44 protein-coding genes (2 of these 44 only partly in view) are annotated in these 57,671 nt (G+C 68.9%); 19 read left to right on the top strand and 25 right to left on the bottom strand.

The window, feature by feature from the left end; all coding sequences use genetic code 11:
- From DAT35_RS47340 to DAT35_RS47330, 3 genes are all read right to left on the bottom strand, one after another.
- Window positions 1–259: the start of a hypothetical protein gene (locus DAT35_RS47340; RefSeq protein ID WP_146210169.1), read on the bottom strand. Its footprint begins 317 nt before the window's first position; the window shows 259 of its 576 coding nt (coding positions 1–259); the start codon lies at window positions 257–259; its stop codon lies beyond the left edge, outside the window.
- Between the two features lie 111 nt (window positions 260–370).
- Window positions 371–1,168: an AAC(3)-IV family aminoglycoside N-acetyltransferase gene (gene aac(3)-IV / locus DAT35_RS47335; RefSeq protein ID WP_108075950.1), complete on the bottom strand. Its 798-nt coding sequence runs from the start codon at window positions 1,166–1,168 to the stop codon at window positions 371–373.
- 17 nt (window positions 1,169–1,185) lie between these two features.
- Entirely contained in the window at window positions 1,186–2,049 is an 864-nt protein-coding gene (locus tag DAT35_RS47330; protein WP_158502169.1) for an AcvB/VirJ family lysyl-phosphatidylglycerol hydrolase, read from the bottom strand.
- Window positions 2,050–2,173: 124 nt separating this feature from the next.
- Here DAT35_RS47330 and DAT35_RS47325 point away from each other — a divergent pair, with 124 nt between their 5' ends.
- Window positions 2,174–3,421 (top strand): MFS transporter, encoded by a 1,248-nt coding sequence (locus tag DAT35_RS47325; RefSeq protein ID WP_233262126.1) that lies wholly within the window; start codon window positions 2,174–2,176, stop codon window positions 3,419–3,421.
- Between the two features lie 4 nt (window positions 3,422–3,425).
- Here DAT35_RS47325 and DAT35_RS47320 read toward each other — a convergent pair whose 3' ends face one another.
- A complete protein-coding gene (locus tag DAT35_RS47320; RefSeq protein ID WP_108075949.1) occupies window positions 3,426–4,421 on the bottom strand; it encodes a 2-dehydropantoate 2-reductase in 996 nt (331 codons plus the stop codon).
- A 175-nt stretch (window positions 4,422–4,596) separates the two neighbouring features.
- On the opposite strand from DAT35_RS47320, the gene DAT35_RS47315 reads away from it, so the two are divergent.
- Entirely contained in the window at window positions 4,597–6,279 is a 1,683-nt protein-coding gene (locus DAT35_RS47315) for an isovaleryl-CoA dehydrogenase (protein WP_108075948.1), read from the top strand.
- 19 nt (window positions 6,280–6,298) lie between these two features.
- Complete coding sequence (locus DAT35_RS47310) at window positions 6,299–6,826, top strand: alpha/beta hydrolase (protein WP_108075947.1); 528 nt, start codon at window positions 6,299–6,301, stop codon at window positions 6,824–6,826.
- A 9-nt stretch (window positions 6,827–6,835) separates the two neighbouring features.
- On the opposite strand, the gene DAT35_RS47305 is transcribed toward DAT35_RS47310, so the two are convergent.
- The gene (locus tag DAT35_RS47305; RefSeq protein WP_233262125.1) at window positions 6,836–7,456 is read right to left on the bottom strand and encodes an O-methyltransferase; all 621 of its coding nucleotides are present in this window, start codon (window positions 7,454–7,456) and stop codon (window positions 6,836–6,838) included.
- Window positions 7,457–7,513: 57 nt separating this feature from the next.
- On the opposite strand from DAT35_RS47305, the gene DAT35_RS47300 reads away from it, so the two are divergent.
- Both DAT35_RS47300 and DAT35_RS47295 read left to right on the top strand, forming a co-directional pair.
- The gene (locus DAT35_RS47300; RefSeq protein ID WP_108075945.1) at window positions 7,514–8,233 is read left to right on the top strand and encodes a helix-turn-helix transcriptional regulator; all 720 of its coding nucleotides are present in this window, start codon (window positions 7,514–7,516) and stop codon (window positions 8,231–8,233) included.
- Window positions 8,234–8,378: 145 nt separating this feature from the next.
- Window positions 8,379–9,509 carry a hypothetical protein gene (locus tag DAT35_RS47295; protein WP_146210168.1) on the top strand — a complete coding sequence of 377 codons (1,131 nt, stop codon included), beginning with the start codon at window positions 8,379–8,381 and terminating at the stop codon, window positions 9,507–9,509.
- A gap of 102 nt (window positions 9,510–9,611) precedes the next feature.
- On the opposite strand, the gene DAT35_RS47290 is transcribed toward DAT35_RS47295, so the two are convergent.
- Together DAT35_RS47290 and DAT35_RS47285 are read right to left on the bottom strand one after the other, a co-directional pair.
- Window positions 9,612–10,952 (bottom strand): hypothetical protein, encoded by a 1,341-nt coding sequence (locus DAT35_RS47290; RefSeq protein WP_108075943.1) that lies wholly within the window; start codon window positions 10,950–10,952, stop codon window positions 9,612–9,614.
- Window positions 10,949–13,183 carry a hypothetical protein gene (locus DAT35_RS47285; RefSeq protein ID WP_108075942.1) on the bottom strand — a complete coding sequence of 745 codons (2,235 nt, stop codon included), beginning with the start codon at window positions 13,181–13,183 and terminating at the stop codon, window positions 10,949–10,951. Before DAT35_RS47285 ends, DAT35_RS47290 begins: the two co-directional genes overlap by 4 nt.
- Before the next feature lie 289 nt (window positions 13,184–13,472).
- Here DAT35_RS47285 and DAT35_RS47280 point away from each other — a divergent pair, with 289 nt between their 5' ends.
- Window positions 13,473–18,542: a tetratricopeptide repeat protein gene (locus DAT35_RS47280; RefSeq protein ID WP_108075941.1), complete on the top strand. Its 5,070-nt coding sequence runs from the start codon at window positions 13,473–13,475 to the stop codon at window positions 18,540–18,542.
- Window positions 18,543–18,567: 25 nt separating this feature from the next.
- Here the strand turns inward: DAT35_RS47280 and DAT35_RS47275 are convergent, their stop codons facing one another.
- The gene (locus DAT35_RS47275; protein ID WP_108075940.1) at window positions 18,568–19,488 is read right to left on the bottom strand and encodes a hypothetical protein; all 921 of its coding nucleotides are present in this window, start codon (window positions 19,486–19,488) and stop codon (window positions 18,568–18,570) included.
- A 271-nt stretch (window positions 19,489–19,759) separates the two neighbouring features.
- On the opposite strand from DAT35_RS47275, the gene DAT35_RS47270 reads away from it, so the two are divergent.
- From DAT35_RS47270 to DAT35_RS47255, 4 genes are all read left to right on the top strand, one after another.
- Window positions 19,760–21,550 carry a BTAD domain-containing putative transcriptional regulator gene (locus DAT35_RS47270; RefSeq protein ID WP_158502168.1) on the top strand — a complete coding sequence of 597 codons (1,791 nt, stop codon included), beginning with the start codon at window positions 19,760–19,762 and terminating at the stop codon, window positions 21,548–21,550.
- Between the two features lie 87 nt (window positions 21,551–21,637).
- Window positions 21,638–23,323 (top strand): polysaccharide deacetylase family protein, encoded by a 1,686-nt coding sequence (locus DAT35_RS47265; protein ID WP_233262124.1) that lies wholly within the window; start codon window positions 21,638–21,640, stop codon window positions 23,321–23,323.
- A gap of 131 nt (window positions 23,324–23,454) precedes the next feature.
- On the top strand, window positions 23,455–24,174 hold the full coding sequence (locus DAT35_RS47260; RefSeq protein WP_158502167.1) for an isoprenylcysteine carboxylmethyltransferase family protein: 720 nt from the start codon (window positions 23,455–23,457) through the stop codon (window positions 24,172–24,174).
- Window positions 24,175–24,250: 76 nt separating this feature from the next.
- A complete protein-coding gene (locus tag DAT35_RS47255; protein WP_108075937.1) occupies window positions 24,251–25,150 on the top strand; it encodes a 1,4-dihydroxy-2-naphthoyl-CoA synthase in 900 nt (299 codons plus the stop codon).
- Window positions 25,151–25,185: 35 nt separating this feature from the next.
- Here the strand turns inward: DAT35_RS47255 and asnS are convergent, their stop codons facing one another.
- Window positions 25,186–26,586, bottom strand: a complete 1,401-nt coding sequence (asnS, locus tag DAT35_RS47250) for an asparagine--tRNA ligase (RefSeq protein ID WP_108075936.1) — start codon at window positions 26,584–26,586, stop codon at window positions 25,186–25,188.
- A 241-nt stretch (window positions 26,587–26,827) separates the two neighbouring features.
- Here asnS and DAT35_RS47245 point away from each other — a divergent pair, with 241 nt between their 5' ends.
- Window positions 26,828–28,375: an amino acid permease gene (locus tag DAT35_RS47245; protein WP_108075935.1), complete on the top strand. Its 1,548-nt coding sequence runs from the start codon at window positions 26,828–26,830 to the stop codon at window positions 28,373–28,375.
- A gap of 45 nt (window positions 28,376–28,420) precedes the next feature.
- Here DAT35_RS47245 and DAT35_RS47240 read toward each other — a convergent pair whose 3' ends face one another.
- The 4 genes from DAT35_RS47240 to DAT35_RS47225 all read right to left on the bottom strand — a co-directional run bounded on the left by DAT35_RS47240 (window position 28,421) and on the right by DAT35_RS47225 (window position 31,534).
- Window positions 28,421–29,581, bottom strand: a complete 1,161-nt coding sequence (locus DAT35_RS47240; protein WP_108075934.1) for a cyclic nucleotide-binding domain-containing protein — start codon at window positions 29,579–29,581, stop codon at window positions 28,421–28,423.
- Window positions 29,582–29,770: 189 nt separating this feature from the next.
- Window positions 29,771–30,505, bottom strand: a complete 735-nt coding sequence (locus DAT35_RS47235; protein ID WP_108075933.1) for a molybdopterin-binding protein — start codon at window positions 30,503–30,505, stop codon at window positions 29,771–29,773.
- Between the two features lie 13 nt (window positions 30,506–30,518).
- Window positions 30,519–31,199, bottom strand: a complete 681-nt coding sequence (gene tmk / locus DAT35_RS47230) for a dTMP kinase (protein WP_108075932.1) — start codon at window positions 31,197–31,199, stop codon at window positions 30,519–30,521.
- Window positions 31,196–31,534 carry a hypothetical protein gene (locus tag DAT35_RS47225; RefSeq protein ID WP_108075931.1) on the bottom strand — a complete coding sequence of 113 codons (339 nt, stop codon included), beginning with the start codon at window positions 31,532–31,534 and terminating at the stop codon, window positions 31,196–31,198. The genes tmk and DAT35_RS47225 overlap by 4 nt, the downstream gene beginning before the upstream one ends.
- Window positions 31,535–31,601: 67 nt before the next feature.
- Here DAT35_RS47225 and DAT35_RS47220 point away from each other — a divergent pair, with 67 nt between their 5' ends.
- Window positions 31,602–32,102 carry an ureidoglycolate lyase gene (locus DAT35_RS47220; RefSeq protein ID WP_108075930.1) on the top strand — a complete coding sequence of 167 codons (501 nt, stop codon included), beginning with the start codon at window positions 31,602–31,604 and terminating at the stop codon, window positions 32,100–32,102.
- Between the two features lie 22 nt (window positions 32,103–32,124).
- On the opposite strand, the gene thrC is transcribed toward DAT35_RS47220, so the two are convergent.
- From thrC to DAT35_RS47195, 5 genes are all read right to left on the bottom strand, one after another.
- Entirely contained in the window at window positions 32,125–33,453 is a 1,329-nt protein-coding gene (gene thrC, locus DAT35_RS47215) for a threonine synthase (RefSeq protein WP_108075929.1), read from the bottom strand.
- A 10-nt stretch (window positions 33,454–33,463) separates the two neighbouring features.
- On the bottom strand, window positions 33,464–34,027 hold the full coding sequence (locus DAT35_RS47210; RefSeq protein WP_108075928.1) for a hypothetical protein: 564 nt from the start codon (window positions 34,025–34,027) through the stop codon (window positions 33,464–33,466).
- Between the two features lie 274 nt (window positions 34,028–34,301).
- Window positions 34,302–35,603 carry a hypothetical protein gene (locus tag DAT35_RS47205; protein ID WP_199243219.1) on the bottom strand — a complete coding sequence of 434 codons (1,302 nt, stop codon included), beginning with the start codon at window positions 35,601–35,603 and terminating at the stop codon, window positions 34,302–34,304.
- A 406-nt stretch (window positions 35,604–36,009) separates the two neighbouring features.
- The gene (locus DAT35_RS47200; protein ID WP_108075927.1) at window positions 36,010–36,651 is read right to left on the bottom strand and encodes a protein-L-isoaspartate(D-aspartate) O-methyltransferase; all 642 of its coding nucleotides are present in this window, start codon (window positions 36,649–36,651) and stop codon (window positions 36,010–36,012) included.
- Window positions 36,652–36,819: 168 nt separating this feature from the next.
- Window positions 36,820–38,133: a peptidoglycan-binding protein gene (locus DAT35_RS47195; RefSeq protein ID WP_108075926.1), complete on the bottom strand. Its 1,314-nt coding sequence runs from the start codon at window positions 38,131–38,133 to the stop codon at window positions 36,820–36,822.
- 180 nt (window positions 38,134–38,313) lie between these two features.
- Here DAT35_RS47195 and DAT35_RS47190 point away from each other — a divergent pair, with 180 nt between their 5' ends.
- The 6 genes from DAT35_RS47190 to DAT35_RS47165 all read left to right on the top strand — a co-directional run bounded on the left by DAT35_RS47190 (window position 38,314) and on the right by DAT35_RS47165 (window position 50,353).
- Entirely contained in the window at window positions 38,314–38,676 is a 363-nt protein-coding gene (locus tag DAT35_RS47190; RefSeq protein WP_108075925.1) for an STAUR_1299 family protein, read from the top strand.
- Between the two features lie 99 nt (window positions 38,677–38,775).
- Complete coding sequence (locus DAT35_RS47185; RefSeq protein WP_108075924.1) at window positions 38,776–39,978, top strand: alanyl-tRNA editing protein; 1,203 nt, start codon at window positions 38,776–38,778, stop codon at window positions 39,976–39,978.
- A gap of 90 nt (window positions 39,979–40,068) precedes the next feature.
- On the top strand, window positions 40,069–41,547 hold the full coding sequence (locus DAT35_RS47180) for a hypothetical protein (protein WP_108075923.1): 1,479 nt from the start codon (window positions 40,069–40,071) through the stop codon (window positions 41,545–41,547).
- Between the two features lie 131 nt (window positions 41,548–41,678).
- Window positions 41,679–44,525, top strand: a complete 2,847-nt coding sequence (locus DAT35_RS61465; protein WP_108075922.1) for an ATP-binding protein — start codon at window positions 41,679–41,681, stop codon at window positions 44,523–44,525.
- Window positions 44,526–44,821: 296 nt separating this feature from the next.
- Window positions 44,822–49,066: a M4 family metallopeptidase gene (locus tag DAT35_RS47170; protein ID WP_158502166.1), complete on the top strand. Its 4,245-nt coding sequence runs from the start codon at window positions 44,822–44,824 to the stop codon at window positions 49,064–49,066.
- A 3-nt stretch (window positions 49,067–49,069) separates the two neighbouring features.
- Window positions 49,070–50,353: a hypothetical protein gene (locus tag DAT35_RS47165; RefSeq protein ID WP_146210167.1), complete on the top strand. Its 1,284-nt coding sequence runs from the start codon at window positions 49,070–49,072 to the stop codon at window positions 50,351–50,353.
- A gap of 83 nt (window positions 50,354–50,436) precedes the next feature.
- Here the strand turns inward: DAT35_RS47165 and recG are convergent, their stop codons facing one another.
- The gene (recG, locus tag DAT35_RS47160; RefSeq protein WP_108075919.1) at window positions 50,437–53,205 is read right to left on the bottom strand and encodes an ATP-dependent DNA helicase RecG; all 2,769 of its coding nucleotides are present in this window, start codon (window positions 53,203–53,205) and stop codon (window positions 50,437–50,439) included.
- 92 nt (window positions 53,206–53,297) lie between these two features.
- A complete protein-coding gene (gene greA / locus DAT35_RS47155) occupies window positions 53,298–53,810 on the bottom strand; it encodes a transcription elongation factor GreA (protein WP_108075918.1) in 513 nt (170 codons plus the stop codon).
- 195 nt (window positions 53,811–54,005) lie between these two features.
- Here greA and DAT35_RS47150 point away from each other — a divergent pair, with 195 nt between their 5' ends.
- Window positions 54,006–54,536 carry an FHA domain-containing protein gene (locus tag DAT35_RS47150; RefSeq protein WP_108075917.1) on the top strand — a complete coding sequence of 177 codons (531 nt, stop codon included), beginning with the start codon at window positions 54,006–54,008 and terminating at the stop codon, window positions 54,534–54,536.
- Window positions 54,537–54,572: 36 nt separating this feature from the next.
- On the opposite strand, the gene DAT35_RS47145 is transcribed toward DAT35_RS47150, so the two are convergent.
- From DAT35_RS47145 to mutL, 5 genes are all read right to left on the bottom strand, one after another.
- Window positions 54,573–55,085, bottom strand: coding sequence for a hypothetical protein (locus DAT35_RS47145; protein WP_108075916.1), 513 nt, complete (start codon window positions 55,083–55,085; stop codon window positions 54,573–54,575).
- A gap of 121 nt (window positions 55,086–55,206) precedes the next feature.
- Window positions 55,207–56,250 (bottom strand): tol-pal system YbgF family protein, encoded by a 1,044-nt coding sequence (locus DAT35_RS47140; protein ID WP_108075915.1) that lies wholly within the window; start codon window positions 56,248–56,250, stop codon window positions 55,207–55,209.
- 132 nt (window positions 56,251–56,382) lie between these two features.
- Window positions 56,383–57,084 carry a hypothetical protein gene (locus DAT35_RS47135; RefSeq protein ID WP_199243222.1) on the bottom strand — a complete coding sequence of 234 codons (702 nt, stop codon included), beginning with the start codon at window positions 57,082–57,084 and terminating at the stop codon, window positions 56,383–56,385.
- A gap of 3 nt (window positions 57,085–57,087) precedes the next feature.
- Window positions 57,088–57,243 (bottom strand): hypothetical protein, encoded by a 156-nt coding sequence (locus DAT35_RS60245; protein WP_199243218.1) that lies wholly within the window; start codon window positions 57,241–57,243, stop codon window positions 57,088–57,090.
- A 72-nt stretch (window positions 57,244–57,315) separates the two neighbouring features.
- Window positions 57,316–57,671 carry the end of a DNA mismatch repair endonuclease MutL gene (gene mutL, locus DAT35_RS47130; protein WP_108075914.1) on the bottom strand. 1,528 nt of this gene lie beyond the right edge of the window, so the window shows 356 of its 1,884 coding nt (coding positions 1,529–1,884); its start codon lies beyond the right edge, outside the window; its stop codon occupies window positions 57,316–57,318.

The following is a 57,671-nucleotide window of genomic DNA, read 5'->3' as shown; positions in this document are numbered from 1 at the left end:
TCTGGGCCCTCAGGGACTCGAGCTCGTAGTGGAGCGGGACGTTCCGCTCGTGAAGGGTGAAGTCCAGCTTCTCGAAGCGGTCCACCTGTTCGGGGGTCAGGGCCAGCTCGACGCGGTGCTCGAGCAGCACCGCCAGGGAGGACTTGAAGTCGAGGCCCGAGGCCTCCTCCCCACGCTGGGCCGGTGAGGACCGGGCACAGGCGGCGAGCAACAGGGACACGCACAGCGGCAACAGCTTCCGAGTCAGGTATCGGCTCATCAGCCCCCATGGTGCCACCATCCCGCGCACGGCTCACGTCCGCCCGCTCCGTTGCTCCACCTCCGAGCCGCCAACCGGCCATGGCATGCAGGGGTGTGTGGCGCTCGAGCGTCAACGAACCGTGCTTCTGCGCGCCTCGTCACACTCGGCACACCCCGCGCTCGGAGGATGGAGGAACACGAGGGGCTCCTGGGCCAGGTGCTCGCGTGCCACTGTGACGATGTCCCGCGCGCGAGCGAGCCGTGCATGGGCGTGTCCTACGCGCCCTTCGGACTGGAGGCCCCGTTCCCGTAGCCACCCGTCCGCGAAGGCGAAGCGCTCGCAACAGTGGTCGTTCTCTTCATAGTGGACCCGGACCGGGCGCCCATCCTGGAGGACGGTGATGTACTTCGGCGTGCGGTACGGAACGCCCGCGAGGAGCTCCGCCAGGTGGATCGCGGTGTCGGAGTCGTGACCGACCCCGAGGAGGAGCACCTGCCCGTCCAGATCGTACACACGGCCGACAGGGCTCTCGTGGATGTGGGGCGGGAGGGGAAGTGGATCCGAGGTGATCCGCGCCGCTTGCGGGCCGGCCGCCGCGAACGCAAACGCGTGGTTGCTTCGCACGACCCCGGGCAGCCGCCAGAAGGTGGCTGGCACGACACCGAGGTCCTCAGACACAGGTGTGGTCGCCGGATCGAACGGCTCTTCATCGTCTCCCGTCCACGCGGGCGTGACCAACGTGCCCTCGGGACCGAGGACGGCTCGGAGCGCGTCGATCAGGCCAGCCGGTCCTCCCTCGATCGGCCGCACGGCCCGGAAGGACGTGTGTACGAGCAGGACTCCACCCTTCTTGACCCCGAGCGCGCGGAGCTGGTCCGCGACCTCGTCCCTGCTGAGCTCCCTCCGGCCGACCTGACTCTCACTCATACGCGTCCCATTTCTCCCTAACGAAGAGGACTTCCACCGTCCGGCGCCGGAACCGGTGCAGCGGGCTGCGCGGAGGGAGTGGGCTCTGGCTCCACGGGGATGGCACGGTAGCTCTCGAGAAACTCCTTCAGCCAGTGCCTGGGCTTGGAGAAGCCGTGCCCCACCTTGTCGAGAGGCACCACGTGGGCGTTGCCCATGTCCTTCGAGAAGGTCTCCACGTTGGCCAGCGGGCACGTCTCGTCGATGTTGCCCCCCAGCACGAACCAGGGCGAAGGCAACTGCTTCACCGGCGCGAGCAGCTCGCTCTTGCCATCCGGCGTGCGCGAGCGTGTCAGGCCATGGGACTCGCAGAAGGGCGTGGCCATCTCCTGGTCCGGGCAGAAGCCGAGGCTCATTCCACCCTGGAACGTCCCCTCGGAGGACTGCGCCAGCGCGGCGTACGCGAGCGTCGCCCCGGACGAGTACCCCACCACCACCGGATGGAGATACCTCGGCAGCCCGAGCTGCTTCTGGGCGAACTGGCTCAACGCGTCCAGGTCTCCCGCGACATCGGCGCACGCCACGCCCGTCCGCAGCGCCTGGAGATAGCGCGGGGTGTTCAGGCCCAGCACCAGCGCGCCCTCGCCCGCCAACGAGCGCCCCATGTCCACCACCCCCGCCGTCCACCCTCCATCGCCGGACAGGAAGAGCACCACACTCCTCGGCTCACCCTTGGGGTGCACGAGCGCCACCTTGCCGAAGCGCCCGAAGGTCAGCTCCTTCGCCTTCGACTTCGCGGGAGCAGCCTCCTTCCTGGCCGCGAGCGCGGGCACGGCAACGGTGGCCAACAGCCCCATCCCGAGCAGTGCGGCCCGAAGGCTCCTGGCACTCCTCCCCTTCATGGATCTCCGTCCTTTCCATCTGGATGCCGGGCGCGCCCGTAACTTCGAGAACGGAACGGCCTTGGCCCGCCAACAGTAACCACGCTTCCCGTGCTTTGGTGGAATCTTCCCGGTGGGGCCTGTCATGAACCGAATGAAGCAGGAGATGCAACCCGAAGCATCATCACCCCTCCTCCGCCGGGTCGAGGCGCTCGTCTTCGTCACCGTGTTCCTCGACCTGGTGGGCTTCGGCATCGTCATCCCCCTCCTGCCCTTCTACGTCCAGTCGATGGGAGGCTCGGCGCGCACGGTGGGGGTGCTGCTCGGCTGCTTCTCCTTCACCCAGCTCCTCGCCACCCCCATCCTCGGGAGGTATTCGGACCGGTACGGCCGCCGGCCCATCATCCTGTTCAGCCTCGCGGCCAACGCGGTGGCCATGGGCCTCTTCGCCCTGGCCAGCTACCTGCACCTGCTGCCGCTCCTCTTCGTCTCACGCATCCTCGCTGGCGCCACCTCGGGCAACCTCTCGGCGTGCCAGGCGTCGATCGCCGACATCACCACGAAGGACACCCGTGCGCAGGCGATGGGCCGGATCGGAGCCGGCATCGGGCTGGGACTCATCCTGGGGCCCATGATCGGAGGGGTGTTCTCGCAGTGGGGTGCATGGCTCCCTCCACTGGCGGCCGGAGCCCTCGCGCTCCTCGGGGCACTCGGGGTGTTCGTGGCCATGCCCGAGACACATCCGGCCTCGGCCCGCTCCACCTCGAAGCCCCGGTCACGGCTGAGCGCGCTCCAGGAATCGCCGAAGCCCCGCGCCCTGAAGCTCGTGCTGCTGCTCTACTTCCTCGTCTTCCTCTCGATGACGACGCTCCAGGTGGCCTTCGCCCTGCTCGCGCAGGCTCGCCTCGGCTGGAACGCCAGGGAGGTGGGCTACGTCTTCGCCCTGCTGGGCGGACTGGGGCTCCTCATCCAAGGCGTGCTCATCGGTCCGCTGTCGAGCCTCGTGGGCGAGGTGCGCCTGCTCGTCCTCGGCGCGCTGCTGCTCGCCGCCGGCCTGCTGGGCGTGAGCCTCGCGGAGCACGCTCTTCCCCTCGTCGGAGCCGCGGCCCTGCTCGGCACGGGGCTCGGCTTCATCCAGCCCCTCCTCTCGAGCCTCGCCTCCCAGGCCGCGAGCCCCTCCCTGCAGGGCCTGACCCTCGGCCTGGCCCAGTCGTCCGGAGGACTCGCCCGCACCGTGGGGCCGGTCGCCAGCGGCGCGCTCTATTCAGCCCTCGGATCCAGCGCCCCCTTCACCGCTGGAGCGCTCGCCTCGCTCACGGCCGCGGCACTCGGTGCCCTGCTCACGCGAGAGGGCATCGGAAAGCAGCGCCGCTCCGGCAAGCCAGCCTCCTGACGAATCAGGCGCTGAGCACCTCGGCCGTGACGCGCGGCGAGCCTGTTCCGGCGGCTTCCGCGCGCTTCACCGCCTCCAGCACCTTGCGGTTGACCGGCGCGTCGCGGCCCAGCGAGCGCGCGAGCTCCACCACGGCGCCCTGAAGATGATCGACCTCGGTGGGCCGCCGTTTCTCGAGATCCTCCCACATGGAGGAGCGGGCCTCCGGATCGATCTTCACCACCGCCCCCGCCAGTAGCCGGAACACGGGGTCCGGCAGTGACAGGAGTCCCGGCAACAACCGCGGCAGCAACTTCCCCACCCGTGCGGGGACGATCCCAGCGGTGGCCAGCAGGGCCAGGGCCTCGCGCTGACTGGCGGCCAGCACGAGGCGCCAGCGCCTATCTCCGAGCTGCTGGCGGAGCGGAAGGCCCGACAGGGCATTCAGCGCGTTGTTGAGGTTCATCAGCAGCTTGCCCCAGGCGAGTCCGGCCATGTCGGGATGCTCGATCACCGCCAGGCCGGGCACCGAAAGCGCGGCCACCAGACCCGGCACACCCGCCTGGACCGTGAGACTCCCATCGGTCCCCCGGTGGAAACGCCCCTCTCCGCCATGCACCACGTTGAAGGGAACCATGCCCGCGACCACCCGCTGCTCCCGGGCGACGGCACGCAAACGGTCGGCGTTGCCAATCCCGTTCTGAAGGCTGACGACCACGGTCCCCGCCTTCGCATGACGGGCGATGGTCTCCCCCATCTCGGCCGTGGCACCGCTCTTGACGGTGACGAGAATCAATCCGGCCTCCGCCAGCACGGAAGGATCGTCCGTCACGGAGAGGCTCGCCGCGGACACGCGGCGGTCACCGCCATCGCGATCGGTCAGGGTCAGGCCGTGGGCCCGCAGCTCCGCCACCATTCGAGGCCGGGCGAGGAAGCGGACATCGCGGCCAGCCGCCGCCAGCAACCCACCCACGAAACAACCGATGCTCCCCGCGCCTGCCACGACAACAGGACCATCCATCCCGTTCCTCCTCGTGCCGTCCAATCCGTTCCGCCAGAGCGGCATCATATTTGATGATCTCGGGGTGGAGCGTGCGACACTGAGTGGACAACGAGCAGCTCCAGGAGTCACTCGCGGCATGGCCAGGAACGCGGGCGGGGTTAGCTCCCCAGGTCAACCTGATAGGAACACCTCCATGACTGAACACCACTCCGTCGCTGAAGGCTTCATCACCCACCAGGTCACGAACCAGGCCCCGCCACTCATCTATGACGCCTGGATGACCGACACGGTGTTGCGTGAAGCCGTGACGCGGGAAGGTGGCGCCTGGGCGGAAGCCGAGCTCGCGAAGTACGGCCCCCTCGTGGGCGGCGAGCTGATGCAGCTCGGGTTCGTGGCCAACGAGAACAAGCCGAAGCTCAGGCCCTTCGACCGGTACGGCAACCGCCTGGACGAGGTGGAGTTCCATCCCGCCTACCACCGCCTCATGGAGCTGGCCATCGCCCATGGGGTGCCGAACTTCGCCTGGCGCCACGAGGACAAACCCGGTGCACACGTGGCCCGCATGGCGCTGTTCTACCTGCACAACCAGGCCGATCAGGGCACGAGCTGCCCCCTGACCATGACGTACGCCAGCGTGCCCGCGCTGCGCCGCCAGCCGGAGATCGCCCGGGAGTGGATGCCACGCCTGAGCTCGGACACCTATGACCCGCGGTTCATCCCCGCGGCGCAGAAGCGGGGCGCCACCCTCGGCATGGGCATGACCGAGAAGCAAGGCGGCTCGGACGTGCGGACGAACACCACGCGTGCGCATCAGCTCGGGAGCCGGGGGCCCGGACAGCCCTATGCGCTCGTCGGCCACAAGTGGTTCTTCTCGGCACCGATGAGCGATGCGTTCCTGGTGCTCGCACAGGCCGAGGGCGGACTGTCGTGCTTCCTGTTGCCGCGCTTCACGCCGGACGGAGAGCGTAATGCCATCCGCGTCCAGCGCCTCAAGGACAAGCTCGGTGACTGGAGCAACGCCAGCTCCGAGGTCGAGTTCCAGGGCGCCACCGCCTGGATGGTGGGCGAGGAAGGCCGCGGCGTCGCCACCATTCTCGAGATGGTCGCCCTGACGCGTCAGGACTGCATGATCGGTTCGAGCGGACAGATGCGCCAGGCGCTCGTGCAGGCGATCCACCATACACGGCACCGCAAGGCGTTCAGCAAGCGGCTGATCGAGCACCCACTGATGCTCAATGTCCTCGCGGACCTGGCGCTCGAATCGGAGGCGCACCTCGCGCTCACGGCGCGCGTGGCCCGGGCCGTGGATGCGAGCCACCGGGATGCCCGGGAAGCAGCCTTTGGTCGTATCGCGACGGCCGTGGGCAAGTACTGGGTGTGCAAGCGCGCTCCCGCCTTCATCAACGAGGCGCAGGAGTGCCTCGGCGGTGTCGGCTACGTCGAGGAGTCGAACCTCGCGCGGCTGTACCGGCAGGCCCCGCTGAACTCCATCTGGGAAGGCAGCGGCAACATCCAGTGCCTCGACATGCTGCGCGCGGCCACTCGCGAGCCGGCCAGCCGCGACGCCCTGTTCGATGAGATCCTCGCCGCCCGGGGTGGGCATCCGGCGCTCGATGCCGAAGCCGCACGCCTGGCGAAGGAGTTCGACGACCTGAGCACGCTCGAGTCGCGCGCGCGGTTCATCGTCGAGCGCCTCGCGTTGGCACTGCAGGCCTCCATCCTGCTCCGCGCCGGCAACTCCCAGGTCGCGGACATCTTCTGCGAGTCGCGTCTGGCCGGGGCACATGGACAGACGTACGGCACGCTCCCGGCCCACGCGCCGATGCATGCGCTCATCCAGCGCGCCTTCGCGGATGGAGTCGAGACAGCACGGTAAGTGGTGGCATCATCGGGGCATGTCCGCCCCCCTGCTCATCGTTCCTGGCTACAACAACTCGGGTCCTCAACACTGGCAGAGCCACTGGGAGCGGCTCCTGCCAGGAGCGCTCCGGGTCCAGCAGCGCGACTGGGACCACCCGACGGTCGAGGAGTGGGTGGCCGCGCTCGATGCGGCGATCGCCACGTGTGGTGAGCCCCCCGTGCTGGTGACGCACTCGCTCGGGGGGAGCACCGTGGCACACTGGGCGATCCGCCATCGCCGGGCCATCCGGGGCGCGCTCCTGGTGGCGCCTCCGGACCTCGACAGCCCCGCCCTCCCCTCCGAGTGCCTCACCTTCACGCCCATCCCACGCCAGCCCCTGCCCTTCCGCTCCATCCTCATCGCCTCGCGGGACGACCCCTATGCCTCCTTCGAGCGCTCCGAACAGATGGCTCGCGACTGGGGAAGCCGGCTGGTGGACGCGGGCCCGACGGGACACATCAACTCCGCCTCCGGGCTGGGCGAGTGGCCCTGGGGTCAGGCGCTGCTGCGCGAACTGCTGTGAGGCTCGAGCTCAGGCCGTCCCCTTGAGGACCATGAGCTCGCCCTTCCCCACGGGAACCAGGACGTGCGCCGCGCCAGGCTCCTGGCGGATCCGTTCGAGCAGTGGCTCCATCTCCGCCGCGTGACTGACGGCGTTGTCCACGACGAGCAGGCCGTTGGGCCTCAGCCCGCGCCACAGGTCGGACCACCACGCCGCGTACGGCTTGCGGTCCGCGTCCAGGAAGATGAGGTCCCAGTGTCCGGCGGCGCCTCGCGCCAGCAGGACGCCCGCGTCACCGGTGTGCAGCTCCACCACGCGCTCTAGACCGGCCCGGCGGAGGTTGTGGGTCGCGAGCTCCGTCTTCCGGGCGTTCACGTCGATCGTCGTGACACGGCCCCCCACCGCCGCTGCCGCCGACGCGAGCCACACCGTGGAGTAACCATTCGAGGTGCCGACCTCCAGGATGTTCCGGGCGGCCATCGAGCGCACGAGGACCGCGAGGAACGCGCCCGTGTCCGGCGTGATGTTGAGCATCCTCGAGGCGCGATCCGTGGTGGTCGCGTCATTGTGCTCCCCGAATGTCTCGAGCTCTTCCAGCAGCTCGCGCAGGCCAGGTGGGTACGAGATGGACATGGCCGTGACATAGCTCACGTTCCGCTCGCGATGCTTCGGTGTTCATCGAAATGACGCGGCGGCTATAGTCCCCCCATGTCGATCGATCCGAACCCCGCGTTCCCCGCCGCTCGCCATGAGGTGGCACGGATTGGTGGCCTGCTGGGTGATTCGAGCCGGGCCGCCATCCTGCTGGCGCTCCTCGATGGAGATCCCCGCTCGGCGGGCGACCTCGCCAGGGCTGCCCGGGTCACCCCCCAGACCGCCAGCGCCCACCTGGCGAAGCTCGTCGAGGGCGGGCTGCTGGTCGTGAAGCAGGAAGGGCGCGACCGTCTCTTCCGCCTCGCCAGTGGCCGCGTGGCCGACACGCTCGTCGCCGTCGCGAGCCTCTCGCCCATGCCCGCCGTCACACGGCAGCGGCTGGCCCTCGAACCGGTCCGGCAGGCATTCCGCCGCGCGAGGATCTGTCACCACCACCTCGCCGGAAAGGTCGGGGTGGCGGTCACCGAGGCGTTGCTCCAACGCGGGCTCCTCCGGCGCCGCCAGCGGGGGTTCTCCCTCACGAGCGCTGGCCGGACCTGGATGGAGGCACTGGGCGTCGCCGTGCACGAGGCTCGCGAGAACCCGGGCGACTTCGCGGCCGCGTGCCCGGACTGGACCGAGGAGTGCTCACACCTGGGAGGCCGCGTTGGAGAGGCGCTCACCTCGCGGCTGCTCGAGCTGGGCTGGCTCGAGAAGGTACCGCGAGGCCGGACGCTGCGCCTGACGCCTCAGGGAGAGCGCGGCCTGGCCCGGGAGCTCGGCATCGCGCTGTGAGTCTCGGCCATTGATTTCTCAGACACTGAGATCCGTTGCGGTGACGACAAGCGGACTCGCGGCTCCACTCCGCACAGCACGGAGTGGCTTGAGGATGCCCACCGCGCTTGCTAGCACACCGAGCACCCCTCAACAGGAGCGGCACATGTTCGCGTCCAGTACGAAAGCCCCCAAGGTCCGTACGAATACCAACATCACCCCCAAGGTATCGACGGGTACTCCGACAACGTCTAACAAGGCATCGTCGGCAGCCAAGACCTCGTCGACGACCAAGACTTCGTCGACCTCGACCACCGCCGCTCCTGCCAGGAAGAATACGCTCGGCGAGCGTCTGCAAAAGGACACATTCTCCGCGGGGCCGTCCAAGAGCGGAGTGAACACCGCCAAGGTCCAAAGCCCCAAGCTGGAAGGTGGTGAGAAGAAGCAGCCCACCATCATGTTCACGCCTCGCGTGAATGCGGAGGGGAAGAAGCAGCGGCTCGACCCGAATGCGACGAAGCCCTACTCGCAGGGGGTTGCGCCGCCGTTCGGGCCCGACCGGGCCAGCAGCAAGCCCATGCCCGACGTGAATGTGAACGGCACCGCGTGCCTGGTACACGGCACCATGCCCGAATTCGTCGAAGGCGCCATCAAGGACGGTCACCTCGGCTCGGCCTACCGGCGTGAAGGCCCCACTGGCAATTACAGCCGCGATGCGGACAAACGTGGTGGCGGTGGGCTGGCGGTATACACCCGGGCCGTGGGGACGGAGCACACCAAATGGCAGGCCATGGGCTACGGCGTGGGCAGCAACGAAAACAAGGTGCAGCTCATCCTCAGCCCCGAGATTCTCAACAAACCCAACCACACCTGGCGTGCCTCCAGCACCGACAACATGGGCAAGGCGCCCGGCGTGCTCCCCGCTGACCTGGCCGACGTCAAGAACGGCAAGAAGGACGGCTGGGACCTGTGGGCGAAGCAGAGCGAGCGCGGCCGCAACCAGGCCTTCAACGAGACCGTGAAGGCGCAGCCCAAAGGCGGTTTCGCCGAGAACAACGAGCAGATGCACTGGGAGAAGATTCCCCTGCAGGACTCGCTCAAGGGCGCGGTGTGCACGTCCCAGTCGTCCTTCGACACGTTGATGAAGATCCCCGGCGCCACCCGGAAGAGCGACACCGAGGGCACCATCCCCATGGGGGAGAAACACGTCCCGGTCATCTTCGCCTCCAAGGACACCTCGCTGCTTGGCGCGCTCAAGAGAGCGGGCATCGCCAACGACAGCAACCAGGTGGGCTGAGCCGCCGGGGTTGGCCGCGGCCCGGGGACCGAGGATCGCTCGCACCTGGGAGACTGCGTCGGAGAAGCCCCCCCCTGACCTCACGGCTGCTCGAGTCCTTCTTCAACCCCGCTGCCGCTCGGCCACGCGGTAGAGCTGGGTGAGGGAATAATCAAGCAGAGACTGGCGCGAGCGCATGTAGCGCCAGGCTCGGGCAAAGGGCAACCAGACGCGGTTGCCCACGAGCACCTGTGCCTCCTCGAGTTTCTGGCGTGGAATCCACTTGCCGCCCAGGTTGCGCACCAGCACTTCGCCCAGGTACGCGCCAATGGCGGGCACGGCTCGCTCCTCAATGGCTTCTCGCAGGCGGCTCGTCGGGAACTCCTCGCGCCAGAAGTAGAAGTCGGCATCCGTGAGCGACTCGGGCGTCGCCTCGAAGACGGAGGGCACCTCGGTGTGCAGCAGCGCCACGAGGTGCTCGGCGAGAGTGCTGTAATGCTCGCGAGCTCGTTCCTGGTTCTCGACGTCCGGAGGGAGGGCGGAGTCGGCGGGGCGCCACTCCTCGGGCTCGGGCGGCTGCCAGACGTTGAGCTCGGCAATCTTCCGCTGGCGCGCGTGGCTGGCGACACGGTCCACCACACGCGAGAGAAGAGGCGCTACGTCCGGGTGGAAGCGAGGCTCGGCGGGGGCCAGCATGGCACTGCGCTCGCGCAGGGTGCGCAGCACGTTGTCGTAGTCCAGGTCCGGACGCAGGTGGACGTGCGCGCGGGCCTGGGCAATACGCGCCTCCTCGCTGGCGAAGTCGGCAGCCGTGGGCCAGGTCACCAGAAGAACGGAGCCGTTGGGCAACTCCTCCACCCGGTGGGCCGGAGTGGACAGCATGCGCTCGCGGCCGACGGCGGCCACCAGTTTCGGGCCGAAGACGTTGAGCCAGAAGACTTCATAGATTTTGTCGAAACCGTCTCGAATGGAGGTCTGCTGATCGCGGCCGAAATCGGGAGCGCCCGCCAATGCTCTGTCGTCGGTACTGTGGGCCATGGCATAGGTAACCGGGTAGCGGGAGGCCCAGGCACGCATCATCTCGACGAATTTCTGGCAGCGCTCCGCCTCCGCGAAGGAGGAGAGCGGTTTCGCTTTGACTGTGAGGCTCAGCTCAGGCGGAAGAGGTGGAAGTGAATGCCAGAGCGACATGTCCAATACGGGCCACTTCGTTCGATAGAGCCCGATGGACGTGGTTCTTTCGCCACGCGCCTCCTCCAGGGACTTCCAGACGGCGGCGCGGGAGTATTTACGTTGTCGTTTGCCTTTGACGACGTCCGGCATCCACCCATCGGCGTACTCCTCCAGCGACTGAAGAAGGGGCTCCAACTCGCGCTCCCGTGCTGCCTGTGGATTGAATGCACCGTCGAAAATAAGCTTGAGGCTGTCCTCCGGCTTCACGCCGTAAAATTCCAGCACCTTCATTGGAACAGCACCTCCACTCCCGGAACCTCTCTCTTGGTTTCGCTCACGGCTCTATTCAAATCGTCAATATCCGTGGGCTTGAGCGCGTCCCCCTCGTAGACGAGGCGGACCCGCTGGACGGACACCCTGCTGCCCTCTGGGAGAAGGGGCTGGAGGGAGTCCCGGCGGATGTCCAGCGTCTCGCCGTACTTTTGTAGCGCTTCCCTCGCGTCCGCAATCATCTGTGCTTCGAGCGCCTGCTCTCCCAATCCAGACAGATCGCGGCTCTTGAAGCTGAACGTCTCCACGCGCCGTGGCCGCCCGCCGAGTTCGCCCTCTTCGATGACGAGCACATCCGCGTAGCGCAGGCCAGGGCCCAGCTTCCTCACGCCCACCTGCGTTTCAACGCGGGGCCTGTCGAAGTCCCCGAGGAAGTGGCGCTCGGCCCGAGGCTTCTTCGCGTCCTCTCGCAGCAGATTCACCATGTCGCGCTCGAAGGCCAGCCCCCGGGCAAACCACGCACGCATCCGCTCGTAGTGCTCCCACTTGAGGGGGCCCTCCGCGGCCGTGCCCTTTTCCACTTCGCCCAGGCGCCTCTCGTAGTAGTCCACGTACTCGCGCCAGCGCGGATTGCCCCGGGCCTCGGGCGGCGGGGCATCAAGGGAGGGGCGGTACTTCTCCAGCACGCCCACGTTCTTGGGCAGGCGCGGTCCCGTGAACTCGAGCTCCACTGCCGCGAGCCTGGCCTCCACCACCTCCAGCGTGTGGCCGACCTCCTCATCCACCAGCGAGGCCAGGGTGCCCCGCCGGTCCACGCCCCGCGCCTCGGTGGAGGAGGGGCGTGAGGCTTCGTCCGCCACGGCGACGGCTTCTCCGGCTCCTGACCCCGCACTGCTCTTCGCTTGCGGGGAGCCCATGGCCCCGGACCTGGCCTTGGACATCAGCGGCCGTGCCTTGGCCACATCGCCCCGCGCCTCTCGCAGGGCCAGGGCGGCGTCCACTCCTCCTGCGGCCACGAAACGGCCCGCTTCCCGGCTGGCTTGTATGTCCCGGGCCAACTCCCGCAGGCCGTCCACACCCAGCTTCGCCTCCAACTGCCGCGCCGTCTCCTTGAGGGCCCGCAGCCGCAGCTCCATCGCCTCGAGTCCGGTGAGCAGGTGCAGCCCCATCCCCGATGCGCCTCGAGCCTCGGAGAGGTAGCGCATGCCCTTGCCACCCGCGTAGAGAGCCACCAACAGCGCCGCTGGCGCCAGCTCGCGCGTGGCCTGCTCGTACTTGCCCTGCGTCAGCGAGTACGCCCCATGGCCCGTACTGGCCAGCAGCCCGTAGAAGCCCAGCGGCACGCCGAAGGTGAGGTGGTCGAAGCTGCCCAGCAACACGTTGCCCGATGAGAAGTGCTGCTCCGCCCATCTCATCTCCGCCTCGTGGAGAGCCTTCTGGTAGCTCGGCGGCAGCTGGCCTTGGAGGGTGGAGAAGGCGAAGGCCGCCGCGTCACCGCTCATCGGAGCGCTGGAGAGCGCGTCCCTGCCAGCTCGGGCAAGGCCTCGGCCCACGTCCCGCCCTTCGAAGTCCCGGTCCCGGCGGGCGGTGGGTTTCAGGCCCCGCTTCTCCAGCGCCGTCTGGAATGCGGGCAGCAACTCGAGTGTTTCCTCCAGCCGCTTGTCCTGGGCGAGGAAGAAGAGAATCTCCCTCAAGTCATCGTCATGGGCCGAGTCGACGATGTAGAGGGCGAGCACCCCGGCTCGAACGGCGCCATAGTGCTCGGTGGCATCCATGAGGAGGGATGTGCGCTTGCGGTTGAGAATGCTGGCGACATCCTCGCGCAGTGTGCCCTGGGCACCGAGTCGCACGGCACGCCAGTCGTCCAATGCCTCCACCAAGCGAAGCATGTCCACGCGATCCTGCAGCGCGAGAAATTCCGCGGGCGAGGTGCACGTGAGGAAGGGGGCGAGGAGTGCTTCCCTGTCGCCGGAGGAGAAGTCGGGCCAGCCCGGGGGCACGGCTACTCCTCCGCAGGAGGGTGAGCCCTGGGTGGCAGTCGCCCCGCCCATTCCCCGGGCGCTGACAGCGGAAGAAGAAGGCGTCTGGAGTGGAAGCGCACCGGCCGCCGTCTCGCGCAACACCGCCATGGAGCGCGAACCCTGGGAGCCGCTCCCGCCGGATTGTGTCGCCAGCGTGACGCAACCCGTGGTGAGCAGCGTGATTCCCAGCAGGAGCGCCGCCCGGCTGAGCACCAGGGCCTCAGCGCGCATGGTCCACCCGGAACCCCACGCTGGATCTCCACCCCGAAGCTCTCAGCACGACTCCATCCGGGATGGGAGCCGCCTCTGGAATCGGATGGACGGCGATGGCGAGGTCATTCGGCCGGAGAGTACCAGCGCAAGGCGCTGAATCGGGGCTCCCGCCCGCCCGGCAAGCGGCCATACAACGGACAAAATTCCAAGGAAGTCGGGAACTTGAGGGACCTCGGAGCACATGGTACGACCGCCGGCAGGCCTGCTTTCCTGGCCTCGATTCCCCCCTCACGGAGCCGGCTTTCCCATGAGCGAGCGCAACGATCAGCCGAGGATGCCCTCCTCGACCTCTCCCGGTGTACCCGTGCCCTCCGTCACGTTGGGAGGCTCCCCCATCCGCCCGGGCGCCACGGAGACCCTCGCCTCCACCCTCTCCACGGTTCCTCCCGCCTCCAGCCCCGAGCAGGAGGCCCGTGAGCGCATCACCACCCTGGAGCGCGAGGCCCGCGCCCTCGGCACCGAGCCCCAGGCCGCCCTCCTCTTCCACGAGATGGGCCGTCTCTGGGAGGACCCCCTCAAGAACCCGCGCAACGCCGCCATGGCCTACAACCAGGCCTACCGGCTCGCGCCCCGCTTCCTCGCCAACATCCGCGCCGCGCGCCGTCTCTTCGCCGACGTGGGCAACTGGCAGATGGCCGTCCAGCTCCTCGAGGCCGAGCTCAACGCCACCGAGGCCCCCTCTCGCGCCGCCCTCCTCTTCGAAAAGGGCACCCTGCTCGAGGAGCGCCTGTCTCGCGAGGAGGACGCCACCGCCGCCTTCCGCCAGTGTCTGGAGCTCAAGCCCCAGGACATCGCGCTCCTCACCCAGCTCGAGGCCATCTTCGCCACGCGCAACGACTACGCCTCGCTCGTCGAGGTGTACCGCCTGCTGGCCACCACGCTCGAGGCGCCCGCGCTGCGCGCCCACTACCTCACCGCCGCGGGCCTCGTGCTCGACGAGCGTCTCAAGCGTCCCGACCAGTCCGCCGCCTGTTTCCGCGACGCCTTCGCGCTGGACCGCGAGGATCTACTCCTGCTCAACGCCCTCAAGCGCGTGGCCGTGCGCGAGGGCCGTGCCGAGGAGCTCCTCGAGGTCCTCACCGCCGAGGCCGAAGTGCTCGGGCCCCAGGGCGCTCCCGCCTGGCTCCAGCTCAGCAAGATGTATGAGCGGCTCGGGCGCAAGGAGGAGGCGCTGGCCGCCCTGCTCGATGCCCGCCGCGTGAGCCCCCACGAGCCCCTCATCCTCTCCGCGCTCGCCAACATCTACGAGACCCGCCAGCGCTTCGAGGAGCTCGCGGACGTGCTGCTCGCCTGGGTGGGCTGCATCAACGACGAGAGCGAGCTGGTGGCCATCAACCTGCGCCTCGCCGCGCTCTACGAGGAGGATCTCAAGCGCGACGCGGACGCCATCGCCCGCTATCAGGCCATCATCGCGCGCATCCCCGGCCACGTCGCCGCGCTCGCCGGCCTGGGCAAGCTCTTCTACCGCATGCAGAACTGGGAGGGCCTCGTCTCCGTCTTCGACGCCGAGAGCGCCGCCGCCCAGGATCCCAAGGAGAAGGCCGCGCGCATGTTCAAGGCGGCCGAGGTGCTCGAGGAGCGGCTCGGACGGCAGGAGGAGGCCATCCAGCGCTACAACACCTGCCTCCAGCTCCAGCCGGGCTACCTCCCCTCGCAGAAGGCCCTCACCCGCCTCTACGAGCGCCAGAGCCGCTTCGCCGAGCTCGTGGCCATGTACGAGCAGGATCTGCTCCAGACGCAGGACCGCGATCAGATCATCACCACGCTCAACAAGGTGTCCCTCATCTACGAGGAGCGCCTGAGCGACCTGGACCACGCCATCGAGTGCATGCGGCGCATCCTCGATCTGGCGTCGGACCACCTGCCCACCATCCGCAACCTGTCGCGGCTGCTCGAGCGCGCCGGCCGCTTCCAGGAGCTCATCCGCAACCAGGATCTGGAGGCCTCGCTGGTGGGTGACACCAAGCAGGTGCTCTCGCTCTACCACCGCAACGCCGAGATCCTGGACGAGTACCTGAAGGACCGCGCGGGTGCCATCGCCGCCTACGAGCGCGTGCTCACGCTCACGCCCTCGTACCTGCCCGCGCTCAAGGCCCTGGGCCGGCTGTACGCGCAGGAGAGCAAGTGGGAGCAGCTCATCCGCATGTACCGGGCCGAGGCGGAGTTCTCCCCCAACCCCGAGGCCGCCGCGGCGCTCATCTACAAGATTGGCGAGCTGTGTGAGCACCGGCTCAAGGACGAGCACCAGGCCGTGGCCTCCTTCCAGGAAGTCCTGACGCTGGCGCCGAGCCACTTCTCGGCGCTGCGCGCGCTGGCGCGGCTCTACAAGTCGCAGGGCGCGTGGGAGAGCCTCATCGAGGTGCTGCGCGCCGAGGCCGCCAACCGGACGGATCCCCTGGAGCGCGCCAACGCCATCTACCAGGCGGCCACCATCTGGGAGGATCAGCTCAAGCGGCCGGACATGGCCATCGAGGTGTTCCAGGAGGTGCTGCGGCTGGCGCCGGGCCACACGGCCACGCTGCGCGCCCTGGAGCGGCTGTACCTGGCCGACGAGGACGTGAAGCAGTTGGTGGCCCTGCTGGACCGCGAGACGCAGATGGGCCAGACGGCGGGCGCCAAGGTGGCCGCGTACGTGAAGCTGGCGCGGCTGTACCTGGACCACTTCCAGGAGCCCGCTCGCGCGGCCCAGTGCTGCGAGGCGGTGCTCGCGCTGGAGCCCCAGCACCTGGTGGCCCTCAAGACGCTGGAGCGCATCCGCTCGGGGGACCGGGCGCGCCGGGGCGAGCTGCGCCTGCGTCTGGCCGAGCTGGTGAAGGACGGGCGGCTGGGCACCGCGCTGCGGGTGAACGCCGCCACCGACCTGGACAAGGGCGCCGACGTGGAGGCCCTGCGGCGCGCCGTGGCGGAGAACCCGCGCGACGTGCGGCTCGCGTTCGCCCTGGAGCGCGCCCTGCGCCAGACGGGCGACGCGGTGGCGCTGTCCGAGCTCTACATGCGCCGCCTCCAGGTGGTGTCGGACGAATTGGAGCGCGTGGAGCTGCTGCTGCGCTGCGCCGAGCTGGACGAGTCGCGGCTGAACAACTCCACCCGCGCCGAGCAGGCCTACCGCGCGGCGTTGCAGCTCCAGCCCCAGTGTCTGCCCGCGATGCAGGGCCTGCGCCGCGTGCTGGCCCGCCGGGGAGACACCGCCTCGGCCCGGACGCTGCTGGAGAGCGAGGCCCGCGCCAGCAAGGATCCCCGCAGCGCCATCGACGCCTTCATCGCCGCGGCGCGGCTCGCAGCGGGTCCGCTGCAGGACTCGGAGGGAGCCATCGCCCTGTATCGCCAGGCGCTGGAGAAGGATCCGCTCGACGCCACGGCCACCGCGGGACTGGAGGATCTGCTGGCCTCGCGCGGTGGCGCGGCGGACCTCGCGGTGCTGCAGGAGCGGCGCGGCGAGGCCCGGCTGGCCCAGCGTGATTCGAACTCGGCCGCGGGCGCCTTCTTCGGCGCGGCGAAGACGTACCTCTCCGCGCTGGGCAACCGGGCCCGCGCCCAGGAGCTGCTCGCGCGCACCCTGTCCCTCCAGCCGGCCAACACCGAGGCCCTGGAGCTGCACGCGAACCTGCTGCTGGAAGATGGCCGCCACGCCGATGCCGCCGCGGCGTTCGCCCAGCGCATCCAGCTCGGGGGCGAGCCGGCCCACCTGGCGAAGCTGCACCTCACGCTGGGCGCGCTGTACCAGGACCACCTGTCCGAGCCGAGCCGCGCCGCGACCCACCTGCACGCCGCCCGCGAGGCCCTGCCGCACAACACCGAGGTGTTGGAGCGCATGGCCAGCCTCTTCCAGCAGGTGCGCAACTGGGCGGGCGCGGTGGAGTGCCTGCGGCGGCTGCTCGAGCAGGACCTCCCCGTCCCCGAGCGCGCCCGGCACACCGTGACGCTGGCGCAGCTCCACGAGCAGGGGCTCGGGGACGGTGCCTCCGCCTCCACGCTGTACCGCCAGGCGCTGGAGCTCACCCCGGGTGACGCGACCCTGGTGGATCGGCTGGTGGGCCTCTACGAGCGCGCCGGCAACCTGCCGGAGCTGGCGCAGATGCTGGAGACCCAGGCGGCCCAGGCCTGGTCCGCCGGGGACGCGAAGCGTGCGGCCTCGCTGCGCGTGAAGGTGGCGGACCTGTACGCCGGCCCCCTGGAGGATCCCAACCGGGCGGTGACGCTGTACCGGCAGATCGTCGATGGGGACTCGGCCAACGTCCCGGCGCGCTCGGCCCTGGCGAACCTGTACATGCGTGACGCGGCGGCCTCCCAGCTCGCCATCGAGGAGCACCGGCAGCTCTTGCGGCTGGAGCCCTCGCGGGTGGAGAGCCTGCACGCGCTCTTCCGGCTGTGGGAGGGCCTCAAGCAGAACGACAAGGCCTTCTGCGCGGCGGCGGTGCTCCAGTTCCTGCGCTCGGCCAACGAAGTGGAGATGGCCTTCTACACGGAGATGCGCTCCCGGCTGCCCATGGAGACGCAGGAGCGGCTGAGCGTGGCGGACGTGGACGCGGGGCTCATGTACCCCACGTCGCGCGGGCCCCTCGTCGAGGTGCTGCGGGCCGTGGGCGATCAGCTCAGCAAGCTGCACCCGCCGCAGTTCGAGCTGCTCGGGGTGGATCGGAAGACGGACAAGCTCAAGCCGGACCATGCCGTGTTCAAGGCCCTGCGCTCCGTGGCGCAGGTGTTCGGCGTGGAGGAGTTCGAGGTGTACCAGGCCCGCCGCGGGCTCATCGGTCTGGAGACCACCGAGCCCCTGTCGGTGTGCGTGGGCCAGGACGTGGTGCGCCGCTTCAACATCCGCGAGCAGAAGTTCCTCTTCGGCCGCGCGGTGATGGGCCTGCTCAACAAGACGGCGGTGCTCACCAAGCTGTCCCGCGGCGAGACGGTCGATCTGTTCGGCAACTCGGTGCGCATCTACGCCCCGCAGTTCACGGCGCTGGGACGCAACAACGAGGAGCTGGTGAAGCAGTACCGCCGGGCCTACTCGCGCAAGGCGCTCAAGGCGCTGGAGCCGGCCGCCCTGGAGCTGGGTCCCCAGTCCAAGGTGGAACTGGAGCCCGTGCTGGAGGGCCTCTCCTACTCGGCGGACCGGGCCGGCATGCTGATGTGCGGCGACGTGTCGGTGGGCCTCACCATGGTGCTGCGCGAGGATCCCAACTTCGCCACCGCCCGCGTGGACCAGGCCGAGCCCCTGATCCAGGCCCTGCGCGAGCGCGCCGATCTGCAGCAGGTCCTCTCCTACATCCTCACCGACGACTTCATGCGCCTGCGCCAGCGGCTCGGTCTGTCGGTTCCGTGACAGGAGCCGGGGTGGGACATTCCGCCTACCTCGGCTCGACCTCCAAGCCCTCCGGAGAGGACTTCGTCGGAAGCACCTCCTGGAGGGCGAGCAGCGCCTCCGAGTCCAGGGACAGCCCCGCGAAGAGGGTGGGCGTCCAATTGCCCTGCCAGAAAGCGGGTTGAGTCACAGGCGGCGCATCTCCTCCCTGGGCCTTCCGGACGTTGAGCCCGGCGTTCAGGTAGAGGAACCAGACCTTGAACGTCAGTCCGGCATAGAGGTTGGCCGGGAATCCACCGCCGCCCAGTCCGAGCAGAAGCCCCAGGCTGAACGTCTGGCGGCGATCCCGGCTGTTCAGATCCACGGGCAGGAACGCGACTGCCCCGAACGCATCCAGCGTCAGCCCGGTGGTGCGGCCACCGCTTCCCGAGGTGGGCTCGAGGCCCGAGGACCCGAGCTGGAGATCCGGGAAGCGGTACAGCGGCACACCCGCTCCGACAACGAACCGGAAGTACCGCTTCCGGTTTTCGAGCGACCCCAGCTTCTCCTGCTGCGCCCCGGCGAGCGCCAGGAGTTGCCCCTGCCTGTGGACGAACGCCTGGAGCTCCCGGTCCTTGTTCTCCACCGCCTGGACGAGCTTCTGCTCCTGCGCCCTCGCGCTGGCGGACCCCTTGTCCTGGCTCCCCCGAGCCGCGTCGAGCTGCGCGACGAGGGCCTCTCGCTCCCGGAGCAATTGCTCGAGCCGGCCACTGTGCGAGGCAATCTGGTTCAGGAGATCATTGATGACCATCTCCGCGTTGACGATGACCGGCGCGGCCGGAGCAGCGGCAGGAGCCTTCGTGGCGATCGGAACCGGAGCGGCCACCGGTTCCGTCTTGTCCTGCGCGAGGGCCGACGTCGCCAGGAGGCACACGGCCCCCAGCAGAGGGCCTCCTGTGAAATGCTTCACACCCTGAATCGAAGACATCGTTCCCCCTCTCTCCGCATGAGCAAATCCAGGACCTTCGGTCCCTCTTGGGAACTGTGTGGCCAGTGCGTGATTGGCGCGTGATGTGTGCCCATGGCCCGCAGTACAGGGCGTGACTGCGGCGTGACAGGTGTCTGTCTTCACACGTTCAACCTGTTCACGATGGCCTTGCGGCCGACCTGTCAGGGCGTGGAGAATCCTGACTCCTTGGGAGGAGGGGGAACCAATGGATGCCGCGAGCACGCGTATCGAACTGCTTGGACGTGCGTGTGTGACCTCCCCCCAGAGTGCCCCCAGGCACCTGGAGCGCAAGGCGGCTGCGCTGGTGACCTACCTCGCCATCGAGGGCCCCACGGAACGCAGTCGGCTCGCCGGACTCCTGTGGCCGGACACCCCCGACAAGGCCGCCCGCGGAAACCTCCGCCAGCTCCTGCGACGATTGAGGCTGGCCCTGGGCGAGGACAGCCTCTCGGGGGAGGATCCCGTGTGGCTGCGCGAGAACCTCCTCATCGACACCCGCCTCTTCCGGGAGGGCTTCGAGGCGTGCGAATACTCCCGGCTCTCCACCTTCCACGGAGAGTTGCTCGCCGGCTTCACCTACGACGACTGCGCCGAGTTGGATGAGTGGCTGCGCATCCAGCGCACGCGCTTCCACTACTTTCAATGCCGCGCCGCCGAGGCCGAGGCCCTCCGCCTGGAACAGGAAGGCCAGCTCGGCTCCGCGCTCGACGCGGCACGGCGCCAGCTCCACCTCCAGCCCACCTCCGAGCAGGCCTGGCGGACCGTGATGCGTCTGCTGCTGCTGCGCGGGGACCGCTCCTCCGCTCTCCAGGCCTACCGGGACTGCCAGGCCCTGCTCCACCGGGAACTTGGGATCGATCCCTCCACCGAGACGCGGGCGCTCGCCCAGGGGATCGAACGGCCCTCGGATGCGGAGCGCACCCGGCTGCGTCCAGCTCCAGAGGAGATTCCCCTGCTGGTGCTCTCCCCACCCGTGCTGGTCGGACGCGATCACGAGTGGGAGGTGCTGGAGGAGGCCTGGGCCGAGAGCCGTCCCACCTATGTGCTCGGACAGGCGGGCATCGGGAAGACCCGGCTGGTCTCGGACTTCAGCAGTGCCCAGGGCTCCTGGCTCCTGGTCGCGGCCAGGCCCGCCGATCCTCCCACCCCCTACGCCACGAGCGCCCGAGTGGCCCGAGCGGTCCTGGGGCTCGCGCCAGAGCGGCCCCTGGAGCCATGGGTACGGCAGGAGATCGCCCGGCTCGTCCCGGAGCTTGGCCCCAGTGCACCGCCCCTGCCCTCCTGTCCCGAGGAAAAGGCGCGGCTCGCCGAGGCGCTCGCCCGGTTGATCCGCGCCTGCTGTGAGGACATGGCGGCCCTGGTGCTCGACGATGCCCACCGGTGCGACCCGGCCAGCTTCGAGCTGCACCTGCGCGTGCAGGATCTCCTGCTGGAGACCCGGCCCGAGGAGGACGCGCTGCGGCTGTTCACCTGCTTCCGTATGGGCGAGCTGTCCTCCGGATTCGAGGAGAGGCTGCGCGAGCACCGGGAGGCAGGGCTGGCCACCTGGCTCGAGGTGGAACCGCTGGCGCCGGGCTCCGTCGGCGAGCTGCTCGCCGGCATGTCCGTCCCCGGGCTGGAGACGAGCGCTCCCGAGATGGCGAGGTACACGGGCGGCAACCCGCTCTTCATCATCGAGACGGCCCGGAGCCTCGTCGCGGCCGGCGACTTCAACGGGAGCTTTCCCGCCGTCCCGCCCCCGTCGGACCGGGTGACCTGGATTGTCGAGCAGCGGCTCAAGCGGCTCTCCCCGGATGCGCTCCGGCTGGCGAGGACCGTGGCGCTCGCGGGTTCGGACTTCAGTCTGGAGTTGGCCGCGTACGTGCTGGGATTGCCAGCCGACCAGCTCGCCGCCCCCTGGAAGGAGCTGGAGGAGGCCAGGATCCTTCGCGGCGCCACCTTCACCCAGGGGGTGTTGCGCCGGATCGTCATTGAGTCACTCCCCCATCCGGTGCGTGAGGCCGTGCTGCAACGGATCTCCGCCTGCTCGCGCCGGGGGTGAACCCGAATCCAATATCCAGAACCCTCGACAAACAAGTAAACATGGAACAGCCAGGATGGAGGGGGGCATCCATGACGAGGGGTGCACATGGACGGATTGAATGCGGTGCGTCGGATGCTGCGGGGGCTCGCGGTGGCCCTGCTTCTGGGAACGGGACCTGCGTGGGCCTCGACGCCCTTCCAGCGGGGCATGGTGAGCATCACGCTGGATGACGGGTGGCCCTCGCAGTTCACGGCGGCGCGCCCGGCCCTCAACGCGCGAGGCATCCCCGCCACCTACTTCCTCGTCACCGAGGGCATCCGCAACGGGTGGACCGGTTTCGTGACGGTGCCGCAGGTCCAGACGCTCATCTCCGAGGGCAATGAGATCGGCGCCCACACGATGACGCACCCGGATCTCACCACCGTCTCCGCGACGCAGGTGGAGGCGGAGCTGCGCGACTCGCAGGCGTGGCTCGCGACGCAGTTCGGCCTGCAGGCGGTACCTGCCTTCGCCTCGCCCTACGGCGCCTACAACGCGAGCGTGCTGACCACCCTCCAGAAGTACTACGGCAGCCACCGCACGGTGAATGGAGGCCAGAACTTCAAGGACTCCAACATCCTCCAGCTCCGAGCCCATGAGGTGAATACCGCCATCAGCCTGAACACCGTGCGCGCGTGGATCGACAGCGCCGCCGCCGACAAGAGCTGGCTCATCCTCACCTTCCACCAGTTCGTGAGTGGCACGCCCACGCAGTCCACGGAGACCAACATCGGCGACTTCGAGGTGATCCTCGACTATGTCCAGAGCAAGAACGTCGACATCGTCACCGTCACCGAGGGCGTGGCGCGGATGGACGGGCTGACGGAAGATCCCGCCGGGGACACGATCGTCTACGACGACTCCACGGGCGATGGCTTCACGGACTGGAGCTGGGCCACGCACGACCTCGACAGCCGCACCGTGGTGCACAACGGCCTGGCGTCCATCTCCGCCGAGCTCGATGGCTGGAACGCCCTCTTCTTCCACCACACCTCGGGGCTCGATGCGAGCCAGTACTCGGCGCTTGAGCTGTGGGTGAACGGAGGCCTGAGCGGCGGCCAGGGCGTGCGGGTGGCGTTCTACGATGGCTCCCAGTTGCTCGGCTCGGTGCGGTTGGACTCGCTGCTGGGCCATCCCATCCTGGCGGGCACGTGGCAGCGGGTCCTCATCCCGCTGAGCACCGTGGGCCTGTCCACCGGCACCGTGCGCGACATCTACATCCAGGACGACACGGGGTGGGATCAGGGCACCGTGTACTTCGATGACGTCCGGCTGGTGCGCTCCAGCACGCCGCCTCCCGGGACGCCTCCCTTCCCGCTCTACGCGGATGGGCTCGGCTCCGGATTCAATGACTGGAGCTGGGCGACGCACACCCTGGACGAGCACGGCACCGTGCACGCGGGCACGTCGGCCATCGCCCTCGAGCCGGACGGCTATAACGCCCTCTTCTTCCACAGCAGCACGGGAGTCGATCTGAGCCGTTACAAGTCGCTCACGCTGTGGGTGAACGGTGGCACCGCCGGTGGGCAGATCGCGCGGCTGGTGCTCCATGACGGCTCCCAGACGCTCGGGGAGATCCGGTTGGACGAGGCGCTGGGACACGCCATCCAACCGGGCACCTGGCAGCAGATCACCCTCCCCCTCAACACCCTGGGGATCAGCGCCGGCACACTCCGCGACTTCTACATCCAGGACCAGTCGGGCGGAGACCAGGGCACCCTCTACCTCGACGACATCCAGTTCCTCCCGTGAGGCTCCACGGATGATGCTCCGGATGCCTGCTCGTGGTTCGAGGAGGCATCCGGGGACACTCCCCGCTCGAGGGGGTTTCCGAGCGGCAACGCGCTCGGGACATGATGCCCGCCAGCCCAGGAGATGCAGACGTGTCGCAAAACCCGGCGATGCCCCCCGAGCTCGCAGCCGAGAAGAAGAGAGCCCTGCCCCAGTCGCTGCTCGTCACCCTGAGCCTGCTCGTCATGGGCGCGCTGATCTTCCTCTCCGCGGGCCGGCTCGACTGGAGGGGCGGATGGATCTTCGCGGGGCTGGTCGTCTTCAGCCTCGCGGTCAACGGGTTCGCCACGCGCGTGCTCAACCCGGCGCTCCGTGAGGAGCGATGGAAGGAGCGCGAGGACACCAAGCCCTTCGACCGGATCATCACGAACACCTATCTGGCCATGCTGCTGACGATGACCGTGGTCGGAGGGCTCGACAACGGGCGGTTCGGCTGGACGTCGATGCCCGCGTGGTGCGAGCCCGCCGGGGTGATCCTGCACGTCCTGGGGCAGTTGCCAATGCTGTGGGCCTTCATCTCCAACCCGCACCTGGAGACGACGGTGCGGGTGCAGAAGGACCGGGAGCACAAGGTCATCAGCACGGGCCCCTACCGCTTCGTGCGGCATCCCATGTACCTGGGGCTCCTGATGATGCTGGTGGCCTGGCCGCTCGTCTTCGGCTCGCTCTGGGCGTACGTGCCCGCGAGCATCGCCATGGCCGCGTTCATCCTTCGCACCGCCCTCGAGGATCGCACCCTCCAGCGCGAGCTGCCCGGCTACGAGGAGTACACGCGGCGCACCCGCTACCGGCTCGTGCCAGGCCTCTGGTAGCGCCGCGCGCACAGGCGCTCGTTGACGCTCGGGGGTGACGTCACTAGGGTCGCGCGCTCCGCCAGGAGGAGCGACCATGACAGTTTCCGCCATCTTCAATCCCGCGCGCTGGCGCGAGGTGGAAGGCTTCAAGTTCGAGGACATCACGTACCACCGGGCCGTGGATCAGGGCACGGTGCGCATCGCCTTCAACCGCCCCGAGGTGCGCAACGCCTTCCGGCCGAAGACGGTGGACGAGCTGTACACCGCGCTGGATCACGCGCGCATGACGACGGACGTGGGCTGCGTGCTCATCACCGGCAACGGGCCGTCGCCCAAGGATGGTGGCTGGGCGTTCTGCTCGGGTGGAGACCAGCGCATCCGCGGCAAGGACGGCTACAAGTACGAGGGCGACGAGGCCGGCAAGCCGGATCCGGGCAAGCTGGGCCGGCTGCACATCCTCGAGGTGCAGCGGCTGATCCGCTTCATGCCGAAGATCGTCATCGCCGTGGTGCCGGGCTGGGCGGTGGGCGGCGGGCACAGTCTGCACGTGGTGTGCGATCTGACGCTGGCCAGCAAGGAGCACGCGCTCTTCAAGCAGACGGATCCGGACGTGGCGAGCTTCGACAGCGGCTACGGCTCGGCGCTGCTGGCGCGGCAGGTGGGCCAGAAGAAGGCGCGGGAGATCTTCTTCCTGGGGCTCAACTACACGGCGGATCAGGCCGCGGCCATGGGCATGGTGAACGCGTCGGTGCCACATGCACAACTCGAGGAGGTGGCCCTGGAGTGGGCGGGCCTCATCAACTCGAAGAGCCCCACGGCGATGCGCATGCTGAAGTACGGCTTCAACCTGCCCGATGACGGCATGGTGGGCCAGCAGCTCTTCGCGGGAGAGGCGACGCGGCTCGCCTACGGCACCGACGAGGCGAAGGAGGGCCGCGACGCCTTCCTGGAGAAGCGCGATCAGGACTACTCGCGCTTCCCCTGGCACTACTGAGGCAGGCACTCACGCCCGCGCGATGCTGGGAGGCGTCAGAACTGCGCCCAGCCCGGCACGCGCGGGTAGGGAATGGCGTCGCGGATGTTCTGCAGGCCGCACATGTAGACGATGAGCCGCTCGAACCCGAGCCCGAAGCCCGCGTGCGGCACGGAGCCGTAGCGCCGTAGATCCCGGTACCACTGGTAGTGCTCGGGCTTGAGGCCGAACTGCACCATGCGCTTGTCGAGCACGTCCAACCGCTCCTCGCGCTGGCTGCCGCCGATGATCTCCCCGATGCCCGGCGCCAGCACGTCCATGGCCGCCACCGTCTTCCCGTCCTCGTTCAGGCGCATGTAGAACGCCTTGATCTTCTCCGGGTAGTTCATCACCACCACCGGCCGGCCCACGTGCTCCTCCGTGAGGTAGCGCTCGTGCTCCGTCTGCAGGTCGTTGCCCCACTCCGGCGCGTAGTCGAACTTCTTCTTGGCCTTCTTGAGGATGTCGATCGCGTCGGTGTAGTCGATCCGCTCGAAGCTGGAGTTGATGAACTTCTCCATGCGCTCGATGACGCCCTTCTGCTGGCGCTCCTCGAAGAACTTCATGTCGGGTCCGCACTCGGCGAGCACCGTCTTGAAGACGGACTTGAGGAAGCGCTCGGCCAGGTTCGCGTCCTCGTTGAGGTCCGCGAAGGCGATCTCCGGCTCGATCATCCAGAACTCGGCCAGGTGACGGGTGGTGTTCGAGTTCTCCGCGCGGAAGGTGGGCCCGAACGTGTACACCTTCGAGAGTGCCAGGCAGTACGCCTCCACGTTGAGCTGGCCGGAGACGGTGAGGTAGGCCTCCTTGCCGAAGAAGTCCTTGCCCCAGTCGATCTTCCCGGTGTCCGTGCGCGGCGGGTTCACCGCGTCCAGCGTGGACACGCGGAACATCTGCCCGGCGCCCTCGGCGTCGCTGGCGGTGATGATCGGCGTGTTCACCCAGAAGAAGCCCTCCTCGTGGAAGAACCGGTGGACAGCCTGGGCCGCCACGTGGCGCACGCGGGTGACGGCACCAAAGGTGTTGGTGCGCGGCCGGAGGTGGGCCACCTCGCGGAGGAACTCCAGCGTGTGCTGCTTGGGCTGGATGGGATAGGTGTCCGGATCCTCCACGAAGCCGAGCACCTGCACCTCATCGGCCTGGATCTCGAAAGACTGGCCCTTACCCTGCGACTTCACGAGCGTGCCGCGGGCGACGACGGAGCACCCGGCGGTGAGGTGGAGCACCTCCTTCTCGTAGTTGGGCAGCGTATTGGGCGCGACCACCTGGATCGGATCGAAGGTCGAACCATCGCTCACGTTGACGAAGCTGATGCCCGCCTTCGAGTCACGGCGCGTGCGCACCCAGCCGCGCACCTCGACCTTCGTGTCCGGTGCCACCGAACCATCCAGCGCCTTCTTCACACTGACGACCTGCATGGACTCCCTTCCTTCCTCACGAGCCTCAGAGAACGCGGAGTTAGCCGTCCCGATGCCTAGAGGATAAGCCCCATGAGCACTCGCCGGGCAGCCAGCCGGTGCTTGACAGGTCCCCCGCTCCCCTCTGGGGCGGGCCCGCTCCCCCCCCGGAGCCCCGCCGCTCCTCGGGCGGGAGGCCAACGCGGCGCGGCACGGACGGGAGGAGACCAGACGGGTGGGAACGTGGTAATTCGCACGCCCCATGCGTTCTCTCTTCCAACGCAAGCAGATCGCCGATCTCCTCCCCGAGGGCGAGTCGTCCGGCGGCCTGAAGCGTGCGCTCGGCACCAGCGACCTCGTGATGCTCTCCATCGGCGCGGTCATCGGCGCCGGCATCTTCTCCACACTCGGCACCGCGGCCGCCGGCGAGGTGCTGCCGAGTGGCGAGGTCATCCGCCACGGTGCTGGCCCCGCCCTCACCGTGTCCTTCCTGCTGCTCGGCGCGGTGTGTGCCCTGGCGGCGCTCTGCTACGCCGAGCTGGCCTCGATGATCCCCCAGGCCGGCAGTGCCTACGCGTACTCCTACGCGACGTTGGGAGAGATCATCGCGTGGATCATCGGGTGGGATCTCATCCTCGAGTACGCGGTGGGCAACGTGGCGGTGGCCATCGCCTGGGCGGGGTACTTCAACTCGCTCATCTCCCCCTGGGTGCACATCCCGGACTGGCTCACGCACGGCTACTACAACGTGCACGCGAGCACGGATCCGGCCATCCACGGCCTGCTGGAGACGGCGCCGCGCCTGTTCGGCATCCCCGTGCTGGTGAACCTGCCGGCCTTCCTCATCGTGATGCTCATCACCTGGCTGCTGGTGATCGGGGTGAAGGAGAGCACCCGGGTCAACAACGCCATGGTGGTGGTGAAGCTGCTGGTGCTCACCCTCTTCGTGGGCGTGGGCGCGCTGCACATCAACCCGGCGAACTACACGCCGTTCGCCCCCAATGGCTTCACCGGCATCCACCAGGCGGCGGCCATCGTGTTCTTCGCCTACATCGGCTTCGACGCCATCTCCACCGCGGCCGAGGAGACGAAGGAGCCGCAGCGCACCCTGCCCAAGGGCATCCTCCTGGGCCTGGGCGTGTGCACGGTCATCTACGTCATCGTCGGAGCCGTGGCCACGGGCCTCATCCCCTACCAGCAGCTCAAGTCCTCGGATCCGCTGGCGCACGCCTTCGAGGTGGCCGGGCTGACGCAGTTCAGCTGGATCATCTCCCTGGGCGCGGTCGTCTCCATGGCGGCGGTGCTGCTCGTCTTCCAGTACGGCCAGCCGCGCATCTTCTACGCCATGGCGCGCGACGGCCTGCTGCCCCCGTGGGCGGCCAAGGTGCACCCCAAGTACCGCACGCCCCATGTCACCACGCTCGTCACCGGCGTGCTGGTGGCCCTCGGCTCGCTGGTGGCCGATGACGCCGCCACCTACGACCTGACCAACATCGGCACCCTGTCCGCCTTCATGCTGGTGTGCCTCGGCGTGCCCGTGCTGCGCCTGAAGGACCCGAACCGGCCCCGGCCCTTCAAGGTGCCCTTCGTGTGGCCGGTGTCGATCGCCGGCGCCGCCGCGTGTCTCTTCGTGATGAAGGGCCTGCCCGTGCACGCCTGGGAGCGCTTCGGCATCTGGCTGGCCATCGGACTCGTCGTCTACTTCGCCTATGGCTACCGCAACTCCGTGCTGCGGCGGGGCGTGGCCCCGGTGAACCTCGAGGCCCAGGCCGGCGCGGGCCCCAGTGTGGAGCCGCCCGGCAACATGTAGGGCTCCGGGCCTCCCGCGAAACCTGGCCCGGAGCACGGCGGCTGGTCAGACGCGCGACGGCTCCTTGCCGCGCGACGACGCATCGCCGGGAGCCGGGGGCGCCCAGAACATCCCGGCGGAGTACAGGAGGCGCTCATTGCCCAACCGAGAGAGCGCCTCGCACAGCCCGGGCTGATCCAGGAGGTGTCGCTCGCAGCTCCCCCAGTCCAGCCGCAGCAACAGGCAGGCCGTCTCCGAGCGCACCGTCGCGGTGGCCGACAGGCCGAGCATCAGGGAGATCTCCCCGAACATGTCGCCTTCGCCCAGCGTCCTCAGGAGGCTCGTGCCGCCATCCGGGTGACGGTGCAGCGCCTGGCACTGGCCCCTCAGCAACAGGTACAGGGCGTCCACCGGCTTGCCTTGTTCGAGCAGCGTCACCCCCTCCGGCCTGGCGCACAGCTCGAAGTCACGGGCCACGGCCTCCCTCCTGTCGGGCGAGAGGAGCCGGAAGATCGGATTGGCACGAAGCACGTCCGTCAGCAGGCGCTCGCGGTGGAAGGCCCGCAGCACCTCCGCCACGGATGGATGACGCTGGACGATCTGATCCAACCGCGCCCGCGTCAGCTCCAACACCGCCGTGCGCTCGAAGGCCCTGACACTCGCGAGCCTTGGCACGTCCGAGAGGATCGACACTTCTCCGAAGAAGTCCCCCTCGCCCAGGAAGGCCACCGTGCGCCGCCGCCCCGACTTCAGCGTCCGCACCACCTCCACGCTCCCCTCCACGATGGCGAACATGGAATTGCCCGGCTCCCCCTCCTCGACGATGGTCTCCCCCGGCTGGAAGTCCCGCAGCTCCAGGGCCTCCATCACCGACAGGAACTCCTTCTCGCCGAGCCTCGCGAGCAGGGAGACGCGCGGCGGCACCACGCCCTCGTGCGAGCTCATCTCGTTGGCCGGAACCACCACCACGGGCATCGGGACAGAGGGCCCTGGGGGCGTCAGCGGATCCATCCGCCGGGCATCGAGCTCCACGAACAACCGCCGAGTCGGCTCGTGGTCCGGCTCGAGCCGGAGGATGACCTTGCACAGCGCGATGGCGCGCAACAGCCATCCCTGCCGGGCCCAGGCCTCCGCCAGGTGCTCGTACTCCGAGAGAGCCTCTTCCGGCTGCTCGCTGGAAGGGAGCTGAACGACCTCATCCACCTGCTGACGCGGCGTATCGGACATCGTTCCCCCTCTTGTCAGGGCACCAGCACGGAATGCGTGGTCTCGGGCCCAGTCTTCCTGCAGGGTGCACGCACACCCCGTCCAGTGTCTGTGAGCGAATTCACAGGCTTGGAGAGAATTCCTTCACCTCCGGGTCGAGGCGCGACGAACTCCGCGTCCGTGTTGAGCAGACAACTTTCGAGAGGCGTTCTACTCCGTGCGGACCACCGAGCCCGCCGGCAGCCCCGTCTGGAGCCGGGCCACGGCATCCTCCACGGCCGCCTTCTCCACGCTCTCCACCGTCACCTTCACCAGGTAGTCCAGCGCCGGGTCGAACATCGGGTACGAGCCGATCGCCACGTGCGGCATGTCGAGCGCCACCCGGTCCAGGACCGCCGCCACCGCGCTCTCCCCCAGGCCCAGGTACAGCACCCGCAGGTGCACCGGCGTGCCCTGCATCCGCGCCAGGACCGACTCCAGCTGCATCCGGAAGAGCTGTGGCACTCCGGGCAGCATGAACACGTCCTCCACCGTCAGCACCGGGTACCAGATCCCCGGCTGGTGGATCAGCACCGCGCCCTCGGGAGCATCCGCCAGCCGCAGCGCCTCGTCCGTCAGCGAGTCCATTGCCTTCGTGCGGACGAGTTCCACCATCTCCGGAAGACGCACCACCTTGCGCCCCATCGCCAGCGCCACCGCGCGCACCGTCACGTCATCGTGCGTGGGGCCGATGCCTCCGCTCGTGAAGACGTACTTCGCCCGCAGCCGCGCCCGCGCCACCGCTTCCACGATGACGTCCACTTCGTCGGGGACGATCTCCAGCGAGCGCAGGGGAACGCCCACCTCGCGCAGACGCCGGATGAGGTGGGGGCCGTTGGCATCCACCACCTTCGCCGTGAGGACCTCGTTACCGATGATGACCGCTGCTGCGCCCGTGGGCTCCATGCGGCCGGGGACTCTACCTCACCGCCGCGCGCCCGGGCTTCCGTCCGAGCAACTTGCGCACCTGGGTCAGGCAGTCGGCCGTCACGGCCTCCACCGGTTGGTCCCCATCGATGCGCACCACGTGCTCGCGCTTGCCCCGCAGCCGGATGGCCGCCTCGTACTGCTTGGAGATGCGGCGCTGCTTCTCCTCCGCATCGAAGAGCTCCTCGGGCCCGCCCCGCGCCGCCCGCCGCCTCGCCGCCACCTCGATGGGCACCCCGACGTACAGCGTCAGGTCCGCTGGCACCGCGTGCGCGTTGATCGTCTCCACCCACTCCATGGGCAGCGACGCCCCCTGGTAGGCCAGCGACGACAACACCGAGCGATCACTCAGCACCACCTGCCCCGCCTCCAACGCCGGCAGCACCTTGGCTCGCAGGTGATCCGTCCGATCCGCCGCGTACATCAGCGCCAGCGTCTCCGGCGCCAGGGGCTGCGTGCCTCCAGGCCCCGGCAGCACCATCCGCCCCGTCAGCGCTTGCCGGATCAGCACGCCCACCGGCCCGTCCGAGGGCTCGCGCGTGGTGAGCACCGAGTGGCCCTCTGCGCGCAACGCGGACGCCAACCGCTCCACCTGGGTGGTGGTGCCCGCGCCGTCCAGACCTTCCAGAACGATGAGACGCCCGCTCCGAGCGGGCTTGCGTGCGGGGCTCACCGCGGCAACAGGGCCGTGGGGTCATCCAGACGCAGCCGGCGGCGCAGCTCCAGCATCGTCTCGTAACGCACCAGCTCGTCCGCCAGCACCGTACGGCCCTGGCGGTAACGCACCAGGCCGTAGAGGGCCAATCCCACCGTGACCGCCAGACCCAGCCACGCCACGTACGGCGCCCTCGCCGAGTCCCAGAAGAGCTTCGCCGTCGCGCCTCCGAAGATGAGCGAGACGATGAAGGACACGCCCGCGTGGGCGAAGAGAAGCGTGCTCTGGCGCGTGGACAGCGCCTCCTGGAGGCGCTCGAGCTGCTCGTGGAGGTTCTGCGTTTCTGCGTTCACGGGGCGGCGACCCTAGCGGAACAGGGGGGCCTCGTCGAGTCTCGCCCTGCGGTAGACTCCGCCGGGCATGCCCATCCAAGCGCGGCCCCTCACACGGGCGGAGTTCGCCCCTTTCGGCGACGTCATCGGCCTGGAGCTCGACGGGGGCTCCAGCGCCAATCAGGGAACGGCCACCCGGTACGACCGGATCGCCCAGCTCACCAGTTCCCGGCCAGGGGCCCAGCCCAACCTGGCCGTGTTCCGCTCGGTGTCCAAGGCCCTGCCCTTCGAGGTGCGTCTGCTGGAGCGCCACCCTTGCTCGACCCAGATGTTCGCGCCCCTCGCGTGCCGGCGCTACCTCGTGGTCGTGTGCCCGGATGACGCACGTGGCGAGCCGGATCTCCCCCGACTCCGCGCATTCGTGTGCGGCCCCGGCCAGGGCATCAACTACCGCGCCAACGTCTGGCACCACCCCATCATCGCGCTCGACGGGCCCGCCGACTTCCTGATGCTCGCCTGGGAGGATGGTTCGGCGCTCGACTGCGAGGAGCGGCCCCTCGCCACTCCCCTCTTCGTCACGAGCGACTGACCCCCACCTTCAGGGGCACCCTTCAGAGATCGGCGAGCGCCTTGCGGACCGCGTCCAGATCCGCGGGGAGATCCTTGGGCGGATTGGCGTAACGGCTCGTCACGTCCGCCAGCGCTCCCCGGTGGTAGCCCACCTTGAAGTCCGGGAACTTCAGCCCGTGCGCCGTGGACACCACCGCCACCCGAGAGCCCCGGGCAATCACGCCCTGGGCCACCAGCTTCTCCAGCGCCGCCAGCGCCACGCCCGTGTGCGGGCATGCGAACGTCCCTTCCCGGTCCGCACGCGCCGCCGCGTTCGCCAGCTCGGACTCCGTCGCCTCCTCCACCACTCCGTCGAAGGCCTTCAGGATCCGCACCGCGCGCCGGAAGGACACCGGGTTCCCAATCTGGATCGCCGACGCCAGCGTGCGCTCGGCCGTCATGGGCTGCAGCTCCTTGAAGCCTCCTCGGAAGGCCCTCATCAGCGGATTGGCCCGCTGCGCCTGCGCCACCGCGATCCGCGGCCGCTTGGAGATGACCCCTAGCGCCAGCATCAGCTCGAAGCCCTTGCCCAACGCGCTCGCGTTGCCCAGGTTCCCTCCCGGAATCACCACCCAGTCCGGTGGCTCCCAGCCCAGGTCCTGGCACAGCTCGATGGCCACCACCTTCTGCCCCTCGATGCGCAGCGAGTTCATCGAGTTGGCCAGGTACAGGCCCGCGTCCTGCGTCACCTGCTGCACCACCCGCATGCAGCCGTCGAAGTCCGTGTCCAGCGACAGCACCCGCGCCCCATTGGCCACCGGCTGCACCAGCTGCGACAGCGACACCTTGTCCTTCGGCAGGAACACCACCGAGGGAATCCCCGCCGCCGCGCAGTAGGCCGACAGCGCCGCCGAGGTGTCCCCCGTGGACGCGCACGCCACCGCCCGGATGGGCACTCCCCTGGCGCGCATGTGCTTCACCGCGGACACCAGGACCGTCATGCCCCAGTCCTTGAAGCTGCCCGTCGGCGAGACACCACACTCCTTCAAGTCCAGGCTCGCCAGCCCCAGCTCCGCCGCCATGCGCGGCAGTCCCTTGAGCGGCACCCGCCCCTCTCCCAGCGAGACGATGTCCTCCGCTGGAAGCTGGGGGTACACCCATTCGTGCTTGCCCCAGACTCCCGAGGCATGGGGCAGCCGCGAGGCCCCGAAGCGCTGCTGGAAGCGGCGCCGCCACTCCTCGGCGGGAACCGACTTCAGCGCCTCCACATCGTGCGCCACCTCCAACAACCCCTGGCAGCGCGGACAGCGATAGACAACCTCCAGCAGCGAGGCGCGGAAGCCACATCCCTCACTGCAGGCATATTCGGCGTGAAACGCGGGCGTGCTCATAGATGGTTGATCACTCGGCCGCCGGAACGAGGGTACTGCAGGTGACGCAGGCCCGGCCCGCGTACGCGGGGGAATGGCACTTCGGGCACGACGTCCGCTCTCCGGCCTGGGGCAGGCGGGTGGAGGCCGTCTCGGGTTGCGCCAGGCGCACCTTGGGCAGCCTCATGCCGCAGCGATCGCATACGGCCCCGCTCTCCTGCACGTTGCGGCAGTAGCGGCAGACGACCGGGCCCGTGGGCGCCGCCGTCCTCACTCCGTCCGAGACAGCTCTCCCCGTTTCCATGTCCGGAATGGGCGCCACCATGACGTTGCCCGCCGCGGCCGAGCGCCCCGTGTCCAGCTCGGGCACCGGCTGCACGGCGACATCCGGCACTCGCTGCCGGGCCGTCAGCTCCAGGTCCGGAATCGCCGCGACGGGCACCGGCGCACGGCCCCCCGCGAGCTGCGTCTGCTCCAATTCCGCCAGCGGCGCCACCGCCACGGCCACCGGGGCGACCGCGGTCAGCTTCTTCCCACAGACTTCACACTCGGCGCCCTGAGCCTGCTGGTGCTCGCACACGGGGCAGATGATCATGGCCGAGAGGTTAGCGGCCCCGCTCCAGCCGGGCAATGAGCGCCCGAGGCTCCGTCCCCACATCGTCACGGCCGGAAGGCCCTCACCCCCCAGCCAGCTCCTCCCAGCACCCTCTGAGGGCCGCCTCGGAGAGGGCTGGTTGCCTCCTCCCCGGTACGAGGGGGCGGGAGGAGCCTGCTGGACGGCAGGCCCACTCCACTGCGGGCAGGCCCACGCCTCCCCGCGGCTGCGTTGCTCGATGGAGGGCAATGCCCTCCCCAGGCGCCCGGCTCAACTAACGATCATCGCCGTCACGCCCCTCGGAAGCGGGGACGACCGGGCTGACCGCTTGGAGCGCCCCCGTCAGCACCCAGGCCCTCTGGCTGGGAGCGAATCGCGGAGCCAGATAGCCATCATTGATCTCCCGAGTCACCGCGAAGCGATTGAAGGCGGTCGCGGGGATGAACAACCTCGTGTTGTCCGGGAACCCGTCGGAGGCCGTGTCGACGTCTCCCTCGCTGGCCGAGACCACTCCGTCACGGTTCGTGTCCACCCTCGCGACCTCCAAGGCGTAGGCGAGGAAGAGGCGGCGATTCAGATTGTTCTCCCAGGGGAAGAACGAAGCCCGCCGCACAAAGACATCCAGGAACACCTCATTGGCGAGCCCACTCGGGATGAACCGCTGGCGGAATTCACGCTGGGAGTCCACGTCCGCGTCAAAGAGATCCGGGTCGCGGGGGCGATACGGACTATCGCCATACACATTCGCCTTGTTCTTCACACCGAAGGGCCCCGAGCCTGGAACGAGCGACGACAGCTTGCCGATCTCCCCATCCTCGAAAGCATCAGGAGGTGCTCCAATCCGATCCGGGAAGCCTCCGGTAAAGGGCAGCTCGTAGAGTGGGTGAATCCAGTTCGTGGTGTAGTTGAACTCCCAGTAGTTGTGCGCATCGGACTGCTGTAGGGAGTTATACGCCCCCATGCTGAGCTGAAGAGGGACGACGTTGGTCTGGAACCTGGGAAACCGGTCGCTTTCGCTCGGAAACCGGACCGCGTTGCCATCGGTCGTGAAGATGTGTCCGGGAACATTGTTGCCGGACCCCATCCTCGCGAGGTGAACGGCGTCTTCGCCGGTGATCTTTCCGAACTGAGCATGCCCATCGGGACGCGGAGGCGCGACCGAAGGGACGACCAGGTCATGGATCATCCAGCCCTCGTACCAGCCGCTCTCGTTGTTGATGACGAAGAGCCCCGAAATGTCCGTGAACACGTCGATGAACGCACGGACGTTGTTCGGATCCGTGGGGAGCCCCGGCTTCGGCTCGACGACGAGTCGCACCGACCCGACGGTGGGCAACCCACAATTCCCGCCCGTGACCGTCTTCATCGCGGTGTCGTTGACGCCTGGAATGACACTGACGAAGACGTTGCGCTCGAAGCCGCTGGTTTCCAGGAGGTAATACTGGAAGAGCAAGCTCGGAGACGGAGCTTCCCCGTAGACCTGGAGCGGCAGGATCGAGTGGGGCCGGTCGGCGAGCTGGACGAGCCGAGCCTTGAGCGGGCCAGGCAATGAGACGACGTCGCCGCGATTGGCCACGGTTGCCACATCCTCGGCCGCATGCGGGTTGGGGTGGCAGGGCGGTGGCGGTTGCTCCGCCCGCGCATCATGGGCCGTGGCCAAGGTGAGGCCAATAATGGCCGATGAAACACCGACAAACGCGTTGTTTCGCATTCTATCAAACGCAGACATATTCTTGAAGGCTCGCATCTTGCGCCTCCTTTGGGCTACCTGTTCTCGCTCTGAAATCATGCGGCGAGCGCGACGAAGCGTTCCCCTCGCAGCCCACCGGCACCCCTGGAAGAATGCCCTCCCCCGTTTTTGAGCCGGCGCAGATCTAGTCTCGTGCCAGATGCCCGGCTACCGCACGTTCGTCCGCGTGATGAGCGCAGAAGGCAACGACCCATGGCGGTCGCCTTGGAAAGTCAGACAAGCCACGGACCTGTCAGTGCAGGAACTCGGGCACCGGCGTGCTCGTCATCGGGACGAAACGCACGGCCAGCAGCTTCTCCACCCTGGGCGACTCCCCCAGGAGTGGCCGGGTGATACGGATCAGCTCCTGCCCTCCATGCCGCGGACCCACCGGCAGGACCAGGCGCCCTCCCGGCCGGAGTTGCTGATAGAGGGCGGGGGGCAGCCGCTCGGGGGCGGCGGTGCCGAGGATGGCGTCGAAGGGCGCCTCCTCCGGCCAGCCCGCCGAGCCATCGCCTACCCGGAAGTGGAGGTTGTGGAGGCCCAGCCGTCCGAGCCGCTCGCGGGCCGACCTGGCGAGCTCGGGAACGACCTCCACCGAGTACACCTCACCGCAGAGCCTCGCGAGCACGGCCGCCTGGTAGCCCGAGCCCGTGCCGATCTCCAGCACCCGCTCCCCGGGCTGGGGGCTCAGCGCCTGTGTCATGAAGGCCACGATGAAGGGCTGGCTGATCGTCTGCCCATAACCGATGGGCAGTGGCGAGTCCTGACCGGCCGCGCTCCGCAACGACTCCGGGACGAACTCCGCCCGCTCGAGGCCTTGGATGGCCTCGAGTACACGTGTATCGGAGATGCCCTGCCGCCGGAGTGCCTCCGCGAGCTCCATGTCTCCCATGGGGCAAAGCCTAAGCACGCGTGGGACATGGTGCGGGCCCTTGCCCGCCCCCCATCAGGGCAGGCGGCCTGCGCACCCGGTTGCCCCGTCCCTGGAGCGCGCCCCGAAACGCGAAGCGGGACGCCCGGAACCCGCCCGGACGCCCCGCTCGGCTTCATGGGATGTGACTCAGGACAGGGTGCCGTAGCCCTTGATGACGGCCGAGTCGGCCGGGTACTGGCGGCGGCGCACCTGGTCGCTCGAGTTGCCCTCGATGGTCTGGATCCAGAGCTTGCCGTCCTTCTTGAAGGTCTTCTCGACCATGCCCACGTGGTCGGCCCAGCCGTTCTTGCCCTGCCAGTCGAAGGTGACGGCATCACCCGGCTGCGGGTTGTTGCGGCCCTTCCAGTTGCCCTGCTTGGTGATCGCGTCCTGCACGCCCTGGGCGGACGCGGTGTTCATGTGCAGGCCCGCCTTGGTGGCGCAGTAGCTCACGAAGTCCGCGCACCAGGCCTCGCCCGGCCGGCCGAAGAACTTGGAGAACGGGTTGGCGTTGCCCGCGCCCTCGTGGAAGCCGATGTGCGTGGCCGCCTCCGCCAGCATCTTCTGCTGCTTGGAGCCCGGCGCCGCGCCACCATCCACACCACCGGTACCGCCCGTGCCACCCGTGGACGGGGGCTTGTTGCCGCCCGTGGACGGCGGCTTCGGGTGGGCCGGATCGAAGCGGTCGCCCTTGAGCGCGCTCCACGTCTTCGGGCCGATGATGCCGTCCTGCACCAGGCCGTGCGACTTCTGGAAGGCCTTCACCGCCGCCTCGGTCTTCGGGCCGAAGATGCCGTCGAGCGGGCCGGGGTTGAAGCCCGCCGCCTTCAGCTCCTTCTGCGCGTCCAGCACCTGGGCGCCCCGGCTGCCCTCCTTGAGCAGGCCGTTGAGCGTGGCGCTCGGCTTGGAGCCCGTGCTTGTCGTGGGTTTGGAGCTCGGCTTGTCCGTCCCCTGGGTGCCACCGGTGCTCGCGCCCGCGAACTGCTTCATGCGCGACAGCACGTCCTTGCCGTAATCGTGGCCGGTGGTGACGCTGTCCGGATCCCTCCCGTTGCGCAGCGCCTTCTGCACGTTGCCCGGACCCGCGTTGTAGGCCGCGAGCGCCGCCTTGGTGTTGCCCTTGAAGAAGTCCAGGTTGGAGCGGAGGATCTCCGCGCCCTTCATGATGTTGGACGCCGGATCCATGCCGCCGTGGTGCGAGTTCAGCCAGGAGCCCCACGAGCGATCGTCGATCTGCATCAGCCCGCGGCCGTGGCCCCCGTCACCCTTGATGTTGCGGCCCCCGGTCTCGCGGCTCATCACCGCGTAGATCATCGCGGGGTCCAGGTTGTACTTCTTGGCGGCGGCATCCACGTAGGGAGCCCACTGACGGTACTGCGCCGGAATCTGCGACGAGCTGGTACGCGCGGCGGCCGACGTGGACTGGGGCTGCACGCGCTGAGCGACGGAACCGACGGTCATGACAGGACTCCCTGGGGGGCTCCCGGGGCTGCGGAGCGGGATTTTTCCGGATTATCGCAGGGCGTGAGAAAGAGTTGCTTCCTCGCCCCGTCGTTTCCCGGACGCACCGCCCGTGCGGGAGCAACTCCCCATTGCGCTTCCGGAAGGGGCATGGTGGGAATCCGCGCAGGAGGAATACCCATGGACGCCGCCGCCGACGAACTGCTCCGCCTCGCCTTCGACCGCGCGCCCGCCATCGAGGCCAATCAGGCCATCGCGCGCATCCGCGCCCAGGAGAGTGACGAGCTCTCCGGCGCCACCAGCTACGAGCTCGTCCTCCCCGCCGAGAACGTCCGCGCATGGCTGCTCGACTACACGCTGCCGCGCCTCGTGGACTACCTCGAGTCGAGCGGCGCGAAGCTGCCCCACTGCAGCGGTGTGTTCCTCTCCGTGTTCTCCGGGGACACGCTCCACTTCCTGCATGCGAAGGACGTGGTGGAGTTGCTCTCCCGCTGGAGCGGCCTGTCCATGGCCGAGCTCAAGACGCGCTACGGGCCCAGGTAAGGCGGGCTCGGGCGGCGGACGCTGGGTCCCGGTCCGCCGTCTGCCCGGCGAGCTTGCTCCCCGCGGCCCCTCGTCCCCCGTGTTATCCCTCCCAGAGCCATGACCCCCACCGAGCGCCTCTACTACAACGATCCCTTCCTCCTCCGGTTCACCGGGCGCGTCCTCGCGCATGGCACGTGGAACGGCTCCCCCTCCGTCGTGCTCGACCGCACCGCCTTCTATCCCGAGGCCGGGGGCCAGATGGCCGACCGGGGCGTGCTCGGCGGCCGGGCCCTCCGCGACGTGCAGGTGGATGACGCGGGCATCGTGCACCACGTTTTGGAGCTGCCCGAGGGCATCGGGCTCCCAGAGGTCGGCACCGAGCTGTCCGGGGAGATCGACCGAGTCCGCCGCCGCGTGCACATGGCCCTGCACACCGGCCAGCACATGCTGTCGCGCGCCCTGGTGGACGTGGCCAACGCCCACACCGTGTCCTCGCGCCTGGGCGAGACGGTGTGCACCATCGACGTGGACCTGGACGTGCTCGACGAGCGGCGCGTCGCCGAGGCCGAGGACCTGGTCAACTCCATCATCGATGACGACATCACCATCCGCGCCTTCTTCCCCACTCCCGAAGAGCTGGCCGCCCTCCCGCTGCGCCGCGCGCCCAAGGTGACGGACAACATCCGCGTGGTGCAGATCGGCGAGTTCGACGTGTCACCCTGCGGTGGCACCCACTGCACGCGCTCGGCGCAGGTGGGGATGATCCGGGTCATCGGCGTGGAGCGCTACAAGGGCAAGGGCCGCGTCCTCTTCTCCGCCGGACGCCGCGCCCGCGGCGAGCTGTGGAACGAGGCCGGGACACTGCGCTCGCTCGGTCGGGCCTTCTCGTGCGGACCGCTCGACGTGCCGGCCTCCGTGGACAAGCTGCGGCGGGATCTCACCGACGTCCGCGAGGCGCTCGGCGCGGCCCGGGCGAAGCTCGCCGAGTCCACCGCCGCCGAGCTCGCCGCGCAGTTGGCGCAGTCCCCGGACAAGCGCGTGGTGGCGGTGCTCGATGGGGCCACACCCGAGTACCTGCGCTCCGTCGCCGCGCGACTCACGAGCCACCCCGAAGCCGTGGTGCTGCTCGCCGGCCGCTCGCCCGAGGGACTGTCGGTGCTGATCACGCGAGGCAGTGGCTCCAGCTTCGGCTGCGGTGCCTTCCTCAAGCGCGCCGCCGAGGCCGCCGGGGGCCGCGGAGGTGGCCGCCCCGAGCACGCCGAGGGCCGCCTCCCTCCGAACACCGACTGGACGGCCCTCGTGACCTCGCTGCTCGGCTGAAGCGCTCGGAGCTCGTGCGCGCCACTCGGGGGAGGTCCCGTAGCGGCCAGCCATCCCACGGTGATAGACGGCACCTGGGGGTCAATCACCATGCCGCTTCTCTCCGCATCCACCGCGCTCCTGCTGCTGGCTGCCGCGCCAACCACGAGTGCATCCTCTTCCTCGGACTTCCACCTCCACGAGGGCCTCCCCTCCGGCTTCAAGGTCGACGGGAAGCTCGACGAGTGGAAGCAACCACCTTCCCTCCTCCTCGGAGGCTCGAACCAGGTGGCCGGCAAGTCCAAGGTCGCCTCTCCCGCCGACCTGTCCGCGAAGATCTGGCTCGCCCTCGGCACCGAGGGACTCGCCGTGGCCGGAGAGGTGCGGGATGACCGCGTCCAGCTCTCCACGAAGCCCGAGCACATCAACGACGATCACGTGGAGATCTGGCTCTCCCTGCCACAACCGGCGATGCCGCCCATCGCCTTCGTCAACCAGTTCGGTGACCAGGAGCTCCCCACCGCCGAGTCCTGCAAGGACACGGAGCGGCCCATGGACGACATCGAGGCCTGCCAGACGTGGTGGAAGGAGCAGGTGGAGCACCGCAAACAGCTCGTGCGCGCGTTCACCCTCCAGTACGGGCTGCTGTCCGGGAGCGTGGTGCGCTACGGCCCGAAGGACACGGTCGGCTCCATCCGCTACGAGCCCATGGATGGCGGCTACCGGTTCGAGGCCCTCATCCCCCCGAGCGCCTTCCCGCGCACCGCCGAGGCGCCCCTGCGCAACCTGAAGGTGCTCGTGGACCTGGTCGACAGCGACGAGGGCAAGGGCAAGCTGGAGACATTCCTGTCCTCCTCGCCGCGCCGCAAGTTCGGCGACCCGTCCACCTTCCACGCGGTGGCGCTCGCCAAGCCGCTGCGGTTCGGCGCCTGGCCCGATCTGTTCGAGCGCGCCCTGAAGGCCAACGAGAGCGCCTCCTATCAGCCAGGGCCGGACGTCCAGGCGCTCCAGGCCTGGATCAACCCGGCCCGGGGCTACCAGTACGCGCCCGAGGAGGACAGCCCCATCGCGGTGGACATCGACCTCTCCAAGGTGGAGTCCGTGGGCAAGCTGGGCGACGTGGAGCTGGTCTCGGTGCCCGGACAGAGCGATGGGATGGGAGGCATCGATCGCTGGATGGTGTCGCGCCGTGGCCAGCAGATCCTGGACACCCAGAACATCGGCACGAGCACCCTCCGGCTCACTCCACGGGCACCCGGGCTTCACATCCTCCGAGTCTACGAGGGCACCCAATCCCCGCTGGGCACCGGCGCCTGTGGGGCCTGCCCCGAGCTGGACATGTACCTCGTGAAGATGGATGCCCAGGGCCGGTTCTCGACCCTGGAGACGATGGATCCCATCTACAGCCAGGGCGAGGAGATCACCTGGAAGGCCACGCCCGACCTGTCACGCATCGAGGCCTCCGTGAGCGCCGACGAGGCACCGCCCAAGCTCGTCCTCCGCTACACGTTCGACCCGAAGACCGGCGCCTACAAGAAGGAGACCTTCGAGCAGGCCCAGGACGGCGTGGCCGGCGACACCACCCCCTGACGCCCCAGGTGTAGGCCGCCCAACGCTGGACACCTCGGTGACCGAGAATCGCGGCCGTTCCCGTTCACTGCCGGGCGCTGGGACGGGACGGCCGCGGGCACTCGCGTGGCCGACCTGTCACGCTGGCGAGCATGCACTCCTTGCCGGACACGCACGGCTTCGCGCCGCCGCGGCTCGAGCAGCTCCTCGAGGTCGTCACGGATGGTGTGCTCGCGCTCGACGTCCAGGGGCGGCCCACCTACGTCAACACCAGCGCCGAGCGCATCCTGGGACGCGGCCGCGACGAGCTCCTGGGCCGCCAGCTGTGGCGGGAGCTGCCCGAGTTGGAGGAGACGGAGCTGGGCCTGGCCTGCCAGCGCGCGCTGGCGGAAGGGGTGCCCACCACGGTGGAGGAGTACCTCGCGGCCCTGGGAGCCTGGCTCGAAGCCCGGGTGTTTCCCACCGGCGAGGGCCTGCTCGTGCTGCTCCGGGACGTGACGGAGCTCAAGCAGGTGGAGGCCGACTACGCGCGCCTGCACACGCTCGTGATGAGCGCCCCCGCCGTGGCCTTCGTGACGCGCGGGCCCCAGCACGTCTTCGAGCTGTCCAACCCGCGCCACCGGCAGTTGCTTGATGGGAGGCAGGTGCTCGGCCGGACCGCTCACGAGGCCCTGCCGGAGTGGGAGGACCCGGGAGTCCTCGAGGCACTGGACCAGGTCCTCGCCACCGGCGCCCCCCGCGTGCTGGAGCAGGTACCGCTCGGGATGGAGGGCTCCCGCGGCGGGCGCGAGGAGCGCCTCTTCCACCTCACCTGCCAGCCGTTGCGCAACGCGGCCGGACGGGTGGACGGCGTCGCCTCGTTCGCCTTCGAGGTAACGGACCTGGTGCGGGCGCGCCGGAGGGCGGAGCTGCTGGCCGAGGACCTGAGCCGCAGCGAGGCGCGGTTCCGCTCGCTGGTGGTGGCCACCTCCACCATCCTCTGGACGACGGACGCCACGGGCGTCATCCATGAGGACTCGCCCACCTGGTGCGCGTTCACCGGCCAGTCCTATGAGAAGTGGCGCAGCGGCACCGGGTGGATGGAGGCCATCCACCCCGATGATCGGGCCCGGGCGTCGGCGGTGTGGAAGCGCGCGTTCGCCAGCCGTGGGCTCTACGAGGTGGAGTACCGCCTGCGCCGCGCCGATGGGACGTACACCCCGGTGGTGTCGCGCGGCGTCCCCGTGCTGGAGCTGGATGGCTCCGTGCGCGAGTGGGTGGGCTCCATCACCGACATCACCGCGCAACGGCGCGCACGCCAGGCGCTGGAGCTCATCTCCGAGGCGAGCGCCGTGCTCTCCTCCACGTTGGATCTACGCCAGGCGCTGGAGCGCCTCACCCGGTGCCTGGTGCCGCGCTTCGCCGCGTGGTGTGGCGTCTACCTGCGCGAGGGCGAGGGCCCCATCGAGCGGGTGGCCTTCACGGACGTGGACCCCCTCCGCGCCCTGCGGCTGCGCAAGGCGGGCCGGCTGTTGGACGTGCCCCGGGAGTTCCGCCAGGTGATGGAGAGCGGCCGGCCGGAGCTGTTCCCCGCCCTCACCGAGGAAGCACTCGCCTCGGAGCCGGACGAGTCCCGGAGGGAGTTGCGGCGCGCCTTCGTGGGCCTGCGAGGACTCGTGGTGCCCATCATCGTGAACGGGCGCCGCCTGGGCGTCCTCCTGCTGGCCGTAGGCGAGGGTCTCCGCGCCTATGACGCCGACGACCTCCGGGTGGCCGAGGAGCTGGCGCACCGGGCCTCCATCACCCTGGAGCACGCGCGCCTCTTCGAGCTGGCGCGCCAGGAGCGGGACCGGGCCGAGGAGGCCAACCGCGCCAAGGACGACTTCCTCGCCACCGTCTCGCACGAGCTGCGCACGCCGCTCACGGCCATCCTCGGGTGGGCCAGCATCCTGCGCACCAGCGCGCTTCCACCCGAGCGGCAGGCGCGAGCGCTGGAGACAGTGGAACGCAGCGCCAGGGCTCAGGCGCAGATCGTCGATGATCTGCTGGACATCTCGCGCATCGTCGCCGGGAGGATGCGTCTGGAGGCACGGCCGGTGGAGATGGCCACCGTGGTGGAGGCAGCGCTGGACACGGTGCGGCCGGCGGCGGTGGCCCGGAACATCCGCCTGGAGCCGGAGCTCGAGTTCGGCGTGGGACTCGTGCAGGGAGACGCCCAGCGGCTGCAGCAGGTGGCGTGGAACCTCCTCACCAACGCCATCAAGTTCACGCCGGAGGGCGGCCGGGTGGAGGTCCAGCTGCGGCGCGTGGAGGCGCACGTGGAGCTGGAGGTGGCCGACTCGGGCCAGGGAATTCCTCCGTCCTTCCTCCCCCACGTCTTCGAGCGCTTCCGGCAGGCGGACGGCAGCGCCACCCGCAGGTACGGAGGCCTCGGCCTGGGGCTGGCCATCGTGCGCTATCTGGTGGAGCTGCACGGCGGCACCGTCCAGGCCCACAGCGAGGGCGAGGGCCGCGGCGCCCGCTTCATCGTGCGGCTGCCGTTGACCGGGACACGCGCCTCGGAGGGCTCGTCCCCACGGACCACCCCGTCGCCCGCGGAGAAGCTGCTGCCCGAGCACCTGCCCGATCTCTCCGGAGTGCGCGTGCTGGTGGTGGACGACGAGCAGGACACGCGCGAGCTGCTCCGGGTGGTGCTGGAAGAGCGCCGGGCACACGTGACGACCACCTCCAGCGCGGCCGAGGCCTTCGAGTCCCTGGTGCGTGAGCCACCGGACCTGCTCGTCTCGGACATCGGCATGCCGGACGAGGACGGCTACGCGCTCATACGCCGGGTGCGAGCCCTTCCTCCGGAGCGTGGAGGCCGGGTGCCGGCCACGGCCCTCACCGCCTTCACCCGGCTGGAGGATCGGACGCGAGCCCTCGGCGCCGGCTTCCAGGGGTACGTGCCCAAGCCCGTCGATCCCTCCGAGCTGGTGATGGCACTCGCCAATCTGATCAACCGGTTCGGTGCCGCGCGATAACGGCCGCCCACGGCCTCCGCCACTCGGAATCGACAGGAATTCAGAGCCTCCCGACGATTCATCGTGGCCGATCGCTCGAATATGGGGTCCGGCCCAATTCAAATGAATTATCCATTTGTGTATATTCACCACCCGCTGCGCTGGCGGTGAACGGTCCAGGGACGAAAGCCCCGAAGGTCAGCAGGTCGGACTCCTGACCCACCAGCGGAGTGTTCGCTCCCGGAGAAGGCATCCCCCCAACAGGTGCCCCGACGGGAATCTCCCTCGACGCAGTACGGTGGAGTCATCTCATGTCCATGCCGTGGCCTCGTTGGCCTCTGCTCCTCGCCGGTCTCCTCACGGCGGGTCCATCCCTGGCGGCGGGTGAAAAACTCACCCCCCTCTCCCAAACCGCGTTGGTGCAGCTCCGAGCCCGGGAGCTGTCTCGCATTGCGGATTCCCAGACAAACCTGAAGGCCCAGACACTCAAGCTCGGACTGAGCTCGATGGATGACTTCCGGTTGTCTGGCGCGAACACGGATCGCTTCGGGCAGACGCACGCCCGCTTCGCGCAGCTCTACCAGGGCGTACCGGTGTGGGGGGCCATGGCCATCACCCACATGAGTGCCTCCGGGCTGAACCAGCCGGTGACGGCCGACGGCCTGCGCAAGGGCATCCGCCTGGGTGTGAATCCGACGGTGGACATGGCGGATGCGATCTCCCTGGCCACCCTGGAGCTGGCGCCCCGCGGCCTCCTCAGCGCCCGGCCGACCGCCGAGCTCATCGTCTATCCGCAGACGCAGCTGACGAACCGCTTCCCGGAGAAGCCGTACGCGAAGCGCAACGCGGAGGACTTCACCGAGGAGGTGGTGGGCTACAAGCTGGCCTGGCACGTCCACACCGAGCTGGACAACCGGGTGGACGGCATCAAGCACACGGACTTCATCCTCGACGCGCAGTCGGGCGATCTGCTCAAGAAGTGGAACTCGCTGAAGACCGCCGCGGCCATCGGCACGGGTCACTCCCAGTACAGCGGCGACGTGAAGCTCGACGTCTGGAAGCTCAAGGATGGCACCTTCGAGCTGCGCGACACCACCCGCGCGCTCGGCGAGGGCATCCGCACGTATGACGTGGCGCACGCCGAGGTGCAGGACGGCGAGATTCCCGAGCTCGTCATCTACACCGACCCGGACAACGTCTGGGGCGACGGACAGAACTACGAGGATGGCGGGGACACGCAGAACGACAACGGCCAGACGGCGGCCGTGGACGCGCACTATGGCCTGCTGACGACGTGGGACTTCTACAAGAAGGTCCTCGGCCGCAACGGCATCGATGACCTGGGCTCGCCCACCTACAACCGGGTGCACGCCAGCTACCTCTACGACAACGCCTTCTGGAGCGATGGCTGCTTCTGCATGAGCTACGGCGACGGCTCCTACCCGGATCCCGGTGGCTTCAAGTCCATGGCCGCGCTCGACGTGACGGGCCACGAGCTGAGCCACGGCGTCATGTCCCAGACGGCCGATCTCATCTACTCCGGCGAGTCCGGCGGCCTGAACGAGGCCAACTCCGACATCTTCGGCACCATGGTGGAGTTCTGGACGCATGGTGGCCGGGGCGCCACCATCGGCAACACCGGCGGCAACTTCCGCATCGGCGAGGACCTGAGCGATCCCCCCCTGCGCGTCATGTACAAGCCGTCCCTGGACGGCAAGAGCCCGGACGCCTGGTACCCCGGCATCGGCAACGTGGACGTCCACTTCAGCAGCGGCCCGATGAACCGCGCCTTCTACTTCCTGGCGCAGGGCGCGAAGTCGACGGACACGGCCAACGACTATTCCAGCACGTACCTGCCCGGCGGCATGACGGGTATCGGCAACGACAAGGCGGCGGCCATCTGGTACCGCGCCATCACCACGTACCTGTACCCGTCGGCCAACTACATGGCGGCCCGTACGGCCAGCCTCCAGTCGGCGGCGGACCTCTTCGGTGCCTTGTCCAGCGAGTACCGCGCGGTGCAGAACGCCTTCGCCGCCATCAACGTGGGCTACACGGCCGGCACCTATGACGACCGCACGCCCCCCACCGTCAGCACGAACATCTCGGGCAGCGCCCCCACCCTCCACCTGAACGCGGTGGCCACGGACAACGTGGGCATCAAGCGCGTGGAGTTCTTCGTCGACGGAGCCCTGGCGGGCACGAGCCGCGCCCTGCCCTTCACGGTGCCGCTCGACACCACCCTGCTCACCAACGGGCCGCACCTGTTGACGGCGGTGGCCTACGACGCGGCGGGGAACCGCGGCATGTCGGAGCCCACCACGTTCACCGTGACCAACAGCTTCGAGCAGATCCTGCGGGATCCGGGCTTCGAGCTCGCGGGCGAGGGCTGGGAAGCGGATCCGCGCGGCAACATCAACTACCCGTCCAGCGGGGCGCGCACGGGCCTGGGCTACGTGTGGCTCAACGGCTACGGCGCGTTCCACATCGACAACCTGTACCAGGACGTCACCATCCCGGCCTCCGCCACCAAGGCCGCGCTGACCTTCTACCTCAACCTCACCACCGAGGAGACGGGCACCACGGCCAACGACACCTTCGTCGTGCAGGTGCGCGACACGTCGGGTGCGGTGGTGGAGACGCTCGCCACCTGGTCCAACCTGAACCCGACGCTCGGGTGGGTGCAGCGCAGCTTCGACCTCTCCGCCTACGCGGGACAGACGATCCGCATCTACCTGGAGGGCAACGAGAACAACTCGAAGGCCACCAACTTCAAGCTCGATGACTTCGCGCTGCGCGTGACGGACTCCGCCGATACCGAGGCGCCGATCGTGAAGGCCACCGTCCTCAACACCGGGACCCAGGTGGGCCTCTTCGCGGACGTGTCGGACAACGGCTATGTCGGCGCCGTCGAGTTCCTCCTGGACGGCACGTCCGTGGGGACCGCGGCGACGTCGTTCGCCCAGGCCGTCACCCTCTCGACGCTGAGCAACGGCTCGCACACGCTCGTGGCCAAGGCCGTGGACGCCGCGGGGAACGAGGGCTCGTCGGCCCCGGTGACGTTCTTCGTCGACCTCACCCGCAAACAGATCGTGCTCAACCCGAGCTTCGAAGACACGTCGACCGCGGGCCGGGCCGCCTGGCCGATCACGACGACCCGCGCCGGTTCGGCCGGGGTCCTCAACTCCGCTGACCTTGCCCACTCGGGCAACAGGTCCTTTGCCTTCTTGTACACGGGCCTTCCCTCCAAATCGGCCACCCGCCAGACGATCACCGTTCCGGCGGACGCCACCTCGGCCATCTATAGCTTCTGGCTGCTGATCTACACGGGCGCCTTCACGGATGGCGTGGCCCACCACACCATCACCGCGAAGGTGCGGGACTCCAGCGGCACGGATCTGAAGACGCTCGAGACGTTCTCGAACCTGGATGACACCGGCGCCAAGTACTTCGAGCACCGCTACGACCTGAGCGCCTACAAGGGGCAGGACATCCAGATCTACTTCGAGGCCGATCTGCTGACCCCGGGGCAGGTCTCGGGCGGCGTCACCTATTTCTTCATCGATGACGTGACGCTGAACACCTCGGGTGTCGCGGATACGTTGCCTCCCGCGGTCAGCCTCTCTGCCATCGGCAGCTATGGCTCGATCGGGCTCTCCGCCACCGTGAGCGACAACATCTGGACGTCGAGCCTCGAGTTCTTCGTGGACGACGAGTCCGTCGGCGACTTCACCGACGCCAACGGCGGCCCCTACACCGCGTACTTCAATTCAACCTCGCTGACCAACGGCGTCCACCACGGCAAGGTGAAGGCGACGGACTCGTCGGGCAACGTGACCACGGCCACCGTGGACTTCGAGGTCCGCAACTCCACGGTGACCGACGTGGGTGCCCCGAACGTCACCGCCAGCGTGGACGGTGTGTTCGAGGTCCGCGTGCTGAAGGCCGATGCCACCGATGACACGGGCGTCACCGCCGTCGAGTTCTACGTGGACGGCGCCTTCCAGGGCCGGGCCACCGCGCCACCGTACTCGGTGCCCTTCAACCCCATGCCACTGTCGGTGGGCATGCACACCCTGGAGGCGGTGGCGTTCGACGCGTACGGCCACTCCAACAAGGCGGCGACCACCTTCACGCGTGAGGCCGTCCTCGTGACCATCGAGGCGCCCAGCGTCGTGTTGCCGGTGGGCGGCTCGGCCACCTTCACCGCCAGCGCCACCAACGTGGTGGACACGTCCGTGCGCTGGTCCGTGAGGGAGGGCCGTATCTGCGGCACTGTCAGCGCGACCGGTACCTACAGCGCGCATCAGGTGCCCGGCATCTGCCATGTCGTCGCGACCAGCACCGCGGATGTCAGCGCGAGCGCCGCGGCAACGGTCAAGGTCTTCACCGGCGATCTCAACGGAGATCACGTCGTGGACGGTGAGGACATGGGTCTGATGGCCCAGGCTTTCGGCTCCAGCGAGTCCGGCTCCTCCTACAGCGAGGAAGCGGATCTCGATGGCACCGGCGCCGTGGACGACAACGACGTCACCCTCTTCGTCAGCCAGTTCGGACGGTAACCCATGAAAACGTTGACCAAGCTCATTGTTCCGCTCCTGATTGGAACGCTGGCCGCCTGCACCGATCCCGATGCGGGGCCGGTGACGGTTGCCCCGAAGACCGCCACCGTGAAGGCCGGTGACAAGACGACCTTCACCGCCACCGTCAAGGATGCCAAGGAGTCGAAGATCCTCTGGTCGGTGGAGGGAGGCGACTCCCACGGCACCATCTCCAGCGCGGGCGTCTACACCGCGCCCACCGAGGCTGGCACCTACACCGTGGTGGCCACCAACGCGGTGGACTCCTCGAAGAAGGACACGGCCACGGTGACGGTCGAGCCGGCCGTCGTCGTCCGGATTGCTCCGCTCGGTACCCAGGTGGTGACCGGAGGCACCGCCACCTTCACCGCGAAGGTGACGGGGGCCGAGGACACCTCGGTCACCTGGTCCATCCAGGAGGGCGAGGCGGGTGGCAGCATCACCGCCGAGGGCGTGTACACGGCGCCCGCCACGGCTGGCACCTACACCATCGTCGCCACCAGCGTGGCGGATCCGACCCGCAAGGGCACCGCCGAGGTGACGGTGACGTCGGTGAGCGTGAAGCTCTCCCCGGAGACGAAGACGAGCGACCAGGGAGCCACCACGGCCTTCATCTCGGAAGTCACGGGCACCCGCGTCACGGCGGTGACCTGGTCCGTGGAGGGCGGCGACAGCAACGGCACCATCACCAGCGCGGGCGTTTACACGGCGCCGAACCATCCGGGCTCGTACACCGTGTGGGCCACCAGCGTGGCGGATCCGTCGAAGAAGGCCTCCGCCACCATCACCGTGCCGGTCGCCTCGGGCATCGGCTACCAGGATCCGGTGGGCATCGGCTGGCGGCTCGTGAAGAACGCCGCGGCGTCCACGGACAGCCGTCTCGTGCTGGATCTGGTGGGCCCCGAGGGACAGTCCGGCCGCGGCGTGGACCTGACGCTCTCGGTGGACTCGGCCCGGGCGAGCTGGACGAAGGTGTCCGACGCGGACACCGAGTACGTGGCCAACCGGGCCTTCGACCTGGGCAGCGCGCCCCAGCTCTTCAAGGGCGGCGTCAAGGCGGACACCCTCAGCGTGGGCGTGTACCAGAAGGACGCTCCGGCGAAGGAGTACACCGGGGCGCTGATCTCGGTGGCGCTGGATCTGAAGGGCAGCGACTCGCTGCCGGCGGGCACGCGCGTGCCCCTCTCCGTCGTCAAGGCGCACGCGCTGCCGGACAGCGGCACGCTGGCGTCTATCAACGTGGCCGTGGGCGCGATCACCACCCGGTGATTCCTCCCATCCGGTAGTGCGAATACGAACGGCGGCCTCCTCTCGAAGGGGGCCGCCGTTTTCGTTTCCCGAAGGCGAGCGCCCTACCCCACCCGGGCGAGCGCCAGCCTTCCCTCCCAGCGCTCCTCGAGTGCCTTCACCAGGCCCTGGTGCTCGGAGGACTCGAGCCGGGGATCCTTCGCGAGGATGCTCCGAGCCTCCTGCTGCGCCAGCGACAGCAGGTCCCCATCCCGGGCCAGGTTCGCCACCGCCAGCTCCGGCATGCCGCTCTGGCGCGTGCCGAGGAACTCACCGGGGCCGCGGATCTCCAGGTCCTTCTCCGCGATGACGAAGCCGTCGCTGCTGTGCTCCATCACGCCCAGCCGCTCCGAGGAGTCCATCGAGGAGCGCGCCAGGTTCGCCACCAGGTAGCAGAAGCTCACCGCCGCGCCACGGCCCACGCGGCCGCGCAACTGGTGCAGCTGCGACAGGCCGAAGCGCTCGGCGGACTCGATGACCATCACCGACGCGTTCGGCACGTCCACGCCCACCTCCACCACCGTGGTGCACACGAGGAGCTGGATGGTCCCCGACCGGAAGGCGTCCATCACCAGCTCCTTCTCCTCGGGCTTCATCCGCCCGTGGAGCAGCCCCACCTCCACGCCCGGGAACACCTGCCGCAGCTTGTCCGCCCCGCGCGTGGCGTCCTCCAGATCCAGCTTCTCCGACTCCTCCACCAGCGGGTACACCACGTAGGCCTGGTGGCCCTTGGCCACCTCGGACGCCACCGCCTCGTACACGCGCGCCCGCTGTTTGTCGTTGAAGACCCGCGTCTTCACCGGCGTGCGCCCCGGGGGCAGCTCGTCGATGATCGACACGTCCAGGTCCCCGTACAGCGTCATCGCCAGCGTGCGGGGAATCGGCGTCGCCGTCATCACCAGCACGTCCGGGGACAGGCCCTTGCTCATCAGCATGTGCCGCTGGAGCACCCCGAACCGGTGCTGCTCGTCGATGACCACGAAGCCCAGCTTGTCGAAGGCCACCTCGCCCTGGATGAGCGCGTGTGTGCCCACCGCCAGGTGGATCTCCCCGCGCGCCACCGCCTCGCGGATCTCCCGTTTGCGCTTCGCCGTCCCCGCCGCACTCACCAGCCCCACCTTGTAGCCCAGCGGCTCCAGCAGCTTGCGGAAGGTGCGCTCATGCTGCTCGGCCAGGATCTCCGTGGGTGCCATCACCGCCACCTGGTAGCCGTCCTGCAACGCCAGCAGCGACGCCACCACCGCCACCGCCGTCTTCCCCGAGCCCACGTCCCCCTGCACCAGCCGGTTCATCGGCTCGGCGCGGCCCATGTCCTGGGCGATCTCCTCGATGACCTTCTTCTGCGCCCCCGTGAGCTGGAACGGCAGCGCCCCGCGCGCCTTCTCCAGCCTCGGCGCCGACACGTCGAAGGTGATGCCCTTCTCCGTCTTCACCCCCTGCCGCTTCAGCCCCACCCCGAGCTGCAGGAAGAAGAGCTCGTCGAACGCCAGCCGCCGGTGCGCCGGGCTCAGGTGCCGATCCAGCATCTCCGGGTCCGCGTCTCCCGGTGGGAAGTGGATGGACCGCAGCGCCTCGGACAGCGTCATCAGCTCCAGCTTGCGGCGCAGCGACTCGGGCAGCGGCTCCTCCACGTGGTGGGAGTAGGACTCGCTCACCACCGAGGCCAGCTCCCGGAACATGCGCTGATCACCCCGCTCGAAGCCCGGGTACACCGGGACGATCCGGTTGAAGTGCACCGAGGACGCCTCAAGGTCCTCCGCCGGCTCGATCTCCGGGTGGGCCATCTCGCGCCCCGACATCGACGCGCGCACCTCGCCGGACAGCACCAGCCGCTTGCCCACCGGGAAGCGCTGCTTCAGCCACGGGCCCGCGTTGAAGTACGTGGCCGCGATGCTCCCCGAGCGATCCGCCACCACCGCTCGGAAGTAGCGCTTGCCCGTCCGGCCTGGCACGAAGTCCGCCAGCTTCACCACGCCCACCGTCACCCCTCGCTCCCCGGGCATCAGCTCGGCGATCGTCTGCAGCTTGCGGCGATCCTCGTAGCAGCGCGGCAGCAGGAAGAGGATGTCCCCCACCCGCTTCAGCCCCTTCTTGTTCAGCGCCGCCAGCAGTCGCGGGCCCAGCTTCTTGCCCATCGTCTTGAGCGGAATCGCCAGCGGCCCCGAGCGCGGCGCGATCGACAGCAGCTTCGCCTCCGCGCGCGACTCCTCCTGTCCCTTCGCCACCTTCTTCTTGCGCTTGGCGGCGGGCTTCCGGACCTCCTCGGAGACCAGAGCGGGCTGGGCGGCCGTGGGCTGGGCGTCCACGGACGGAGCGGGGCGCTTCACGGGCGCACGCGTGGACAGCACGGTGCCGGACCTCGCCGCCGGGGGCACGGGTCCTCCGCTCCTGGCGGAAGGGCCTTCCGTCATGGGTCTCGGTGGCGCGGTCCGCGTTCCCGGGGCCACGGGGAGGGGCTCCGTGGACTTCCACGGGGGAACTCCCTCGAGCGGGCCCTCAGCCCGTTCCCCGCCCGGAGGCGGAGGGGCGGCGGCCGTGGCGACCTGCGCCAGCTCCTCGGGGAGCGGCACACCGCTCAGCTTCAGGCCCGCCACCACCCTGCGCAGCGCCGCCTTGCGCCGCTCCAGCGTGGGATGGTCCACGTGCGGCAATGCCGCTCGCAGTTGCTTGAGCGCTTCCGCGTCCACCCCCGTCGCCCCCGCCAGCGCACGCTCCAACAGACTCCGCAGGTCCTTCACCGTCGACAGATGGGCGAAGTCACTCCGGCATGCGTATTTCAGGGGTCCAACGAGGCTGGCGAGCGGGTGGTTCACAGGGCGTTCCGAGCGGTTCATCCTAAGGCGCCACCGTCACCCTGCCCACCCAAACGACGCAGGGGAGCGAGCTCGCGCCCGCTCCCCCGCTCGACCGGACAGGATGAAGGAACTCAGCCCTCCTGCACCGGCTCGTCCTCGGGATCCTCGAAACGGATCTCCTGCACCTCGTACTCGCGCGTGCCGCCGGGGCTCTGCACGGTGGCGATGTCGCCCTCCTTCTTGCCGATGAGCGCACGCGCCACCGGCGACGTCACGGCGATCCACCGCTTCTTCAGGTCCGCCTCGAGCTCGCCCACAAGGCGGTACGAGACCGTCTTGTCGGTCTCCACGTCCAGCAGGTCCACGGTGGCGCCGAATACGACCTTGTCCCCGCCCAGCTTGGAGGGATCGATGACCTCGGCCCGGGCAATCCAATCGTTCAGGTCCAGGATGCGACCTTCGATGTGGGACTGCTTCTCCTTGGCCGCGTGGTACTCGGCGTTCTCGCGCAGGTCTCCGTGCGCGCGCGCCACTTCGATCTCCCTGGAGATCTTCCCGCGCTCAACGGATTGAAGGTGCTTCAGCTCCGCCTTCAGCTTCCGCAAACCCGAGGGGGTCATGGGAATGTTCCCGCTCCCGCTCATCGACACTGCTCCTTCCCACGGCAAAAGGTGAACGCCAAAGCCCGCCGCCGCCAGTGTCACGATGGCGGCGAGCGGGCCGAAAGGGAAACTGTAGGAGAGGTATGACAGCCGGGTCAACGAAACCCGCCCGTCGCACCAGCGACGACACACCTTCCGCCCCCCGGGACCGCCGGACTTCTGGCATGCTGCCGGACCGTGCTGTCCATCCAGGAACTGCGCGCGCTCGGCGCGTCACTGTCCGTCGGGGCCTTCCGCCGTCAGCTCGGCCCCTTCGTCCTCATCCAGCGCCCGCCCGGCCGGCCCGTGTCCGCCGTGCTCGCGGCCACGCGCGTGGCGTCCGCCTCGGACATCGAGAAGGGCATGCTCTCGCTGCTCTTCGAGTTCGAGGACCTGCTCATCACCACCCTCCCCCCGCTGACGCGCGTGGAGGAGCTGAGCGTGGGCCGGCTGCCGGACTGCGATCTGATGATCGACGACGCGTCGGTGTCCAAGCGCCACGCCGTGCTGAACTGGAGCGAGCCCCAGGGCCGCTGCTCGGTGCGCGACGTTGGCTCCACCAACGGCACCTTCCTCAACGGGGCCACGATCGGCACGCGCGAGGCCACGCTCAAGGATGGGGACATCCTCAGCTTCGGCAATGTGCAGTTCTGGTACCTGATGACGGACACGCTGCATGCCCGGCTTCAGGGCCCGCCCTCCGGGAAGACGTCCTTCCGAGGCACTTGAGCCCCGGAGGCTGACGCGGACGGAGGCTCGCGCCGCTCAGGGCAGCACGCCGTAGTTGCGGTCCTTGCGAGCCGTGGAGAAGGCGCCGTGCAGCGCGTCCACCGCGCCGCCCACCTCGCCCGCGTACTGCACCGCGTGGATGGTGTAGAGGTCCTGCACCTCCTCCAGGCGGCGGTACACTTCCTTGAGGTTCGTGCGGTCGCGGGACTCGAGCCCACACAAGGCCTCTTGATCCGCCAGCCGCTGCAACCAGACGGTGCGGAAGTCCATCCACTGCTTGTCCACCTTGCGCGCCGGAGTGGTGCGCACCAGCTTCTCGCGCTCGGACTCGAGCTGGGACCACAGCCCGTCCGCCGCATCGAGGCACTCGCGGTAGTTGAGCAGCTTCTCCGCCGGGGGCCTGCGCTCCGGCGTCATCGCCCCCACCGAGCGGAACACGCCGATGGTGACCGCCAGGCAGAAGGCGACCACCACGGCGAAGTAGAGGCCGTAGGCGGCGGCTCGGAAGGGGCGGTAACGGGGATCTTTCCGGGGATCGGGCTCGGACACGGGTCCCCGTCTTACGACCGAGAGCCCCTCCTGGCAACGCCCGGATGTGAACCCGGGCCCTCGAGCCCCTCACTCACCTGCCCCCCTCCCCACGGAAGAGGGGGGCTGAGATGGGGTGGCGCTACTGCGCCGGAGCGGGCGTGGGCTGGGCCGCCGGAGCCGCGGGCTGGGCCGCCGGAGCCGGAGCCGTATGCTGCGCGGGAGCCGGAGCGGCCGCCTCGGAGCCACCCGCCTTCAGCCGGCGCACCGTCGCCAGACGGCCACGGAACTGCGGGATGAACTCGCTGGCCGGGTGCTGGGCCACGCCGTCCGTCGCCGTCTGGATGGCCTTATCCAGCTCGCCCGTCTCCTGGTACGACTGCGCCAGCAGCAGCATCGCGTAGTCGTGCGTCTTGGCCTTCTTGTCGCCCTCGACGAAACGGGCCAGCAGCGGCACCGCCAGATCGTGCTTCTTCTCCATGTTGTAGGCCACGCCCAGGAAGAAGGACGTGTCCAGGAGCTGATCCGCCGGCGGGTTCATCGCCACGAAGCGCTTCATCTCCTCGATGGTCGTCTTCATGTCGTTGCGCCGGAAGGCCGCCTTGCCCCGCTCGAACGCCGCGTCGCCAATCTCGCGCCGCAGCTGCGCCGCCTTGTCCGTGAGCGCGTTGCGCTCCAGCGCCGACAGCTTGGAGGTGTCCAGCTTCACCAGCTCGTCCACGCCCTTGAGCCGCTCGTCCCCCGGCAGCGTCGTCATCAGCCGGTAGACCTCGGTGGCGGCGCGCTGGGCGTTCGCGTTCGCCGTCTGCTCCGCGCGCACCTTGTCCAGCTGCGTCGTCAGCTCGGCCACCGCCTTCTCCAGACGCTCGCGCTCGGCCCCCGCGCTGGAGCTGCGCGCGGACGTCACCACCACCGCGCCCGCCACGCACAGCGCCGCGAAGATCGCGTACGCCACGCCGGAGGAGATCCACTGCCGCTTCTGGAGATCCTCGTGACGCTTGCCAATCGCCTTCACCTCCGCATGGAGGTTCTTCAGCAGGCTGTCCGTCTTGATCACGAGGTTGCGGGCCTCGATGACCTCCTTGCGGATCTCGCTCAGTTCCTTGTTTTGCTCAGGCTTCGTCTCAGCAGCAGCCATGGACATCTTCCTGTTGGGCCCGGAAATGATCTCGGCCTCTTCGCGCATCGTAGGGGCTCCCTCGGGCGGTTCGTGGATTCTCCACACCCGTCGTGTGTCGGCCCCGGAAACAGGCCCCGAGCCCCGAGGAATTTCCGGTGCATTCCTCGGAGGCGAGGGGCCAGGCAAGCGGCCCTCCGCTTATAGCGAGCTGAATGGCCGGCTGGGATCCGGCGGGAACATGTATGTCACGCCCAGGGCGAACCAGCTGCCCCCTCCGTTGAACGAGCCGAGGTTCTGGAACCCGGCGTTGTTGTTGGCGGTGAAGGGGGTCAGGCCGCGAACGAAGGCCAGGCGGTACTCGGTGGTGAGCCCCCAGGAGGAGGACAACCGGAAGGTCGCTCCCACGGTGCCCGCCCAGGTCTGCGTGAAGAGCTCGCGCTGCCCGACACCCTCCGCCTGCGAGTAGACGAGCGTGGGCCCCGTCTGGAGGCCCACGAAGGGCACCACGCCCTGGGGGGTGAGGAAGTCCAGGAGCGTCTGGAAGCGCACGCCCAGCAGAGCCCCATAGGTGACGTTGGTGAGCGTGGGAGCCCCCGTCAGCCGCAGCTGCTCGCCGGTGGCGAAGAGGTCGATGCCCAGCTCGATGAAGTCGGTCATCGCGTAGCCGAAGGAGCCCGCCAGGAAGGGGCCGCCCGGCGAGGCGGGGGCCCGTGCCACTCCCTGGTAGTCCGGCAGCGAGTAGAACTTGTCGTAGAAGGTGCCGTTCGGGGACAGCCGCCAGCCGGCCTGGATGCTCATGCGGCCCACCCCGTTGAGGGGTGCGAGCTCCTCTTCCTCCTCGTACTGGGCGGAGGCGCTCGAGGCGGCGAAGAGGAGACAGAGGAAGACGAGACGGCACATCGGTCAGGAATCCTTCAGGCGCAGCGCGACTTCGAGGAACGTGGTCCGGCGGCGGGACAGCGCGGCGAGCAGGCACCGCACCACACACAAAGAGCCGAACTCCCGCCGGACCAGACCCACGTTGGCCACCACGTCTCGCAGGGTGATCACGCCGCGCATGCGCTCCTCCTCGCGTCAGTCCGCCCGGGTGCTACAGGCAGGTGGCGCACCGTAGCAGCGACGTGTTGGGGGTCAAATTTTCGGGTTGGGAGGCCGCAGTGCGCGCCGCTCCAGCTCCAGGAGCGGCACCTCGAGCACCACTACCGTGCCATGAATGCAGGAGGGGTGGAAGTCGGCCGCGTCCAGCTCGCCGAGCAGCGCCCGGAGCTTGCCGTCGGAGAGCTGGCCCTCGGCATGGCGAGCGGCGTGGCAGGCGAGCACCCGGAGGGCCTCGGCCAGGGACACTGCGTCCAGGGCCGCGCCGGGAGGAGGCAGCGCCCGCGCCAGGGCCTCCAGCAGCGCCCGGGCATCCGCCCCCACGAGCACGGGAGGCACCGCCTTGAGCGCCAGCGTCGTCCCGCCGAAGGGCTCCACCTCCAGCCCCAGCC

The sequence above is a fragment of the Vitiosangium sp. GDMCC 1.1324 genome (assembly GCF_003044305.1).
Lineage (GTDB): Bacteria > Myxococcota > Myxococcia > Myxococcales > Myxococcaceae > Archangium.
This window is presented reverse-complemented; position numbering and strand designations above follow the sequence as displayed.

Excerpts from the sequence above, each read along its gene's own strand:
- DAT35_RS47190 (WP_108075925.1), top strand. The coding sequence starts at position 38,314 with ATGGACGCCGCCGCCGACGAACTGCTCCGCCTCGCCTTCGACCGCGCG.
- DAT35_RS47135 (WP_199243222.1), bottom strand. The coding sequence starts at position 57,084 with ATGTGCCGTCTCGTCTTCCTCTGTCTCCTCTTCGCCGCCTCGAGCGCC.
- DAT35_RS47255 (WP_108075937.1), top strand. The coding sequence starts at position 24,251 with ATGACAGTTTCCGCCATCTTCAATCCCGCGCGCTGGCGCGAGGTGGAA.
- DAT35_RS47200 (WP_108075927.1), bottom strand. The coding sequence starts at position 36,651 with ATGGGAGACATGGAGCTCGCGGAGGCACTCCGGCGGCAGGGCATCTCC.
- recG (WP_108075919.1), bottom strand. The coding sequence starts at position 53,205 with ATGAACCGCTCGGAACGCCCTGTGAACCACCCGCTCGCCAGCCTCGTT.
- DAT35_RS47325 (WP_233262126.1), top strand. The coding sequence starts at position 2,174 with ATGAACCGAATGAAGCAGGAGATGCAACCCGAAGCATCATCACCCCTC.
- DAT35_RS47285 (WP_108075942.1), bottom strand. The coding sequence starts at position 13,183 with ATGCGCGCTGAGGCCCTGGTGCTCAGCCGGGCGGCGCTCCTGCTGGGA.
- DAT35_RS61465 (WP_108075922.1), top strand. The coding sequence starts at position 41,679 with ATGCACTCCTTGCCGGACACGCACGGCTTCGCGCCGCCGCGGCTCGAG.
- DAT35_RS47240 (WP_108075934.1), bottom strand. The coding sequence starts at position 29,581 with ATGTCCGATACGCCGCGTCAGCAGGTGGATGAGGTCGTTCAGCTCCCT.
- DAT35_RS47330 (WP_158502169.1), bottom strand. The coding sequence starts at position 2,049 with ATGAAGGGGAGGAGTGCCAGGAGCCTTCGGGCCGCACTGCTCGGGATG.
- DAT35_RS47170 (WP_158502166.1), top strand. The coding sequence starts at position 44,822 with ATGCCGTGGCCTCGTTGGCCTCTGCTCCTCGCCGGTCTCCTCACGGCG.
- DAT35_RS47180 (WP_108075923.1), top strand. The coding sequence starts at position 40,069 with ATGCCGCTTCTCTCCGCATCCACCGCGCTCCTGCTGCTGGCTGCCGCG.
- DAT35_RS47315 (WP_108075948.1), top strand. The coding sequence starts at position 4,597 with ATGACTGAACACCACTCCGTCGCTGAAGGCTTCATCACCCACCAGGTC.
- DAT35_RS47320 (WP_108075949.1), bottom strand. The coding sequence starts at position 4,421 with ATGGATGGTCCTGTTGTCGTGGCAGGCGCGGGGAGCATCGGTTGTTTC.
- greA (WP_108075918.1), bottom strand. The coding sequence starts at position 53,810 with ATGAGCGGGAGCGGGAACATTCCCATGACCCCCTCGGGTTTGCGGAAG.
- asnS (WP_108075936.1), bottom strand. The coding sequence starts at position 26,586 with ATGCAGGTCGTCAGTGTGAAGAAGGCGCTGGATGGTTCGGTGGCACCG.
- DAT35_RS47245 (WP_108075935.1), top strand. The coding sequence starts at position 26,828 with ATGCGTTCTCTCTTCCAACGCAAGCAGATCGCCGATCTCCTCCCCGAG.
- DAT35_RS60245 (WP_199243218.1), bottom strand. The coding sequence starts at position 57,243 with ATGCGCGGCGTGATCACCCTGCGAGACGTGGTGGCCAACGTGGGTCTG.
- thrC (WP_108075929.1), bottom strand. The coding sequence starts at position 33,453 with ATGAGCACGCCCGCGTTTCACGCCGAATATGCCTGCAGTGAGGGATGT.
- DAT35_RS47210 (WP_108075928.1), bottom strand. The coding sequence starts at position 34,027 with ATGATCATCTGCCCCGTGTGCGAGCACCAGCAGGCTCAGGGCGCCGAG.
- DAT35_RS47220 (WP_108075930.1), top strand. The coding sequence starts at position 31,602 with ATGCCCATCCAAGCGCGGCCCCTCACACGGGCGGAGTTCGCCCCTTTC.
- DAT35_RS47195 (WP_108075926.1), bottom strand. The coding sequence starts at position 38,133 with ATGACCGTCGGTTCCGTCGCTCAGCGCGTGCAGCCCCAGTCCACGTCG.
- DAT35_RS47300 (WP_108075945.1), top strand. The coding sequence starts at position 7,514 with ATGTCGATCGATCCGAACCCCGCGTTCCCCGCCGCTCGCCATGAGGTG.
- DAT35_RS47280 (WP_108075941.1), top strand. The coding sequence starts at position 13,473 with ATGAGCGAGCGCAACGATCAGCCGAGGATGCCCTCCTCGACCTCTCCC.
- DAT35_RS47275 (WP_108075940.1), bottom strand. The coding sequence starts at position 19,488 with ATGTCTTCGATTCAGGGTGTGAAGCATTTCACAGGAGGCCCTCTGCTG.
- DAT35_RS47140 (WP_108075915.1), bottom strand. The coding sequence starts at position 56,250 with ATGCGCGAAGAGGCCGAGATCATTTCCGGGCCCAACAGGAAGATGTCC.
- DAT35_RS47185 (WP_108075924.1), top strand. The coding sequence starts at position 38,776 with ATGACCCCCACCGAGCGCCTCTACTACAACGATCCCTTCCTCCTCCGG.
- DAT35_RS47265 (WP_233262124.1), top strand. The coding sequence starts at position 21,638 with ATGGACGGATTGAATGCGGTGCGTCGGATGCTGCGGGGGCTCGCGGTG.
- DAT35_RS47235 (WP_108075933.1), bottom strand. The coding sequence starts at position 30,505 with ATGGAGCCCACGGGCGCAGCAGCGGTCATCATCGGTAACGAGGTCCTC.
- DAT35_RS47310 (WP_108075947.1), top strand. The coding sequence starts at position 6,299 with ATGTCCGCCCCCCTGCTCATCGTTCCTGGCTACAACAACTCGGGTCCT.
- DAT35_RS47165 (WP_146210167.1), top strand. The coding sequence starts at position 49,070 with ATGAAAACGTTGACCAAGCTCATTGTTCCGCTCCTGATTGGAACGCTG.
- DAT35_RS47290 (WP_108075943.1), bottom strand. The coding sequence starts at position 10,952 with ATGAAGGTGCTGGAATTTTACGGCGTGAAGCCGGAGGACAGCCTCAAG.
- DAT35_RS47295 (WP_146210168.1), top strand. The coding sequence starts at position 8,379 with ATGTTCGCGTCCAGTACGAAAGCCCCCAAGGTCCGTACGAATACCAAC.